This is a genomic window from Nonomuraea maritima (genome assembly GCF_900100395.1).
Taxonomy (GTDB): domain Bacteria; phylum Actinomycetota; class Actinomycetes; order Streptosporangiales; family Streptosporangiaceae; genus Nonomuraea; species Nonomuraea maritima.
The window spans coordinates 56,305-110,637 of the sequence record NZ_FNFB01000019.1; the positions used below are offsets into that span (position 1 = coordinate 56,305).

The 54,333-nt window shown below is 70.8% G+C and carries 59 protein-coding genes, 1 tRNA gene, 1 pseudogene and 1 riboswitch (2 of these 62 cut by a window edge); of the genes and pseudogenes, 26 read left to right on the forward strand and 35 right to left on the reverse strand.

The features are described 5' to 3' along the window. Together BLR04_RS26040 and BLR04_RS26045 are read left to right on the forward strand one after the other, a co-directional pair. On the forward strand, positions 1-537 hold the 3' portion of the coding sequence (locus BLR04_RS26040; protein ID WP_090770042.1) for an NAD(P)H-quinone oxidoreductase. The gene continues 420 nt to the left of window position 1, outside the view; the window shows 537 of its 957 coding nt (coding positions 421-957); its start codon lies beyond the left edge, outside the window; the stop codon is at positions 535-537. A gap of 5 nt (positions 538-542) precedes the next feature. Continuing rightward, positions 543-1,052 (forward strand): bacterial proteasome activator family protein, encoded by a 510-nt coding sequence (locus BLR04_RS26045; protein ID WP_090770044.1) that lies wholly within the window; start codon positions 543-545, stop codon positions 1,050-1,052. Here BLR04_RS26045 and BLR04_RS26050 read toward each other — a convergent pair. Continuing rightward, positions 1,043-1,828, reverse strand: coding sequence for an HAD family hydrolase (locus BLR04_RS26050; protein ID WP_090770045.1), 786 nt, complete (start codon positions 1,826-1,828; stop codon positions 1,043-1,045). The two genes, BLR04_RS26045 and BLR04_RS26050, sit on opposite strands and share 10 nt — an antisense overlap. Before the next feature lie 224 nt (positions 1,829-2,052). Here BLR04_RS26050 and BLR04_RS26055 point away from each other — a divergent pair, with 224 nt between their 5' ends. Together BLR04_RS26055 and BLR04_RS26060 are read left to right on the forward strand one after the other, a co-directional pair. Beyond that, the gene (locus BLR04_RS26055; RefSeq protein ID WP_020542378.1) at positions 2,053-2,256 is read left to right on the forward strand and encodes a cold-shock protein; all 204 of its coding nucleotides are present in this window, start codon (positions 2,053-2,055) and stop codon (positions 2,254-2,256) included. A gap of 427 nt (positions 2,257-2,683) precedes the next feature. After that, positions 2,684-4,075, forward strand: a complete 1,392-nt coding sequence (locus tag BLR04_RS26060) for a hypothetical protein (RefSeq protein WP_143022205.1) — start codon at positions 2,684-2,686, stop codon at positions 4,073-4,075. On the opposite strand, the gene serS is transcribed toward BLR04_RS26060, so the two are convergent. The 4 genes from serS to BLR04_RS26080 form a co-directional block, all read right to left on the reverse strand. Further along, positions 4,059-5,321: a serine--tRNA ligase gene (gene serS / locus BLR04_RS26065; RefSeq protein WP_090770050.1), complete on the reverse strand. Its 1,263-nt coding sequence runs from the start codon at positions 5,319-5,321 to the stop codon at positions 4,059-4,061. The two genes, BLR04_RS26060 and serS, sit on opposite strands and share 17 nt — an antisense overlap. 61 nt (positions 5,322-5,382) lie before the next feature. Then, positions 5,383-6,306 carry a prephenate dehydratase gene (pheA, locus tag BLR04_RS26070; RefSeq protein WP_090770052.1) on the reverse strand — a complete coding sequence of 308 codons (924 nt, stop codon included), beginning with the start codon at positions 6,304-6,306 and terminating at the stop codon, positions 5,383-5,385. A 68-nt stretch (positions 6,307-6,374) separates the two neighbouring features. Next, positions 6,375-6,794 carry a DUF4446 family protein gene (locus tag BLR04_RS26075; RefSeq protein WP_245740526.1) on the reverse strand — a complete coding sequence of 140 codons (420 nt, stop codon included), beginning with the start codon at positions 6,792-6,794 and terminating at the stop codon, positions 6,375-6,377. A 16-nt stretch (positions 6,795-6,810) separates the two neighbouring features. Continuing rightward, the gene (locus tag BLR04_RS26080; RefSeq protein ID WP_245740527.1) at positions 6,811-8,013 is read right to left on the reverse strand and encodes a glycosyltransferase 87 family protein; all 1,203 of its coding nucleotides are present in this window, start codon (positions 8,011-8,013) and stop codon (positions 6,811-6,813) included. Between the two features lie 57 nt (positions 8,014-8,070). Between BLR04_RS26080 and BLR04_RS26085 the strand changes: the two genes are divergently transcribed. Beyond that, positions 8,071-10,314 (forward strand): hypothetical protein, encoded by a 2,244-nt coding sequence (locus tag BLR04_RS26085; RefSeq protein WP_090770057.1) that lies wholly within the window; start codon positions 8,071-8,073, stop codon positions 10,312-10,314. Here BLR04_RS26085 and mptB read toward each other — a convergent pair. The 3 genes from mptB to BLR04_RS26100 form a co-directional block, all read right to left on the reverse strand. Next, positions 10,217-11,650, reverse strand: coding sequence for a polyprenol phosphomannose-dependent alpha 1,6 mannosyltransferase MptB (gene mptB / locus BLR04_RS26090; RefSeq protein ID WP_245740532.1), 1,434 nt, complete (start codon positions 11,648-11,650; stop codon positions 10,217-10,219). The genes BLR04_RS26085 and mptB overlap by 98 nt on opposite strands. A 29-nt stretch (positions 11,651-11,679) precedes the next feature. After that, the gene (locus tag BLR04_RS26095) at positions 11,680-12,417 is read right to left on the reverse strand and encodes a glycosyltransferase family 2 protein (protein ID WP_090770059.1); all 738 of its coding nucleotides are present in this window, start codon (positions 12,415-12,417) and stop codon (positions 11,680-11,682) included. A 99-nt stretch (positions 12,418-12,516) separates the two neighbouring features. Continuing rightward, positions 12,517-12,864, reverse strand: a complete 348-nt coding sequence (locus BLR04_RS26100) for an STAS domain-containing protein (protein ID WP_090770061.1) — start codon at positions 12,862-12,864, stop codon at positions 12,517-12,519. Between the two features lie 187 nt (positions 12,865-13,051). Here BLR04_RS26100 and BLR04_RS26105 point away from each other — a divergent pair, with 187 nt between their 5' ends. Next, complete coding sequence (locus BLR04_RS26105; protein WP_090770063.1) at positions 13,052-13,462, forward strand: hypothetical protein; 411 nt, start codon at positions 13,052-13,054, stop codon at positions 13,460-13,462. Between the two features lie 45 nt (positions 13,463-13,507). Here BLR04_RS26105 and BLR04_RS26110 read toward each other — a convergent pair whose 3' ends face one another. Next, positions 13,508-14,644, reverse strand: a complete 1,137-nt coding sequence (locus BLR04_RS26110; RefSeq protein WP_245740533.1) for a sensor histidine kinase — start codon at positions 14,642-14,644, stop codon at positions 13,508-13,510. Next, a complete protein-coding gene (locus BLR04_RS26115; RefSeq protein WP_090770065.1) occupies positions 14,641-15,339 on the reverse strand; it encodes a response regulator transcription factor in 699 nt (232 codons plus the stop codon). The genes BLR04_RS26110 and BLR04_RS26115 overlap by 4 nt, the downstream gene beginning before the upstream one ends. A 94-nt stretch (positions 15,340-15,433) precedes the next feature. Between BLR04_RS26115 and BLR04_RS40875 the strand changes: the two genes are divergently transcribed. From BLR04_RS40875 to BLR04_RS26125, 3 genes are all read left to right on the forward strand, one after another. Further along, positions 15,434-15,607, forward strand: a complete 174-nt coding sequence (locus BLR04_RS40875) for a hypothetical protein (RefSeq protein ID WP_176903281.1) — start codon at positions 15,434-15,436, stop codon at positions 15,605-15,607. Next, entirely contained in the window at positions 15,604-15,804 is a 201-nt protein-coding gene (locus BLR04_RS26120; protein WP_090770067.1) for a hypothetical protein, read from the forward strand. The genes BLR04_RS40875 and BLR04_RS26120 overlap by 4 nt, the downstream gene beginning before the upstream one ends. A 72-nt stretch (positions 15,805-15,876) precedes the next feature. Further along, on the forward strand, positions 15,877-16,518 hold the full coding sequence (locus tag BLR04_RS26125) for a YidC/Oxa1 family membrane protein insertase (protein WP_090770068.1): 642 nt from the start codon (positions 15,877-15,879) through the stop codon (positions 16,516-16,518). On the opposite strand, the gene BLR04_RS26130 is transcribed toward BLR04_RS26125, so the two are convergent. Together BLR04_RS26130 and BLR04_RS26135 are read right to left on the reverse strand one after the other, a co-directional pair. Next, complete coding sequence (locus BLR04_RS26130; RefSeq protein ID WP_245740535.1) at positions 16,502-16,933, reverse strand: ATP-binding protein; 432 nt, start codon at positions 16,931-16,933, stop codon at positions 16,502-16,504. The two genes, BLR04_RS26125 and BLR04_RS26130, sit on opposite strands and share 17 nt — an antisense overlap. Positions 16,934-17,076: 143 nt before the next feature. Next, positions 17,077-18,945 carry a sensor histidine kinase gene (locus BLR04_RS26135; protein WP_245740537.1) on the reverse strand — a complete coding sequence of 623 codons (1,869 nt, stop codon included), beginning with the start codon at positions 18,943-18,945 and terminating at the stop codon, positions 17,077-17,079. A 97-nt stretch (positions 18,946-19,042) separates the two neighbouring features. On the opposite strand from BLR04_RS26135, the gene BLR04_RS26140 reads away from it, so the two are divergent. Continuing rightward, positions 19,043-19,612, forward strand: a complete 570-nt coding sequence (locus tag BLR04_RS26140; protein ID WP_090770074.1) for a methylated-DNA--[protein]-cysteine S-methyltransferase — start codon at positions 19,043-19,045, stop codon at positions 19,610-19,612. Here BLR04_RS26140 and BLR04_RS26145 read toward each other — a convergent pair. The 4 genes from BLR04_RS26145 to BLR04_RS26160 all read right to left on the reverse strand — a co-directional run bounded on the left by BLR04_RS26145 (position 19,601) and on the right by BLR04_RS26160 (position 22,997). Further along, positions 19,601-20,947 (reverse strand): purine-cytosine permease family protein, encoded by a 1,347-nt coding sequence (locus BLR04_RS26145; protein WP_090770076.1) that lies wholly within the window; start codon positions 20,945-20,947, stop codon positions 19,601-19,603. The genes BLR04_RS26140 and BLR04_RS26145 overlap by 12 nt on opposite strands. Continuing rightward, positions 20,938-21,051, reverse strand: a riboswitch (TPP riboswitch). It overlaps the preceding gene by 10 nt. Positions 21,052-21,125: 74 nt before the next feature. Then, the gene (locus BLR04_RS26150; RefSeq protein WP_090770078.1) at positions 21,126-21,449 is read right to left on the reverse strand and encodes a rhodanese-like domain-containing protein; all 324 of its coding nucleotides are present in this window, start codon (positions 21,447-21,449) and stop codon (positions 21,126-21,128) included. 43 nt (positions 21,450-21,492) lie between these two features. Next, the gene (locus BLR04_RS26155; protein ID WP_090770080.1) at positions 21,493-22,371 is read right to left on the reverse strand and encodes an Fpg/Nei family DNA glycosylase; all 879 of its coding nucleotides are present in this window, start codon (positions 22,369-22,371) and stop codon (positions 21,493-21,495) included. 17 nt (positions 22,372-22,388) lie between these two features. Further along, complete coding sequence (locus BLR04_RS26160; protein WP_090770082.1) at positions 22,389-22,997, reverse strand: TenA family protein; 609 nt, start codon at positions 22,995-22,997, stop codon at positions 22,389-22,391. A gap of 23 nt (positions 22,998-23,020) precedes the next feature. Here BLR04_RS26160 and BLR04_RS26165 point away from each other — a divergent pair, with 23 nt between their 5' ends. Next, the gene (locus BLR04_RS26165) at positions 23,021-23,668 is read left to right on the forward strand and encodes a GOLPH3/VPS74 family protein (RefSeq protein WP_090770084.1); all 648 of its coding nucleotides are present in this window, start codon (positions 23,021-23,023) and stop codon (positions 23,666-23,668) included. 66 nt (positions 23,669-23,734) lie between these two features. On the opposite strand, the gene BLR04_RS26170 is transcribed toward BLR04_RS26165, so the two are convergent. Then, positions 23,735-24,793 (reverse strand): LCP family protein, encoded by a 1,059-nt coding sequence (locus BLR04_RS26170; protein ID WP_245740539.1) that lies wholly within the window; start codon positions 24,791-24,793, stop codon positions 23,735-23,737. Positions 24,794-25,240: 447 nt separating this feature from the next. Between BLR04_RS26170 and BLR04_RS26175 the strand changes: the two genes are divergently transcribed. After that, positions 25,241-26,590, forward strand: coding sequence for a hemolysin family protein (locus tag BLR04_RS26175; protein WP_090770086.1), 1,350 nt, complete (start codon positions 25,241-25,243; stop codon positions 26,588-26,590). Then, complete coding sequence (locus BLR04_RS26180) at positions 26,587-27,597, forward strand: hemolysin family protein (protein WP_090770088.1); 1,011 nt, start codon at positions 26,587-26,589, stop codon at positions 27,595-27,597. The genes BLR04_RS26175 and BLR04_RS26180 overlap by 4 nt, the downstream gene beginning before the upstream one ends. Before the next feature lie 468 nt (positions 27,598-28,065). Here BLR04_RS26180 and BLR04_RS26185 read toward each other — a convergent pair. Then, a tRNA-Leu gene (locus tag BLR04_RS26185) sits at positions 28,066-28,148 on the reverse strand. Positions 28,149-28,347: 199 nt separating this feature from the next. On the opposite strand from BLR04_RS26185, the gene BLR04_RS26190 reads away from it, so the two are divergent. From BLR04_RS26190 to pknB, 7 genes are all read left to right on the forward strand, one after another. After that, positions 28,348-29,094, forward strand: a complete 747-nt coding sequence (locus tag BLR04_RS26190; protein WP_090770090.1) for an FHA domain-containing protein — start codon at positions 28,348-28,350, stop codon at positions 29,092-29,094. An 11-nt stretch (positions 29,095-29,105) separates the two neighbouring features. Continuing rightward, a complete protein-coding gene (locus BLR04_RS26195; RefSeq protein WP_090770092.1) occupies positions 29,106-29,579 on the forward strand; it encodes an FHA domain-containing protein FhaB/FipA in 474 nt (157 codons plus the stop codon). Beyond that, positions 29,576-30,931 (forward strand): Stp1/IreP family PP2C-type Ser/Thr phosphatase, encoded by a 1,356-nt coding sequence (locus BLR04_RS26200; RefSeq protein ID WP_090770093.1) that lies wholly within the window; start codon positions 29,576-29,578, stop codon positions 30,929-30,931. The genes BLR04_RS26195 and BLR04_RS26200 overlap by 4 nt, the downstream gene beginning before the upstream one ends. Further along, complete coding sequence (locus BLR04_RS26205) at positions 30,932-32,326, forward strand: FtsW/RodA/SpoVE family cell cycle protein (RefSeq protein WP_090770095.1); 1,395 nt, start codon at positions 30,932-30,934, stop codon at positions 32,324-32,326. Continuing rightward, positions 32,323-33,783: a peptidoglycan D,D-transpeptidase FtsI family protein gene (locus BLR04_RS26210; RefSeq protein ID WP_090770097.1), complete on the forward strand. Its 1,461-nt coding sequence runs from the start codon at positions 32,323-32,325 to the stop codon at positions 33,781-33,783. Before BLR04_RS26205 ends, BLR04_RS26210 begins: the two co-directional genes overlap by 4 nt. Positions 33,784-33,804: 21 nt before the next feature. After that, complete coding sequence (locus BLR04_RS26215; RefSeq protein WP_090770099.1) at positions 33,805-35,268, forward strand: serine/threonine-protein kinase; 1,464 nt, start codon at positions 33,805-33,807, stop codon at positions 35,266-35,268. Between the two features lie 82 nt (positions 35,269-35,350). Next, on the forward strand, positions 35,351-37,201 hold the full coding sequence (gene pknB, locus BLR04_RS26220; RefSeq protein WP_090770100.1) for a Stk1 family PASTA domain-containing Ser/Thr kinase: 1,851 nt from the start codon (positions 35,351-35,353) through the stop codon (positions 37,199-37,201). A 129-nt stretch (positions 37,202-37,330) separates the two neighbouring features. Here the strand turns inward: pknB and BLR04_RS26225 are convergent, their stop codons facing one another. Genes BLR04_RS26225 through BLR04_RS26235 form a run of 3 tightly spaced genes read right to left on the reverse strand, consistent with a single transcriptional unit; the run spans position 37,331 to position 38,683 of the window. Then, a complete protein-coding gene (locus BLR04_RS26225; protein ID WP_090770102.1) occupies positions 37,331-37,912 on the reverse strand; it encodes an aminodeoxychorismate/anthranilate synthase component II in 582 nt (193 codons plus the stop codon). Continuing rightward, complete coding sequence (locus BLR04_RS40880; RefSeq protein WP_090770104.1) at positions 37,909-38,067, reverse strand: hypothetical protein; 159 nt, start codon at positions 38,065-38,067, stop codon at positions 37,909-37,911. The genes BLR04_RS26225 and BLR04_RS40880 overlap by 4 nt, the downstream gene beginning before the upstream one ends. Before the next feature lies 1 nt (position 38,068). Next, a complete protein-coding gene (locus tag BLR04_RS26235; protein WP_245740555.1) occupies positions 38,069-38,683 on the reverse strand; it encodes a class E sortase in 615 nt (204 codons plus the stop codon). 155 nt (positions 38,684-38,838) lie between these two features. Between BLR04_RS26235 and BLR04_RS26240 the strand changes: the two genes are divergently transcribed. Beyond that, positions 38,839-39,084: a cell division protein CrgA gene (locus BLR04_RS26240; protein ID WP_090770106.1), complete on the forward strand. Its 246-nt coding sequence runs from the start codon at positions 38,839-38,841 to the stop codon at positions 39,082-39,084. Positions 39,085-39,119: 35 nt separating this feature from the next. On the opposite strand, the gene BLR04_RS26245 is transcribed toward BLR04_RS26240, so the two are convergent. Then, the gene (locus BLR04_RS26245) at positions 39,120-40,013 is read right to left on the reverse strand and encodes a rhomboid family intramembrane serine protease (protein ID WP_090770108.1); all 894 of its coding nucleotides are present in this window, start codon (positions 40,011-40,013) and stop codon (positions 39,120-39,122) included. A 180-nt stretch (positions 40,014-40,193) separates the two neighbouring features. Continuing rightward, on the reverse strand, positions 40,194-40,730 hold the full coding sequence (locus BLR04_RS26250; RefSeq protein ID WP_090770109.1) for a peptidylprolyl isomerase: 537 nt from the start codon (positions 40,728-40,730) through the stop codon (positions 40,194-40,196). Between the two features lie 156 nt (positions 40,731-40,886). Between BLR04_RS26250 and BLR04_RS26255 the strand changes: the two genes are divergently transcribed. Next, positions 40,887-41,378, forward strand: a complete 492-nt coding sequence (locus tag BLR04_RS26255; RefSeq protein ID WP_143022206.1) for a hypothetical protein — start codon at positions 40,887-40,889, stop codon at positions 41,376-41,378. Between the two features lie 67 nt (positions 41,379-41,445). On the opposite strand, the gene BLR04_RS26260 is transcribed toward BLR04_RS26255, so the two are convergent. From BLR04_RS26260 to BLR04_RS26290, 7 genes are all read right to left on the reverse strand, one after another. Then, positions 41,446-41,799 carry a hypothetical protein gene (locus BLR04_RS26260; RefSeq protein WP_090770111.1) on the reverse strand — a complete coding sequence of 118 codons (354 nt, stop codon included), beginning with the start codon at positions 41,797-41,799 and terminating at the stop codon, positions 41,446-41,448. Next, positions 41,796-42,185: an SgcJ/EcaC family oxidoreductase gene (locus BLR04_RS26265; RefSeq protein ID WP_090770113.1), complete on the reverse strand. Its 390-nt coding sequence runs from the start codon at positions 42,183-42,185 to the stop codon at positions 41,796-41,798. Before BLR04_RS26265 ends, BLR04_RS26260 begins: the two co-directional genes overlap by 4 nt. A gap of 109 nt (positions 42,186-42,294) precedes the next feature. Then, positions 42,295-42,867 carry a PadR family transcriptional regulator gene (locus BLR04_RS26270; protein ID WP_090770114.1) on the reverse strand — a complete coding sequence of 191 codons (573 nt, stop codon included), beginning with the start codon at positions 42,865-42,867 and terminating at the stop codon, positions 42,295-42,297. Positions 42,868-43,058: 191 nt separating this feature from the next. Further along, a complete protein-coding gene (locus tag BLR04_RS26275; protein ID WP_090770117.1) occupies positions 43,059-43,856 on the reverse strand; it encodes an MBL fold metallo-hydrolase in 798 nt (265 codons plus the stop codon). Positions 43,857-44,010: 154 nt separating this feature from the next. Next, on the reverse strand, positions 44,011-44,652 hold the full coding sequence (locus tag BLR04_RS26280) for a response regulator (protein ID WP_218129159.1): 642 nt from the start codon (positions 44,650-44,652) through the stop codon (positions 44,011-44,013). A 46-nt stretch (positions 44,653-44,698) separates the two neighbouring features. Next, positions 44,699-45,154 carry a hypothetical protein gene (locus BLR04_RS26285; protein ID WP_090770119.1) on the reverse strand — a complete coding sequence of 152 codons (456 nt, stop codon included), beginning with the start codon at positions 45,152-45,154 and terminating at the stop codon, positions 44,699-44,701. A 98-nt stretch (positions 45,155-45,252) separates the two neighbouring features. Beyond that, a complete protein-coding gene (locus BLR04_RS26290) occupies positions 45,253-47,055 on the reverse strand; it encodes a flavin-containing monooxygenase (RefSeq protein ID WP_090770121.1) in 1,803 nt (600 codons plus the stop codon). 148 nt (positions 47,056-47,203) lie between these two features. On the opposite strand from BLR04_RS26290, the gene BLR04_RS26295 reads away from it, so the two are divergent. Then, the gene (locus BLR04_RS26295) at positions 47,204-48,532 is read left to right on the forward strand and encodes a hypothetical protein (RefSeq protein WP_090770123.1); all 1,329 of its coding nucleotides are present in this window, start codon (positions 47,204-47,206) and stop codon (positions 48,530-48,532) included. 6 nt (positions 48,533-48,538) lie between these two features. Here the strand turns inward: BLR04_RS26295 and BLR04_RS26300 are convergent, their stop codons facing one another. Then, positions 48,539-48,970: a protein-tyrosine phosphatase family protein gene (locus BLR04_RS26300; RefSeq protein WP_090770126.1), complete on the reverse strand. Its 432-nt coding sequence runs from the start codon at positions 48,968-48,970 to the stop codon at positions 48,539-48,541. Positions 48,971-49,071: 101 nt separating this feature from the next. Here BLR04_RS26300 and BLR04_RS26310 point away from each other — a divergent pair. Continuing rightward, positions 49,072-50,046 (forward strand): annotated as a pseudogene (locus tag BLR04_RS26310) (serine hydrolase domain-containing protein). On the opposite strand, the gene BLR04_RS26315 reads toward BLR04_RS26310, so the two are convergent. The 4 genes from BLR04_RS26315 to BLR04_RS26330 form a co-directional block, all read right to left on the reverse strand. Continuing rightward, positions 50,043-50,783, reverse strand: a complete 741-nt coding sequence (locus BLR04_RS26315; protein WP_245740541.1) for an NUDIX hydrolase — start codon at positions 50,781-50,783, stop codon at positions 50,043-50,045. The pseudogene BLR04_RS26310 and the gene BLR04_RS26315 sit on opposite strands and share 4 nt — an antisense overlap. Before the next feature lie 78 nt (positions 50,784-50,861). Beyond that, positions 50,862-51,332 (reverse strand): MarR family winged helix-turn-helix transcriptional regulator, encoded by a 471-nt coding sequence (locus tag BLR04_RS26320; protein ID WP_090770132.1) that lies wholly within the window; start codon positions 51,330-51,332, stop codon positions 50,862-50,864. 116 nt (positions 51,333-51,448) lie between these two features. After that, positions 51,449-51,874 (reverse strand): Ohr family peroxiredoxin, encoded by a 426-nt coding sequence (locus BLR04_RS26325; protein WP_090770134.1) that lies wholly within the window; start codon positions 51,872-51,874, stop codon positions 51,449-51,451. 41 nt (positions 51,875-51,915) lie between these two features. Then, a complete protein-coding gene (locus BLR04_RS26330) occupies positions 51,916-52,722 on the reverse strand; it encodes an alpha/beta fold hydrolase (protein ID WP_090770136.1) in 807 nt (268 codons plus the stop codon). 248 nt (positions 52,723-52,970) lie between these two features. Between BLR04_RS26330 and BLR04_RS26335 the strand changes: the two genes are divergently transcribed. Both BLR04_RS26335 and fmdA read left to right on the forward strand, forming a co-directional pair. Further along, positions 52,971-53,201 (forward strand): FmdB family zinc ribbon protein, encoded by a 231-nt coding sequence (locus tag BLR04_RS26335; RefSeq protein ID WP_090770138.1) that lies wholly within the window; start codon positions 52,971-52,973, stop codon positions 53,199-53,201. A gap of 11 nt (positions 53,202-53,212) precedes the next feature. Then, positions 53,213-54,333, forward strand: the 5' portion of a protein-coding gene (fmdA, locus tag BLR04_RS26340; RefSeq protein ID WP_090770140.1) for a formamidase. Its footprint extends 136 nt past the window's final position; only the first 1,121 of its 1,257 coding nucleotides appear in the window; it begins with the start codon at positions 53,213-53,215; its stop codon lies off the right edge, out of view.

The window sequence follows — 54,333 nt, forward strand, 5'->3', positions numbered from 1 at the left end:
GAGACCCTGCTCGTGCACGGCGGCGCCAGCGGCATCGGCACGTTCGCGATCCAGCTCGCCAAGGCGCTCGGGGCCCGCGTGGTCACGACCGTCGGCTCGGCGGAGAAGGCCGAGCGGGTGCGGGCGCTGGGCGCCGACGAAGTGATCAACTATCGCGAGGACGACTTCTCCGAGCGGGTCCGCGCCGACGTCATCCTCGACATCATGGGCGGCAGGTACCTGGCGGGCAACATCCGCGCGCTGAACACCGGCGGCCGGCTCGTCATCATCGGCCTGCAGGGCGGCCGCAAGGCCGAGATCGACCTCGGGGCGATGCTGTCGAAGCGGGTGGCCGTGCACGCCACGACCCTGCGCGCGCGTCCGGTCGACGACAAGGGCGTCATCGTCCGCAGCGTCGTCGACAACGTGTGGCCGCTGGTCGCGGCCGGTGCGGTACGCCCGGTCGTGCACGCCGAGGTGCCCATGGCGGACGCCGCGGAAGCGCACCGGATGTTGGATTCCGGAGAGCACGTCGGCAAGATCCTGCTAGTACGGTGAGTGTTATGAATGCTGAGGACAACAACACCCCCCACATCGTGGTGGTAGGCCCTGACTTCCAAGGTCAGGGCGATGACGGCGAGGAGGATCGCTCGGTCACCAACCTGGTCGAGCAGCCCGCCAAGGTGATGCGCATCGGCAGCATGATCCGCCAGCTTCTCGAGGAGGTCCGCGCGGCTCCCCTCGACGAGGCCAGCCGCAAGCGGTTGAAGGAGATCCACGAGTCCTCCATCAAGGAGCTCGAGGACGGCTTGGCCCCTGAGCTGGTCGACGAACTGGAGCGCCTGTCGCTCCCGTTCACCGACGACAACGGCACGCCGCCCAGCGAGGCCGAGTTGCGCATCGCGCACGCCCAGCTGGTCGGCTGGCTCGAAGGGTTGTTCCACGGCATCCAGACCACGCTGTTCGCCCAGCAGATGGCCGCCCGCGCTCAGCTGGAGCAGATGCGCAGGGCGCTGCCGGGCGTGCCCGGCGACGACCAGCAGCGGCCCCACGGCTCTGGCCCCTACCTGTAGAGCTTCTCGATCACCAGCGCCACACCGTCGTCGTCGTTGGTCGCGGTCACGTGATCGACCACGGCCAGCACGTCGGGGTGGGCGTTGGCGACCGCGTACGACGTGCCTGCCCAGCTCAGCATGGGCAGGTCGTTGGGCATGTCGCCGAAGGCCACGCTGTGCGCGGCCGCGATGGCGTGCTCGCCGGCGAGCGCGGCCAGGGCGCTCGCCTTGGTCACTCCCTGGGCGCTCATCTCGACGAGCCCCTTGCGCGACGAGTGGGTGGCGGTCACGAGGTGCCCCACGACCGCGTGCACGGCGGCCAGCAACTCGTCCGCCCCCAAGCCCGCGTGCCGGGCCAGCAGCTTGGCGCACGGACGCCCGGTGAGCGAATCGGCGACGGCAGTTCCCAAGCCCGCATGGGGGAAATCCGACTCGTGCGCATAACCGGCTTCATACTCGACCGAAAATAGCAGTTCGGGGACGTTCGCTCTTAGCTGAGCGACGACTTCCGCGAGCACATCCACCGTGATGAGGTGGGATTCCACTATCCGCTCGGTATGCAGGTCGTAGATCAGGGCGCCGTTTGCGCAGATGGCGAGCCCGTGGTGCCGTACGGCGCCCGCGACCGCCCCCATCCACCGGGGCGGGCGACCCGTCACGAACACGAGCATGGCGCCGGATTCCTCGACTTTGGCGAAGGCGGCGGCGGTGCGGGGAGACACGGTTCCGTCCGTACGCAGGGCGGTTCCATCCAGGTCGGTGGCCACGAGGCGCGGCTCAGGAAGGCTTCGCATAACAGGTTCCAGTTTGCCCGGTGATGCCACGCGACAGAAATCTTCGATGGGACGGGAACACCAACGCTCCAGAATGGTGTTAGATGGGTTGGCGTTGTATTAGCTGATCCCGTTGTGAAAACCAGCATGACTTTGTCTGAGCCACCCCGGGTGCTTGCTGTACGACACACCGGGACTCACGAGGTGTGGGTCCCATAGATTCATCATCCTGAGGGAGAGCTTTTATGGCTCAGGGAACCGTCAAGTGGTTCAACGCCGAGAAGGGCTTCGGCTTCATCGCCCCGGACGGCGGTGCGCCGGACGTGTTCGTGCACTTCTCCGAGATCGTCGGCAGTGGCTACCGCAGCCTTGAAGACGGCCAGCGGGTCGAGTTCGAGATCACGCAGGGCCAGAAGGGGCCCCAGGCCTCTCAGGTCCGCTCCATCTGACCTGAAACACCTGCATTAACCGCAACACAGACCGGGGTCCGTTCCCAGCGGGCCCCGGTCTTTGCATCCCCCGCCCGCATCCCCCACACCCCCCCGCACAGGCGTGCGGCGCCCGCCCCCGGCCGATACCCGGCGACAGCACCCACAATGAGGTCCCCGAGCAGGCCCTCCCACAACAGCGCGAGACCCCCTACCGCGCCCAGCCGACAACCGCGCTGGAGCACCCGACGAGGACCCCGGGCAGGCCCTCCGGAAGCGCCCGGCCACGCGCCCGTCGCCCACACAGGGCCACTCCTGGCAGCGACCCGTAGAGCCTCGTCCCAAGGGCCGCTCGCCCGGCACAGCGCGCTGTTCCGGAGTGGTGTCAGGACGGTTACGGGTTGCGCTCGGGGCGAACCCGGGGCAGGGGTGGGCCGTCAACCTGTGCATGAGGTACTCCTGGTTATGCCACCCCGTGACCGTGGCCGGGGTGCTCGTCCTGCTGGTCAGCGACCATCTGCTCAAGCAGTCCTGGCCCGGGTTCTTCACGGGCAAGCTCAGCGACGTGGCCGGGCTCCTCGTGGCCCCGGCCCTCCTGGCGCTCGTGCTCCCGCGCCGCGCCGACCTGGCGGCCACCGTACTGACCGGGGTGGTGTTCGCGCTCGTGAAGACCACGGAGACGGGCGCCGAGCTCGCCACCCATATCTGGACCTTCGTGGGCGGCCCTTCGCGCGTCCTCGCCGATCCCACCGACCTCCTGGCCATCCCCGCGCTCGCCCTCGCCTGGTGGGCACGCCGGCGCAGCCTCCGCACCGGCCCGCCCCGCCGGACCCTGGCCCTCGTGACGATCCCGCTCGCGGTCCTCGCGACCACCGCGACCTCCGCCGAGCCCAGGCCGCCCACGGCCGTCGCCGTGGACGAGCGGGACGGCCGCATCACCGTCCACACCGCCGACGGCGACACGTGGTCGACCGAGGACGGCGGCCGTACGTGGGATCTCGGCGTCGGCCCGGCCGACGTGCGGCCGTGGAGCGCCCGCTGCGTGCCGTACCGGAGCACGCGCTGCTACCGGGTGGCGGGCGACCGGCTCGTGGTGGAGCAGTCGGACGACGGCAGCGCGACGTGGCGCCTCGCGTGGGCGCCGTCCGCCGAGGAGGTCGAGCGGATCACCCGGCGCCACGACCCGGCCGCCCGCCCGGCCTCGGTGGCCCTGGCCGTCCAGCACCGCCCGGAAGGTCATGTCGTGGTCGTCGCGAACGGCTCCGACGGCATCCTCGTCCGCGACCCGTCGGGCACGTGGCGGCGCGTGGGCTGGCCCGACGGCGAGCCCGCCGACGTCGATCTGACCCCCGAGCGGAACGTGGCGCTCTTCCTCGCCGTGTGCCTGCTCTTCGGCGGCGCAGGGGCGGGTCTGCGCCGCTACGCCCGCGCCTACACGGCGTTCGCGGCCGTCGCGTGCGTGTGCGTGCCGGTGATCGCGCACCCGTTCGCCGCGCGCGGGGTGCGGGGGTGGCTCGCCGACAACCTGCCCGCGCTGGGCGGGCTGCCGTCCGTCGCGGCCCTGCTCGCGCTACCGGTGTGCGCCGTGGCGTGCGTCGTGCTGATCGTCGCCGGACGGGCCAGGCCCCTGCCGATCGTCGTGGGCGTGCTGGGCGGCCCGCTCGTGTACGCGAGCGTCTACACGCCCTTCACTGGCTGGGCGCAGGGCACGCCGGACAGCCACGCGGCGGCCACCGCGATCGCCGTGGTGCTCACCGCGCTCGTGCTGCTGGCGGGCGCCGCCCTCGTAAGGAACGACGCCCGCCGCGCTCACGCGGAAGGGCTCACTTGGCGGGCGTGAGCACGTCGAGCCCCACGTAGGGGCGCAGCGCCTGAGGCACCACCACGGAGCCGTCGGCCTGCTGGTGCGTCTCCAGGATCGCCACGATCCAGCGGGTCGTGGCGAGCGTGCCGTTGAGCGTGGCCAGCGGCTGCGGCTTGCCGTCCTTGTCGCGGTAGCGGACGCCGAGCCGCCGCGTCTGGAACTCGGTGCAGTTGGACGTCGAGGTGAGCTCGCGGTAGCGGCCCTGGGTCGGGATCCACGCCTCGCAGTCGAACTTGCGGGCGGCCGACATGCCGAGGTCGCCGGCCGCGGTGTCGATGACGCGGTACGGCACCTCGATCTTGGCCAGCATCTCCTTCTCCCATTCGAGCAGGCGAAGGTGCTCCGCGTGAGCCTCCTCGGGCAGGACGTAGGAGAACATCTCGACCTTGTCGAACTGGTGGACCCGGATGATGCCTCTGGTGTCCTTGCCGTACGAGCCCGCCTCGCGGCGGAAGCAGGACGACCAGCCCGCGTAGCGCAGCGGCAGGTCGCCGCCACTCAGGATCTCGCGGGCGTGGTAGCCGGCCAGCGACACCTCGGAGGTGCCGACCAGGTAGAGGTCGTCCTCGGGGAGGTGGTAGATCTCCTTGTCGTGGGCCACCTGGAAACCGGTGCCCGCCATGGTCTCGGGCTTGACCAGCACCGGGGTGATCATGGGGATGAACCCGGCCTCGATGGCCTGCTGCATCGCCATGTTGAGCAGCCCGAGCTGGAGCCGCGCGCCGACGCCCTTCAGGAAGAAGAAGCGCGAGCCGGACACCTTGGCGCCCCGCTCCATGTCGATGGCGCCGAGCGCCTCGCCGATCTCGAGGTGGTCCTTCGGCTCGAAGTCGAACACCCGGGGCTCGCCGTGCGTCTCGAGCACCACGTAGTCGTCCTCGCCGCCGGGGGGCGCGCCCTCCTCGACGATGTTGGGCACGGTCTGCAGCAGCGCGTCGAGCTCGCCGGCCAGCTTCTCGGCCTCGGCCTCGGCCGCCTTGACCTGGCCCGCGAGGTCTTTGGCCCGCTGGAGCAGCGCGGCCTTCTCCTCGCCCTGCGCCTTGGAGACCGACTTGCCCATGCTCTTCTGCTCGGCGCGCAGCGACTCGAACGAGGTCAGCGCCGATCGGCGACGTCCGTCGAGGTCGAGCAGCGCGTCGACGACCGAGTCGTCCTCGCCGCGGGCGCGCTGCGACGCCCGGAGCCGGTCGGGATCCTCACGAAGGGTACGCAGGTCAATCACAGAGAAAGGCTACCGGCGCACCGGCCCGTCGCGCTCACCTATAAGCCGTGAACCATCCCGATCAGAGGCGTCCGGCCCGGATGCGGGCCAGCCAGTCGCCCGCCTCGGCGAACTCGCCGTCGCTCGTGCCGCGCTTGACCTGCGGCGCCACGCCGTCGGCCCGCGGGTAGCTGCCGAGGAAGCGCACCTCGCCCGCGATGCGGTGCAGCCCGGAAAGAGCCTCGCCGACGCGCGCGTCGGCGACGTGACCCTCGAAGTCGAAGTGGAAGAAGTAGCGCCCGATGCCGTCGCCGGTCGGCCGCGACTCGATGCGCGTCAGGTTGACCCCGCGTACGGAGAACTCGGTCAGCATCTCCAGCAGCGCGCCAGGACGGTCGTCGGCCAGGAAGACGACCAGCGTGGTGCGGTCGGAGCCGGTCGCCTCCGGCAGCGCGGCGCCCGGCCGCCCGACCTTGACGAACCGGGTCACGGTGTCGGACCTGTCGCCGACGTCGGAGGCCAGCTCGACGAGCCCGTAGTGCTCGCCGGCGATGGGAGCCGCGATCGCCGCGTCGTACGGCGAGCCAGGCAGAGCCACCTCCTGGGCCGCGGCGGCCGTGGAGGGCGCGGCCACCACGACGGCGTCGGGCAGCTCGCGCGAGACGTAGGCGCGGCACTGCGTGATGGCCGCGGGATGCGTGTAGACCCGCTTGATGTGCGGAATATCGGTGCCGGGCCGGGCCAGCAGCGAGAACCGCACCGGCAGGAGCAGCTCAGCGTTGATCATCAACGGCTCGCCCCAGGCGAACTCGTCGAGCGTCGTGGTGATGGCACCCTCGATCGAGTTCTCCAGCGGCACGACGGCGCCGTCGGCGTCACCCGCGCGGGCGGCGTTCAGCGCGGCGCTCACGCTCGCGCACGGCAGCCGCTCGGCTGTGGGGTCGAGGAGCCGCAGGGCCTCTTCGGTGAAGGTCCCTTCGGGGCCGAGATAGGCGAGTCTGGGCATGCGTCCAGAGTATCCGCAGGTCGAGGGCATATGTCGCTGATTCGCCCACGCGTCCACACAGTGAGACGCTACGGCGTCTCGGCGGCGCGCCGGGCGACCACAGGCCCGAGCCCGAGGCGCGCCGCCCGCACCGCCGCCTCCTCCTCCGGCGACAGCGGCTCCTCGCCCTTGCCGCCCACCACCGGGCGCACGTACGTACGGGTCTCGCTGCGCCCGTTGATCGACGTCAGCACGATGCCGTCGCCCAGCCCGTTGATCATCGCCACGGAGAACGACAGCCGCCCGGTCATCTCGGAGAGCGCGTCGTAACGGCAGACCGCGACGTCGCGCACGGCCTTCAGGTCGCCCGGGACCTCGCTGAGCTGCCGGGCCAGCATGCGCCGCCCCTCTTCGACGGTGGCCCGCGCCTCGCGCAGCGCCAGATAGCCGATCAGCACGCCGCTGACGCCGGCGACGAGGCCCACGATCATCCAACCGGTAATGAGCACACCACGCAGGGTAACGTCACGGCAAAGCGGTCTGCCGTCGTTTCGGCAGCCACGACACGAGCAGCCACACGAGGACGATCGCCCCGAGTCCGTACCCGTTCTGCACGATCTTGCCCAGTACGAGGCTCACCCCCGGGATGTCGGCGGCCTTCAGCGAGACGCCCCACCAGGGCACGGGCACCACGTAGTACAGCCACACGCCGGCCGCCACGCGCAGCCGTACCGGGTCGCGGCCGTCGCCGACGACGGCGGCGAGCACGACCACCACCCAGGCCAGGTGGTGGATCCAGGCGACCGGCGAGATGAGCACCGCCATGAGCCCGACGAGCGCGACCGCGGTGATCGGGTCGCCCCTGTCGTGGGCGTCGCGCGCGCCGCGGAAGCCGTACCAGGCGACCACGGCCACGAGCACCAGCCAGAGCGCGGACGTCAGCAGTTCGGGCCAGTACAGCCGGATCAGCATGCCGCGGATCGACTGGTTGGTGGTGGCCGCGTTGGCGCCGAGCCGCTCGGGGTCGAGCAGCGCCGAGAACCAGAAGCCTGCCGCGTCGCGCGGGATCACCGCGAACGGCAGCAGCGTGAGCACCGCCGCTGTGAACGACGCCATGAAGAACGTCCGCCACTGCCGCGTGACCAGCAGGTAGATCAGGAAGACGCCCGGGGTCAGCTTGACCGCCGTGGCGAGCCCGATCAGGAAGCCGCGCGGCCACCAGGGCCGTTTGGCCACGCAGTCGGCCAGGCACAGCGCCACCAGCAGGATGTCGACCTGCCCGAACCGCACCTGGTCCCTGATCGGCATCAGGTACGTGCCCATCACCATGAGCAGTGCGAACAGCCACGGCGCGTACCTGCGCCCCCGCAGGACCTCGCGGAACGCGAACCCGACGGTCACGGCCAGCGCCACGAAGATCCCGGCCGTCCACACCCACTGGGCGGTCTCCCACGACATCTTGGCCAGCACCACGGCGATCATCGCGGCCACGGGCGGATACGTGAACGGCAGCAGCTGCGGGGCAGGGGTGACGTAGTCGTACAGCGGCCGTCCTTCGAGGAGCATCTGCCCCCCGGTACGGTAGACGTCCAGGTCCACCAGGCGCTGGTCGTCGGGGTTGGTGAGCCACGAGTGCACCAGCGGCGCCGCGGCGGCCACCACCACGAGCGCCACCACCGCCCAGGCCCACCACTGCCGCCGTCCCACACGCACCTTGCCACTTGTCACGATGTGGGACGTTACCGTGGCTGTTGTCGATCGCGGGCAAACACCGGGGGTCTCACCATGCCGAACGCCACGCCGCGCTCTTCCGTCGGCGGGCGCCTGCGCATGCCCCGCGTCGTCCTCGCGCTGTTCCTCGTGGCGGGCGCCGTCCTGGGGCTGACGGCCCCGGCGGCGGGGGCCGCTCAGGCGGTCAGCGGACGGGTGGCGCTGATCGGCGTCCCTGGTCTGGAGTGGAGCGACCTCGACGCGACGGCCACACCGACCCTCTGGCGCCTCGCGGGCGAGGCCGCCTCCGCCTCGCTCTCGACGCGGGCGGTGCCACCGCCCGACCGCGGCGTCACCTGCCCCGCCGCCGGCTGGCTGACGGTGTCGGCGGGTCAGCGAGCCGGTACGGACGGCCGCGGCTGCCCGGCCCCGCCGGAGCCGCGGCGTCAAGGCGCGGGCGCGACGATCCCCGGCTGGGCGGCGCTGGCCGCCTACCAGGGACGCACCGGCTACGCCGCCCGCATCGGCACCCTCGGGCAGCTCGTGGAGGACGGCGGCGGCCAGGTGGCCGCCATCGGCCCAGGCGCGGCCCTCGCCGCAGCCGACAAGTCCGGAAATGTCGCCCACTACGCCGCCACCCCTGACGAGCTCGGCGACCTCACCCCCTACCACCTGATCGTCTTCGACGCCGACGACCTCGCCGCCGCCTGGTTCCGCCGCCCCCTCGACGAGTACGGCGTCCCCACCGCCCTGCCCGCCTCCGAGCGCCGGGCCGCCGTGGCCGCGGCCGACCGCCGGATCGGCGCCCTGATCGACCGGCTGCCGCCCGGCACCACGATTCTCGTGGCGGGCGTATCCGACGTGACGCCGGACGCCCACCTGCACGTGGCGCTGGCCGCCGGGCCGACGCCCGAGGGCGGGACGTTCCCGCACGGCCACCTCACCGCCACCTCCACCCGCCAGGACGCCCTCGTCACCATCACCGACCTCACGTCCACCGCCGTCCGGGTCCTCGGCCTCACGCCGCCCCGCGAGGTCGTCGGACGCCCCTGGCAGCCGGGAGACGCGGCCCAGGACACGCCGTCCGCCACGGTGACCGACCTCGCCGACGCCGACCTGGCCAGCAAGGTGCTGCGCGAGGTCCGCGGCCCGTTCTTCACGGTGCTGGTCACGGCCCAGCTCCTCTTCTACGCCCTCGCCGCCCTCGCCCTGCGCCGCCGCAGGACGGCAGGGAAGGACGCCGCGGGGGCCTCAGGGGTGCTCAGGTCCGTGCAGGTGGTCGCGGTGGTCAGCGGGTCGGTCGCGGTCTCCACGTTCCTGGCCCAGCTCGTGCCCTGGTGGACCCTGCCGGTGCCGATGCTGTCGGTGATCGTGACGATCCTCGGCGTCGCGGGGCTCGTCACCGCCGTCGCCTTCGCCGGCCCGTGGCGCGCCCACGTGCTGGGCCCCCTCACCGTGGTGGCCGCCGTCACGTCGCTCGCCCTGCTGCTCGACGTCATGACCGGCTCGGTGCTCCAGGTGAACGCCGTCACCGGCTACGAACCGGTGACCGGCGGCCGCTTCTACGGCTTCAGCAACATCGCGTTCGCGGTCTACTCGACGGGCACCATACTCGGCCTGGCCGGGGTCGCGCAGTGGCTGCAGGCCAGAGGCGTGGCCAGGCCCGTGGTGATCTCGCTCTGCGGCGCGTACGGCGCCTTCGCGATCTTCGCCGACGGGTGGCCGTCATGGGGAGCCGACTTCGGCGGCGTCCCGGCCTTCGTCGTGGGCCTCGCCGTCTTCCTCATCCTGCTCTCCGGCAGACGCGTCTCCGTCGTCCGGCTCGCGCTCGTCGGCCTGGCCGGAGCGGCCCTCGTGGGGGCACTGTCCGTGATCGACTGGCTGCGTCCCGACGACCAGCGCACCCACCTCGGCAACTTCGTCCAGCAGATCATCGACGGCGAGGCCTGGACCGTCGTCGGACGCAAGTTCGGCGCCATGATCGGCGTGACCGTCAGCAACGTGCCGCTGACGCTGCTCTCGCTGGTCGCGCTGGCCTTCCTGTTCTTCGTCCTGGCCCGGCCCTCGCGCTGGGGGGTCTCGGCGCTCGGCCTCGCCTACACCCGGGCCCCTGCGCTGCGACCTGGCCTGTTCGGCGCCCTCACCTGCGCGTTCGTCGGCTTCCTGATGAACGACTCGGGCATCGCCATCCCCGCCATGGCCCTGACGGTGGCCGTGCCGCTCACCCTCGCGGCGTGCGTACGCGCCCTGCAGCTCGCCGGGCCCACACCACCAGCGCAACAGTCAGGGCGAGCAGCACCCAGGCGAGCTGAGGCCTGAGGACCTCCCTGAGCCAGTCGAGGTCGGCGGGCTGGCCCACCACCCGGGCCGGCAGGTAGGCCAGCGACAGCACGGTCAGGTGCGCGACCACGAACCCGTCGACCGCCGACGCTCCCACGAGCGCCAGCACCCCGAGGGCCAGCCCGTCGTACCAGGGCAGCACGTACGGCGTCGCGAACACGTACGCGACCACCAGCCCGGCCGCGACGGCGGGCGCGCTCAGCCCGGCGCCGGACGAACGCAGCGAGGCCGGCCGCAACAGCGACCACGCCAGCAGCACGAGCACGAGCAGCGATCCGACCTGGATCTCCCCCCGGTAGGCGCTGCCGGTGCCCACCACCGCCTGCAACCAGCCCTGCACCAGCTTCCAGAACGACGCGTGCGAGATCGACTTGCTGGTACGGGTGATCGGCTCGATCGCCTCAGGCCCGACGACCGCGTAACCGGCGACCACCACCGCGACGGCGCACCCGGCCATGACCGCGAGCCGCCCAGGTCGCCGCCGCAACTCCCAGGCCGGCCCCAGCGCCACGAGCCCGGCGTTGACCTTGATCGCCACCCCGAGCCCGAGCAGCACGCCCGACCCGGCGGGACGGCCCCTGGCCAGCAGCGCGGCGACCATGCACGCGATGGCGAGGGTGTCGACGTGCATGCCGGCGACCAGCTGGTAGAGCAGCAGCGGATTGGCCGTCCACAGCAGCGCGGCACGCAGCCGGGCGGACGGGTCGTCCCTGGTGAAGCGGTCGACGAGCAGCCCCGTCACGATGAAGGCGGCGGCGTTGAACAGCGCCAGCACGAAGATCGTCATCCGGACGGAGTCGCCGCCGATCCAGCTCGCCACGGCCTGCAGCGCCGTCGCCACGGGGCCGTACACGCTGGGCTCTTCCCGCCACGGGTCCTCCACCGCGCCGGCCACGGGATCGCCGGGCAGGTCGACCGCGCCGTGGGTGTAGGGGTTGAGGCCGAGCGTCACCATCCGCCCGTAGGCGGCGTAGTTGAGATGGTCGCCCGACCCGGACGGCGGCAGGAAGGCGAGCACTCCGGCGACCACGCACCCGGCCACCACCAGCCACCGGGCCGGGATGTCACGCAGCCACGCCAGCGCGCCCAGCAGTCCGAGACCACCCAGCACGATCGCCACCGCAGCGAGCGCGACGACCAGGTGCGGTTCCGGCGCGGCGGACAGCGAGTACGGCGGCTGCCAGGCGGGCCCGGCCAGCGCGGGCACCATCGCCGACGGCCCGAGCAGCCCGATGACGACCGTCAGCAGGATCGACGCGCCGATCGCCGCCAGAGCCACATGGGCGAGCCGGCCGCGCCGCGTCTGCGAAGTCACCGGGAAATTCCAGCACACCTGCCCGGAGGTCAGCGCCGCCGGGGGAAGAGCCACTCCAGCCCGCGTACGACCGACGGCTCGCGTACGGCGAGTGCCAGGGCCACGTCGCGGAGCTGCCTGGCCCGGTGGAGCTGGGCGCGCAGGTCGGTGCCGGTGGCGCGGTGGGCCATGTCGACCTCGACCTCGGCGACGCGAAAACCCTTGCGCAGCAGGTCGATCGTCAGCGCCGTCTCGACCCCGAACCCGTGTGCCAGCGGCCGGGCCGCCTCGAAGGCGGCCCTGGTGAGGCAGCGCTGCCCGTTGAGCGGCTGGGTGGCCTCGAAGCCGGTGGCGCGGCGGATGCCCTCGCGCGCCAGACGGACGACTAACCCGTGGCCGCCCAGCTTCACGCGCGTGGCGAACGCGGCGATCGTCATGTCGGCCGTGCCGGCGCGTACGGGCTCGATGAGGGGCGCGGCGGCACCGGCCGTCACGCCCAGGTCGGCATCGAGGAAGAGCAGATGGCGGGGAACGTCGCCCTCGTCGAAGAGACGGACCGCCTCGGCGCCCGTCTCCATCGCGGCGGCCTTGCCCCGGTTGCGGCTGTGGCGCACCACGCGGGCTCCGGCCGCGCGCGCCACCCTGCCGGTCTGGTCGAGGGAACCGTCGTCAACGACCACCACGAGGCCCACGCCCGGGAGGGCCGCGGCCGCCTCGACCGTGGCCGCGATGCGGTCGGCCTCGTTGGCGGCCGGGATCACGACCGCCGTGTCGCCACTGGCGCTCATCGTTGCCTACCTCCGCCCGAGACACTCACCGCGCGCGCCACCCGCACGCCCGGACTGACCATGATTCCGCAGCCGCCGGGCCCGCGTGTGCCGATCGCCTCATGACTTCTCGCTGAGGAGGAACTCCTTCGGCACCTCGTCGTGCACGGTGAACACCGAATCGAGCCCTGTGACCTGCAGAATCTTGCGTACGGCGGGCCGCGGCGCGGCCACCTCCAGCGCTCCTCCGCGTTCTTTCATCCGTTTGAGTGCCGACAGCAGCACGTTCATCCCCGTGGAGTCGCAGAAATCCACGGCGGACATGTCGATGACCACTCGGCTCGGCCCGTCCTGCAGCAACCGAGTGAACTCGGACTGCAGGTGGGGTGCCGTGTAGAGGTCGATTTCCCCGGTGATGGCTACGAGCGCGCCGCCGGCTTGTGATCGAGTCGAGACCTTGAGCTCCACATGGGCAGGCTAGCGGCGCGAACGCCTCGGGTCACGTTGTCACGCCGATAGGGGAACGACGGGTTTTTGTCCGGCGTTTGGGCTCCACGGAAACGGAGAGTACGCGAAGCTTGACAGCGTGACACCGGAACCGGCACCGCTTCACGGCGAAGGAGGGGCTGGGGCTCGCCCGGCAGGCCCCGGATCGATGAACGCAGACAAACCTGAAGATCCTCAGCGCCAGGGGCTCCGCGACCGCCTGGAGACCGTCCTCATCCACACCGAGAAGGCGACGTCCTGGCACGACCAGGCGACGCGACTGCGCGGCCTGGTCAACCGCGACGGCTACGTCCCCATCCGGGCCCGGCTGCAGATCGAGGACCTCGAGTTCCTCGCCGGCGCCCGCACCGAGCTGCTCAGGTTCGCCGAGCTCGGGCTCAGGCTGCTCGACCTCCACCAGCCGCGCGACGCGGGCGGCATCACGAGCGACGCCGCCCATCCGATCCTGCGGTGCCGGAGCTGCATGTGGCGCTGGCCGTGCCCGACGTTCCGCGCGATGTCCGAGTCGTTCGGCACGTCCAGGGAAGAGCCCGACACCTCACTCCCTGAGACGGCCTGACGGAGGCGGCCCACCGCGACGCGGCCTTGGGTGACGTGGTGGGTGTCAGCCGCCGACCAGGGGCAGGCGGATCTCGAAGCGGCACCCTGGCCCGTCGTTGACGACCACGATCTCGCCGTCGTGCGCCTCCACGATGCCCTGCGCGATGGCCAGGCCCAGCCCTGCCCCGCCGTCGGCGGTCGGCGTCCGCGCCGCCTCCCCGCGGAAGGCCACCTCGAACACCCGTGACAGGTCCTCCTCGGGGATCCCTCCGCAGCAGTCGGTCACCGACACGCAGGCCACGCCGCGCTCCACGGCGGCCCGCAGCGTGACGGTGCCGTCCGAGGGGGTGTGCCTGATGGCGTTGACCACCAGGTTGCCGAGTGCCCGGCCGAGCGCGCCCGCGTCGGCCTCCACCGGCACGGCGGCGGACGCCTCGGCCGCTATCACGACGCCCTTGGCCCTGGCGAGCGGTTCTGCGCCGGCGAGCGTGTCGGCGACCAGATCGGCCAGCCCGACCCTGCTCCGCGACAGCCGCAGCGCCCCCGCGTGTATCCGCGACAGCTCGAACAGGTCGTCCACCATCCCCGACAGCCGCTCCACCTCCAGCTTGATCTGCCGGTGGTAGCGCGCGACGGTCTCGGGGTCGGTGACCACGCCGTCCTCCAGCGCCTCGGCCATGGCGCGCATCCCCGCGAGCGGCGTGCGCAGGTCGTGGCTCACCCACGCGACGAGTTCCCGCCGCGCCCCTTCCAGGGCCTGCTCCCGCGCGTACGCCTCCTCCAGGGTGTTGGCGATCGTCTGCAGCTCGGCCGGGAGGCCCTGGGGCGCGACGAACGGCAGCCGCCGTACGGCCGCCACCAGCCGCCTGCTCTCCCCGACCACCCGTCTGGCCAGCACGAACGCCACCCCCAGGCCGACGAGACCGCCCACGGCCACGACGCTCAGCACGAAGTCCTTGGTCGGCCCCTCGATGATCATCTTCGTGATGATCGAGACGACGCCGGCCAGCGTGGCGGCGACGGCGACCACCACGACCACGGCCAGCATCACGCCGATCGACTTCGTCCGCAGCCGGCCCATCACCCAGATGCCGGCGAGCGCCACGAGCAGCCCGAGCCCGGCCGTGACGCCCACCACCAGCGGCAGGTCGCCCGTCGCCACCCTGGCCGGCACGGCCGCGGCCACCGCGAGGCCGGTCACGCCGCGCCCTCCAACGGCTCGTACCGGTAGCCGACCCCCCACACCGTCACGATCCTGCGCGGTTCGGTCGGGTCGGGCTCGATCTTCTCCCGTAGCCGCCGTACGTGCACGGTGACCGTGGACGAGTCGCCGAACGACCAGCCCCACACCTGGTTGAGCAGCGCCGACCGGCTGAACGCCTGGCGCGGGTTGCGCATGAGGTGGGCGAGCAGGTCGAACTCCCTGGCCGTCAGCATCACCTCAGCGCCCCGCAGGCGCACCTCGTGGGCGCCGACGTCCACCACCAGGTCGCCGTCACGCAGCACCCCGGCGCCGCCGGTGACGGAGGCTCCGCGCGCCCGCCGCAGCACCGACTGCACGCGCAGCGCCAGCTCGCGCGGGCTGAACGGCTTGGTCACGTAGTCGTCGGCCCCGGTCTCCAGCCCGACCACGCGGTCGATCTCCTCGCCGAGCGCGGTCAGCATGATCACCGGCACCGGCCAGCGTTCCCGCAGTTTCCTGCATACCTGCAGCCCGTCGATCTTGGGCAGCATCAGGTCGAGCACCATGAGGTCGGGCGGGCTCGCGAGCGCCCGGCGCAGCGCCTCGGCGCCGTCGCCCACGCACTCGACCTCGTGCCCGTCGCGCTCCAGATAGCGGGCCACGACCTCGGAGACGGTCGGGTCGTCGTCGACGACCAGGATGCGGGTGTTCACCTCTTCACGGTACGGCTGAGCCCCACGAAAGGGGTGAGGACGTCATTCCTTCGTAAGCCTCGCGGATCATGACGTCAGGACGTACGGTGTCCCCATGGGTAGAGTCGTGATGCTCGTCATAGGGGTCCTGCTCGGCCTCTTCGTGCTGTTCAACTTCGTCCTGCCGTTGCTGGTGGGCCTGATCAAGCTGGCGCTGATCGTCGGCGTGGTCGCTCTGCTCGTCTTCGTCGCGGTCTTCGTGCTCGGCAAGCACTCGCGCTCGCAGTGACGCAGTTCCTGTTCGACCCGTGGCTGCTCGGCATCACCATGCTGGCGGTCCTGCTGCTGGTCGCCTGGGCGGCCGCGCTGCTGCCCGTCCTCGGCGGAGAGCCGGCGGGCGCCCCGCTCTCCTACGCGCGCCGCGCCGCCGTCCGGCGCCGGCGCGGTCCTGACGCGGCGGGCCGGCCGCGCCCACGAGCCCCCTGAACGAGCCCCGCTCCCGGTGTGAGTGGGGCTCGTCGCGCGAGCCCCTTGGTCGTCCGTCCAAGGAGAGGGCTCATGATCGATTCTCTTGTCACGCTCGTCGTCGACCTGTCCGGAGGCATGGCCGCGCTCGGCATCGTGCTGTTCACGGTGGCCGTACGGCTGCTGTTGCTGCCGTTGAGCGTCCGCCAGGCGCGGGCGGTGAAGGTGCGCGAACGGCTCGCACCCAAGCTGCGCGCGCTGCGCGCACGCCACGGACGCGACCCCCAGCGCATGTCGAAGGAGCTGTCGGCGCTGTACGCCGCAGAAGGCAGCTCGCCGTTCGCCGGGATCGTCCCCTCGCTGGCGCAGGTGCCGTTCATGTGGCTGATGTACCGGGTGGCCACACACCCGACCGCACTGGTGGGGCATGACCTGTTCGGGGCGCCACTGGGACAGCAGGTGGCGGGGCTGGTCACGCATTACGGTCTGGTCAGCGGTCCCATTTTGGTCTTCGTCGTTGTCGTCGTCATGGTCGCGGCGGTGGCGTGGTTCTCGGCCCGTCAGATCAAGGTGAGCGAGGAGCTGCCGGGGTCGGTGCGGAGAATCTCGAAGCTGCTGCCGTACGGGGCGGTGGTGGCGACCCTGGTGCTGCCGCTCGCGGCGGGGCTGTACCTGCTCGTCTCCACGGCGTGGGCCACGGGAGAGCGCGCCGTGCTGGCTAGCCGGCCTCTCTGAGCGCCGCCACCTGCCCGTTCATCGTCGGTGCCGGGGCGGGCAGTACGGCCCACACCGTGGTCGTGTCGCCGTCGTGCCTGACCCCCCAGCTCTCGGCGACGTACTCCACGATGCCGAGCCCGCGCCCGCCGAGCGACGAGAGAGTGGGACGGCCCGCGCGCGGCTCGGTCGCCGAACCGCCGTCGCTCACCGCCACCTCGATGTGGTCCTCGCTGCGCAGCCACGCCACCCGCACCATGCCTGACGGCAGCGGATGCGCGTGCCGGAGCGCGTTGCTCAGGAGTTCGCTCACCACGAGCACGGCGTCGTCGATGGCAGTGGAGAAGACGCCACACTCCTGCAGGTCAGTGCTCAGACGCTGGCGGGCAACGGCGACGCTGGACGGCGCGTACGGCAACAGCACCACGCTTGACACACCCACCTCCCCGTTCACCCGTGCCCCCCGCGGGAACACTCCCCGGTACGACCGAAATGCCCCGTTACTCAATCCCAGAAACCGCATCTCGATCACAGCTTGTACACATTGGACGATAGGCCAGCGGAACTGTGACCACCTCGTTACCGCATCGGTGTGTCGGATCGGATAGAGGAAGTGCCACGCAGAACGAGCCGCATCCTCGTGCCACCCCCGGGTCGCGCATGAGCGCTGACGTCTCCCCCCTGTGCCCTGGCCAGACTGCGGACGATGTAGAGCCCGAGCCCCACTCCACCAAACCTTCTCCGGTCGCCGCTGTCCACCTGGACGAAGCGCTCAAAGATGCGCTCACGGTCAGGCGGTGCGATACCGACGCCCTCGTCGTCGACCACCACGACGACGTTCTCGTCCTCCAGCCAGGCCGCCACGCTGATCAGGCCGCCCTGCGGCGAGTACTTGAAGGCGTTCTCCAGCAGCTGCCCCAGCACGATGTCGGTCGCCAGCGCGTCCCCCAGCACGTACGGCAGCCCGTCGGGGACCCGCACCTCGACGCGGTGCCGGTCGGACAGCGCGGGCAGCCCCAGCGTGGCGCCCTCGATCCGCTCGGCCAGGTCGAACGCCTCGATGCGCACCTTCAGCTCGTCGGCCCCCGCCCGCGCCCCGAGCAGCAGGTGGTCCATCAGCTCGCCGAGCGAGCGCGACCGCTCGGCGATCGTCCGCACGGCCGAGCGCCGTTCGGCGTCGCTCATCTTGTCCCAGCGCGCGTCGAGCGTGCCAGCGAAGCCGCGCACGATCGTGATCGGCGTGCGCAGCTCGTGGCTGGTCGTGGCGAGGAACAGGTCCTTGGCCTCCTCCAGCTCCTTGGCCGCGGTCACGTCGCGGAAGTCGACGACCAGCTCGCCGGTCTCCTCGATCCGGGCGCCCACCACGTCGAGCCAGCGCCCGTTGGCGAGCTGGTAGGTGACCTTCTCGCCCGCCGCCGGCACCGGGAACGGCGGCTCGCTGCCGACCACCGACTCGGCGGGCAGCCCGGTGAGCGCCGCGGCGGCCGGGTTCCACCGGATCACGCGCGCCTCCTGGTCGAGCACGGCGATGCCGTCGGCGCTGGCGTCGAAGACGGCCCGCTCGTGCGCCCGCTGGCGTACCGCCTCCTGGTAGGCGACGGCGTTGCGCACGGCGATGCCGGCGTGGCCCGCGAGCAGCTCCAGCAGCTCCAGCTCCAGGTGCCCGGGGGTGCTCCTGGCGAACAGCGCGTACAGGGCGCCGTACGGGCGGCCGCCGACGGCCGCGAGGCCGAGCGCGATCGTGTGCAGGCCGGGCAGGCGCGCCCACACCAGGTCGCCCAGGTCGCCCGACTGCAGCAGGACGGTCCTGCCCGTCCGTAAGAGCTTGTCCACGAGGCTCGTGCGCAGGTCGGTCGTGGTGCCCCTGAGCGTCTCCGGCAGCTGGTACGTGCTCACCAGCCGCAGCCGATCGCCCTCGATCAGCACGAACCCGCCCGCGTCTGCCCCGGTCAGCTCCGTGAGGCTGGCCGAGATCCGGTCGAGCACGGCCGGCAGCTCCAGCTCGGAGTTGACGTCGGCGACCACGTCGGTGAGACGGCGGACGAGCCTGGCCCGGCGCGCCATCCGGTGCCCGGCGAGCTCGTCGGCCCGCGCGCTGTGGTGGACGCAGACGTAGCCCGCCACGGCGCTGCCGAGGCGCAGCGAGCCGATGTCGACGCGCAGGTCGAGCACGGTGCCGTCGCGGTGGAGCCGCTTGGTGCGCAGCGACACCGGCTCGCCCGTGCGGACGCGCTCCAGCACGGCGTTGTGCTCGGCGACCAGCTCGTCAGGAACGATCGGCGCGCGCCGCCCGAGCACCTCGTGCGCCGGGTAGCCGAACATGCGCTCGGCGGCGTCGTTCCAGACCAGGACGGTCTGGTCACGGTCGAGCGCGACGACGGCGTTGGGTGAGCTGGCGAGCACCGCGCTGGCGATCTCGTCGTCACTACCGGCCCATTGGTCCCCCACGCCTCCATAGTGCCCGTGGCGCGGCGGGTCCGTCGGGCGATCCGTCCGATACGCTGCGGTCACGGTGATTCTCGACAGGTGAGGGAGGGTGATGAGCATGTCGAGTTCCGATCTCGACGCCCTGCTGCGGGTGACCTCCAGCACCTATCGGGGCGGCTCGCCGCCCGCCATCGCGTTCGGCACCTACGACGGCGCGGTGGGCCGGCTCGTGCTGGCCGTGACCGTCAAAGGCATCGCCGCGTGCAGCTTCGAGCCGGAGAACGACGTGTTCGAGCTGGTCACCAGGCATGTGGGCGACTACATCGGCCCCGACCCGCGCCGCCTCGACCCCGTGCGCCGCGAGCTCGACGCGTACTTCTCCGGACGGCTGCGCGCCTTCGCCACCCCGGTCGACCTGTCGCTCGCCACGGCCTTCGCCCGTACGGTGCTGCAGAAGACCATGGGCGTCCCGTACGGCACCACGACGTCGCTTGAGGAGATCGGCGACAGCATCGGCCGGCCGCGCGCGCTGCGGGCGATCGGCAACGCGTTGGCCTCCAACCCCGTCTGCGTGATCGTCCCGTGTCACCGGGTGGTGCGGGCCGACGGGTCGCTCGGCGACTACGCGGGGGGCGCGGCCGCCAAGCAGCACCTGCTCAACGTCGAACGGCGGGCCTCAGCGGGCTGAGGAGCGCCGCCGCGCCGTACCGGCCAGGAGACCGATCAGGAGGGTCACGAGGGCCGCGACGACCGCGCCGCCGAGGGCGCCGTTCATCCACGGCTCACGGGTGAAGCCGATGGCGTCGCGCAGGTCCGTCCAGATCTGGTCCCAGCCGGGCAGGGTCGGGGTGGAGGTGGTCAGCCAGTACGCGACGAAGCCGAGCGCCCACGGCACGAGCATCGACCAGCGCGAGGGCGCGTCTTCGGCGGTGTTCCACGAGCGGGAGCCGCCGAAGAGGAAGTAGTCGACGGCGAGCACCGCGAACATCGGCACGAACACCGCACCGATCACGCCGAGGAACGCGCCGTAGGAGTTGACGTCCACCACCAGGGCGATCGCCGTGGTGAGCACGCCGATGGCGACGGAGAAGACCCGCCGGTCCACACGCGGCAGGAGGTTCTGCAGCGACATGGTGGTGGAGTAGACGTTCGCGAACGACTGGTCGGTCTCGCGCAGCGTGAGGACGGCGAAGAACAGCACGCCCAGCGGTACGGCCACGAACGGCCCGAAGACCGACGTCGAGTCTGCCGCCACCGCGTCGGCGCCCGCGATCGCCACCGCGTACACGCCGAGCCCGAGGCAGGCGACCTGCGCCAGCGTGTACCCGCCGACCACGCCGGTGAAGGCGGCGCCGCTCGAGCGGGAGTGCCGGGCGAAGTCGGCGGCCACCGGCACCCACGACACCGACAGTGCGATCACGTAGTCGACGGCGGGGGCGAACGCCTCCCACGAGCCGCCCGTGTACGCGGGCGCGTCCGACACGAGGTGCCAGGTGAACCAGATCATCGACACGATCACGCCGATGGTGACGTACCTGCGCAGCACGCGGATCGAGCCGAGCGGCCAGATCGCGAGCGCGGTGGTGAGCACGCCCGCGAGGATGACCCACACCTGGTACGGCACCCCGCCGAACATCGCGGACGCCGCCTTGGCGATCACCCACAGCTCGAAGGCCCCCCAGCCGAGCATCTGCACGATGTTCAGGACCGTGGGGACGTACGACACCTTGGCGCCGAACAAGCCGCGCAGCAGCACCATGGCCGGGCTGCCGGTCTGGGTGCCGGGGACGGCCGCCAGGCCCACCATGGCCGTGCCGATGAGACTGCCGACCACGGTCGCGACGAGCGCGGCGGTGAGCGAGAGCGGCGCGTCGCCGAGGGGGTTGATCAGGAACAGCGCCCCGGAGAAGCCGAGGAGGCTCACCCCCAGGTTGGCCCAGAGGGCGCCCTGGTCGAGGACGCCCAGGGTCTTCGGCGGCCGCCCTTCGAGGGTGAGGGGGACTTCTTCCACGCCGTGCGTCATCGCACACTCCCTACGCCGGCATTATCCGGACAGGTTCGTGCGGTCGGCGACGGCACTCAGTCGCCCTCTCAGCCTGGTAGCCCCAAGCTCCCGCGTTGACACGTAACGCAAAAACGGGTTCAACCCGCTTTTACCGCCCCTATGATGCCCTACTGCCTACGGGATGGCCAGAGTGGGTTCAGGCGACGTACGGGGGCGTGCCGCCCTCGCTCACCATCGCGCGGCCCGCGGCCTCCCACGACTGCATGCCGCCCGCGACGTTGACCGCGTCGCGGCCGAGCTGGTTGAGCCACGCGGCGACCTGGAACGACCGGCCGCCCGCCCGGCAGACCACGTAGACCGTGCGGCCGGCGGGGACCTCGTCGACCCGGCCCTGGATCTGGGTCATGGGGATGTGGACGGCCTCCGGCGCGTGCCCGGCCACCCATTCGTCCTGCTCGCGGACGTCGAGCAGGTAGGCGTCGGAGGGAAGGGCACTGGCCTCGATCTCAGGAACGGTCATGCCTCCATCATCGCGGGTCGCGCGCAGTGGGCCGTACGGAAGCTCACTTGAGCAGGCGCGACATGCGGCGGTCCGCGAGGGGCTTGCCGCCCGTCTGGCAGGTGGGGCAGTACTGCAGCGAGGAGTCGGCGAACGACACCTCGCGGATGGTGTCGCCGCACACGTCGCACGGCTGCCCGGCGCGGTTGTGGACGCGCAGCCCCGACTTCTTCTCGGCCTTGAGGTCTTTGGCGGCGAGCCCGTGAGCGCGCTCGACGGCGTCGCGCAGGGTGGTGACGATGGCCTCGTGCAGGTCGGCGATCTGCTCGTCGGTGAGCGTCGCGGCGATCTTGAACGGTGACATCTTCGCCGCGTGCAGCACCTCGTCGGAGTAGGCGTTGCCGATGCCGGCGACCACCTTCTGGTCGCGCAGCAGGCCCTTGATCTGGGTGCGGTTGCCGCCGACGATGCGCTTGAGCGCCTCGACGGTGAAGGACTCGTCGAGGGGGTCGGGGCCGAGGGCGGCGACGCCGGGGACATCGTCCGGATTTTTCGTGACATAGACGGCGAGCCGCTTCTGCGTGCCCGCCTCCGTCAGCTCGAACCCCGGCGCAAGCCCCTCCTCGTCGGGCGCCAGCCGTACGCGTACCGCCAGCGGACCCTTGCCAGGACGGACGGGCTTCGCGCCCGAGAGATCGTCGCGCCAGCGCAGCCAGCCCGCACGGGCCAGGTGGATGACCAGGTGGAGGCCGTCGCAGTCGAGGTCGAGGAACTTGCCGTGGCGCGTCACCCCGGTGACGGTCAGCCCGCCGAGCGCGGTGACCGGCGGGTCGAACGTCTTGAGCGCCTGGATCGCGACCACGTCGACGCCCAGGATCGTGCGGCCCACCGCCCGCTCGCGCAGGAAACCGGTGAGCGACTCAACTTCGGGAAGCTCCGGCATGCCCCCAGAGTACGGTCCTAGCGGGGCACGTCCCAGAAGGCCAGCTCGTGCGCCATGCCCTCGGTGAACAGCGCCTCGGCCCGCGCCGGGTCCGGGTCGGCCTCGTCGATCATCTGCGCGATCCGCGCGGCGAGCGCCGCGAACCCCGGGTCGGCGTACGTGTCCACCCAGGCGCGGTAGCGCGGCTCGGCGGGCGGGTTCTCGGCCAGGATCCGTCCCAGCTGCGAATAGCCCCACATGCACGGGTACAGCGCCGCCAGCCCCTCCCCGTACGTCGCCGCCGATTCCAGCAGGAACGACGTGTACGCCGCGCACGCCGGCCCCTTCCTCGCCCCCTCCAGGTCGGCGCCGAACTCGGCCGACATCCCGCGGTGCAGGTCCAGCTCGTCGTGGTACGTGGCGTGCGCCAGGTCAACCAGGTCGCCCACGTGGGCGTCCGGCGCCTGCCAGGCCAGCCGCGCGAACACGCGCACGTAGTCGAGCAGGAACAGGTAGTCCTGCTCCAGCCACGAGCGGAACACCGGCTCCGGCAGGTCACCGCGGGCGATCCCGGCGACCGTCGGGTGGTCGAGCTGGGCCTGGAGGAGCGGGCGCCCGACCGCGTGCAACTTCTCCGCAATGCTCATGTCTGGGAGGTTAGTGTCGAAGCATGTCGGTGACGATCGCGGAAGAGCTTCTCCTGCTGGCCCACAGCGACGACCAGGGCAAGTCGCTGATCAACGCGATGCAGCTCGACCCGGCCCTCGCCGGGGCGCTGCTCGCCGAACTGGCCGTCCACGAACGGCTGGAACTGTCGGACAAGAAGGTGACGGTCAAGGACGCGTCCCCGACGGGCGACGCCGAACTCGACGCCGTCCTGACCCGCGTCGCCGGACAGGCGAGGAGCCGCAGCCCCCTCTGGTGGATCCAGAAGCTGCAGTCGGGCGGGACACGCCGGCGCCTGCTGACCAGGCTGGTGGCCTCGGGCGTGCTCACCGAGGAGCGTGGGAAGGTGCTCGGCGTCTTTCCCGTCACCCGCTGGCCGGAGGCCCACCACGGCGTCGAGGCGGACGTCCGTGAGCGCGTCTCGGCCGTGCTGGCGGGCGCCACCCCCGACGCCCGTACGGCCGTCCTCATCGCCCTCACCCATGCGGTCCACCTCACCCGCAAGGCGTTCCCCGACGCCGACAAGGCCCGCGTCAAGGAGATCGCCGAGGGCGCCTGGGCGGCGGACGCGGTGGCGAAGTCGATCGCCGCGGCCACGTCCGCCGCCATGACCGCCGTCCTGGCGGCCACCGTCGTCACCGCCGCGAGCTGACACCGGACGGGGGACGGGCCGCGCGGTGCCCTACCAGGTCCGCGCGGCCCCGGTCGTGCGCCGCCGTCAGCCGGTGGTGCCGTCGAGGATGTTCTGCGGCACCGGCTTGTCGTCCTTCAGGGCGTTGAAGATCGCGAGGGCCTTGGTGCGGTCCCACTTGATCGCCGTGCCGCCGCCGGGGATGATCTCCTCGCCGCCGAACGGCACCACCGTCGTCACCGGGCTGTCGCCCATCGCCAGGCCCAGCGAGAGCATGTTGAGCGCCCCCGTGCCGGAGTCGACCTCGACCGCGTCGGTCGCGCTCATCGCCAGCGGGATCGAGGTGAACGGGTTGAGCAGCACCCCGGGGCTGGCCGCCTTCTTCACGACCGCGCCCAGGAACTGCCGCTGCCGCTTCGTCCGCTCGAAGTCGGGCAGCGCGCCTCCCTTGCGGGTGCGGACGAAGCCGAGGGCCTGCGACCCGTTGAGCACCTGCCGGCCCTTCTTGAGCTTCAGGCCCGCCTTGGGGTCGCTGACGGCGGCCGGCACGTTGATCTCGACGCCGCCGACCGCGTCGACGATGCCGACGAAACCGGCGAAACCGATCTCCATGTAGTGGTCGATGTGCACGCCGGTGACCGTCTCGACGGTGCGGGCCAGCAGCTTCGGACCACCGATGGCGTACGCGGCGTTGAGCTTGTTGCGGCCGTGGCCCGGGATGCTCACGGCCGAGTCGCGCGGCAGGCTGATCAGGGTCGGCTTGTCACTGCCCTCGGGGATGTGCAGCAGCATCATCGAGTCGGTGCGCTGACCGGCGGCCCGGCCGGTGGCGAGTTTCCTGCGCTGCGCGGCCGTCAGGCCCTTGCGGCTGTCGGAGCCGACGAGCAGCCAGTTGGTGCCAGGGGTGTCGGCCGGACGGCCGTCGTAGTCGTCGAGGACGCCGTCGATGCCCGCCAATCTGGAATCGATCCAGAAGAACAGGCCCACGCCGGCCACCAGCAGCACGACGAGCAGCCCGGCGAGGATCTTCAGGATGGTGCCGGCGGAGATGCGCTTGCGCGGCCCACCAGGGGGCCGCTGCGCCGGGTCGTCGCGGCGGCCGAGCGGCTTGACCGGGCTTCTCCCTGCTCGCTCCTTGCCGTACACCCGTGACCGCGACCGCGGCGGTTCGCCGCCCGGCGGTTCTGGGTTCTGGGGGGCGGCGGGAAGCCTGTGGGTGGGCGCTCCCCCGGCCGACGGCCTCGGGTGCGCGGGAACGCCTCCCGAACGCACGCCGTCGCCGGGCCGCGGTGGCAGCGGGCGGCCATCACCCGGCGAGCGAATGGCTCGCGTGCGATCGTCGTCAGACACTTCGCCTTCTCCCCTTCGTTTTGTCATAAACGCTACGTCCAACCACGAGCAGTGAAGACGCCCCGCCAAGGTTTCGCCATGGAAAAGTACGCGGAACAAGCCGAGTGTGACCCCGGAAACATCAAGGCCAACCCCGTCGTTACGGTTATGGACAACCGCTATCGAAGGGATGATCGTGTCCGCTCCGGACCCATGGAGTCTTTGCCCGTGCTCAGGCACGGGTTCCTCTGAGGGCTCACTGCGGTGAGCGCCTATCTCGGGCTACTGGCCCTCGTCCTCCTCACAGCTGCGACCGGCTATTTCGTCGCCCAGGAGTTCGCCTTCGTCGCCGCCGACCGCGGCGTCCTCCGTGAGCAGGCCGCCGCCGGTGACGCCGCCGCGGAGAAGGCGCTCCGTGTGACTTCCCGTCTCTCCTTCATGCTTTCCGGGGCCCAGCTCGGCATCACCGTCACGGCCCTGCTCGTCGGATTCCTGGCCGAGCCCGCCATCGCGACCATCGTCCGTCCCTGGCTGACCGGCCTCGGGCTGCCCGACGCGATGATCACGTGGGTGTCCGTCGCCGCCGGCGTCTTCGTGGCCACCATCGTCCAGATGGTGCTCGGCGAGCTGGCCCCCAAGAACCTCGGCATCAGCAGGCCCGAGCCGGTCGCCAAGTATCTGGCCGGTTCGACGCTCGTCTACCTCACCATCGCCGGCCCGATCATCCGGCTGTTCGACTCGGCCGCCTCCGGGCTGCTGCGGCGCGTCGGCATCGAGCCGGTCGAGGAGGTCGAGCACGGCGCCACCCCCGAGGAGCTGTCGCGCATCATCGCGGAGTCGAGCCAGGCGGGCGAGCTGCCCCCGCGCCTTTCGGAACTGCTCGAACGCGCTCTTGAGTTCGGCGACCGCACGGCGGAGGAGATCATGGTGCCTCGCCCGCGGGTGGTCGCGCTGCGCGCCTCACAGCCCATCTCCGACCTGCTCGACGCCATGCGCGAGTGCGGTCACTCCCGCTTCCCTGTGCTCGGCGACGACGGCGACGTGGCCGGCGTCACCGGCGTACGCGAGCTGATCGCCTCCGGCCTGGACACCGGCCCGATCGGCGACGTCACCCGCCCGGCCCTGCTGGTTCCCGACTCGGTCCCGCTGCCCGCCGTCCTCGACCGCATGCGCGTCGCGAGGGACGACATCGCGTGCGTCATCGACGAGTACGGCGGCCTGGCCGGCGTCATCACCATCGAGGACCTCGCGGAAGAGCTGGTCGGCGAGCTCGTCGACGAGAACGACCCCGAGCCCGCGGGCGCGGTGCGGCACCCGGACGGCGCCTGGGAGGTTCCCGGCCGGCTGCGCCTCGACGAGGTCGAACGCGCGACCGGCGTGAAACTGCCGGAGAGCGACGACTACGACACCCTCGCCGGCCTGGTCCTGGCCAGGCTCGGCCGCATGCCCAACCCCGGAGACACGCTGACCGTGCCCCTCACCCCCGACTCCGACCCGTTCGCCGAGGACGCCGAGGACGAGCACCTGGCCCAGCTCACGGTCATGTCGCTGGCCCGCCGGGTGCCCGAATGGGTGCGGGTGGTCCCGATGCAGCACGCGGAGGCCCGCCGATGAGCATGATCCTGCTGAGCCTCGTACTGCTCGCGCTCAACGCGCTGTTCGTGGCCGCCGAGTTCGCCTTCGTCTCCTCGCGGCGCCACCGCCTGGAGGAGATGGCCGTGGGCGGCAACCGCCTCGTCAGGATGGCCGCCAAGTCGGCGGTGGCCGGCGGGCGGCGGCTGTCGCTCATGCTGGCCGGCGCCCAGCTGGGCATCACCCTGTGCACGCTGGGGCTCGGCCAGGTGACCGAGCCCGCGATCGAGCACTACCTGGAGCCCGTCTTCGCCGCGGTCGGCATCCCCGAGGCACTGCGGCTGCCGATCGCGCTCACGCTGGCCCTGGCCCTGGTCACGTTCCTGCACATGGTGGTGGGCGAGATGGCCCCGAAGTCGTGGGCGCTCACCCACCCGGAGCGGGCGGCGCTGCTGCTGACGTTCCCGTTCCGCGCCTTCACCACGGTGATGAGGCCGCTGCTCACGTCGCTCAACACGCTGACCAACCTCATCCTGCGCCTGTTCGGCGTCCAGCCCCGCGACGAGCTGGCGACGACGCGCACCCCTCGCCAGCTCGCGATGCTGGTCGGCGAGTCCGGCCGCATGGGCCTGCTGGACCGCGAGGAGCACGACCTGCTCACCCGGGCCCTGCGGCTGGACGACGAGGGCATCGAACGCCTGATGGTCCCGATCGCGGACGCGGTGTCGGTCCCGGCCACGGCCGGCTCGGAGCAGATCAGGGCGACCGCTGCGCGCAGCAAGCACCTGCGGCTCCTGGTGGAGGGCCAGAACGGCGTCGAGGGCGTCCTGCACGCCCGCGAGGCGCTCCTGAACGCCGGCGGCACGGCCGCGTCGTTCGCCCGCCCCATCCCCAGCCTGCTGTGCACCACACAGGTCCCTGAGGCGGTCACGGCGCTGCAGGAGGCGCGATCTCACCTCGCCCTGGTGACGAACCAGGACGGCACGGTCATCGGGATGGTGAGCCTCACCGACCTCGTAGGCGAACTCCTCGACACCCGCGCCGCCTGAGTGTGACGGAAAACACAGGCCCGGAAGGCGCGTAAGTCACCATAAAGCGGCTTGCAACCCTCCGGGCCTACCCTCCGAAGGCCCCCGGAGTCGTACAAGACCTTGCCGAAAAGAGGAGAGCCCTCTTGCGCTCACCCCCACACTTCGCCAATGTGGTCTGCCAGACAGACCGCACGAGAGCACCAACGGCCCACGACCCGGCCGTGGAGCCACACCAGCCACACCAAGGCGAAACACGAAGGCAAGCCCGGCACCATCAGCAAGCCGGAACGGTCGTACCAAGAGAAGGTCGGCAACGATCGTGAGAACAGCAACCAGAACCCGGTTGCGACGGGGGTCCGGGGGCTCCGCCCCCGGGAGCGCAGCGTCTCACCTGGGGGTCCGGGGGTTACCCCCCGGTGTAAATGACGAGGGGACCCGCGGAAGCCGACCTGTAAGGCCGGCGACCAAGAGTCCCCAGTCACCGAGTGGGCGAGGAGGGATTTGAACCCTCACGTCCTTTCGGACACACGGACCTGAACCGTGCGCGTCTGCCGTTCCGCCACCCGCCCTTGTGGGTGCGGAAAGAACACTAGCACGGAACAGCCACTGGTACTGAACCCGGATACGATCGCATAAGACACGGGAGCGGAGGAGCTGGGCGCGACTGCCGACGAGCGCCTTTGACACCGTCACGTGGAACGAGCGGGAACCGGGCGCCGGAGGCGTCTGGGGGCCGCGATCATATGCACGGAGGAAGGGAGGTACCCGGTGGGAGTCCTTCAGCGCTTCGAGCGCAGGCTCGAAGGGTTGGTTGAGGGAGCCTTTGCGCGGGCGTTCAAATCTGACCTTCAGCCGGTCGAGGTCGCCAGCGCGGTTCAGCGGGAGATGGATGAGCGTGCGGCCATCGTCGCTCAGGGTCGCACGCTCGTGCCCAACGACTTCGTGGTGGAGTTGTCCACGACCGACAGCGAACGGCTCGAGGTCTACGCCGACAGCATCAGCCACGAACTGGCCAACCTCGCCAGGGAGTACGCCAAGGAGCAGGGCTACTCCTTCGTGGGACCGGTCCGGGTCCGCTTCGAGACGGCCGGCGACCTGGCTGTGGGATTGTTCCGCATCCGGTCGGGGGTCATTCGCGGGGCGACGGTCGAGCAGGACGAGATCCGCCAGCCGGCGAGCGACCTGCCCCCGTCGAGGCCCAACGCGTTCCACGGGCGACCGCGCCTGCTGGTGTCCACCCAGGACGACCCGCAGGGCGACCGCTCCTACGAACTCACCACCCCGGTGACACTGCTCGGCAGGGGCACCGACTGCGATCTCCGTCTCGTCGACCCGGGCGTCTCACGGCACCACGCCGAGTTGCGCGTCGAGGGCCAGACCGTGGCCCTCGTGGATCTCGGTTCGACGAACGGCACTTTTGTCAACGGCCAGCCGGTACGCAGGATCGAGCTCCAGAACGGCACGCGAGTGACGCTGGGACGCACGACTCTGGTGTTCCGGCGCGATCAGGGGTAGACAGACGGTCCATGTCCGAGCTCACGCTGCTGCTGATCCGGCTCGCTTTCCTGGCGGTGCTGTGGTTCTTCGTCATTGCCGCAGTCGGCGTGATCCGGACTGACTTGTTCGGCTCACGCACCGAAACCGTCGGCGGGGGACGCAAGGCCGCGAAGCCCGCCCGACCTGTGGCGAAACCCAAGAACAAGAAGGGCGAGCCACGCCAGCTCATCGTCACGGGTGGCCCTCTCCAGGGCACCACCATCAACCTCACGGAGACGCCCATCACCATAGGCCGGGCCAGCGACTCCACGCTGGTAGTCAGCGACGACTACGCTTCCAGTCGGCATGCCCGGCTCTTTCCTCAGGACGGTCAGTGGATCGTGGAAGATCTCGGTTCGACCAACGGCACGTATCTCGACCGCTCGAAAGTCACCCGTCCGACCCCGGTGCCGCTCGGTGTTCCGATCCGCGTCGGCAAGACAGTCATTGAATTGCGCAAATGACCATCGCACTCCGCTACGCCGCCCGCTCGGACGTCGGCCTCCTCCGCGAAGGGAACGAGGACTCGGCGTACGCTAGCGGCCGCCTGCTCGCCGTCGCCGACGGCATGGGCGGGCACGCACACGGCGAGGTGGCGAGCTCAGTCGCCATCGCCGCCATGGCCTCTCTTGAAGAGGCCCCACAGGGGGGCGACCTGCTCAACTCCATCGAGGCAGCGGTACGCGACGCCAACCGCAGGCTGCACGAGATGGTGGGGCGGGATCCCAGCCTCAAGGGCATGGGTACGACTCTCACGGCCATGTTCTGGAACGGCACCCAGGTCGCATTGGTGCATGTCGGCGACTCGCGCGCCTACCTGCTCAGGCGCGGGGAGCTCTACCAGATCACCCACGACCACACGCTGGTGCAGCAGCTCGTCGACGACGGGCGCATCACGCCTGACGAGGCCGCCACGCATCCGCAGCGTTCGATCCTGCTGCGGGCGCTCGACGGCAGCGGCGAGGTCGACCCCGACCTGACGCTGCGTGAGGCGCAGGTCGGCGATCGTTACCTGCTGTGCTCCGACGGGTTGTCGGGTGTGGTGAGCGCGGAGACGCTGCACGCCACGCTGACCAACATCGACGACCCGGAAGAGGTGGTTCGCCAGCTCATCGACCTGGCGAACCGCGGCGGCGGTCCCGACAACATCACCTGCGTGCTGGCCGACGTCGTCGACCTGGGCGAAGTGCAGCAGGTTTCCGCGGAGGCGGCCGTCGTCGGCGCCGCGGGCATGGGCCGGCTGCACGAGAACCCCCAGGACACCTCGCCGGGGCGAGCCGGCGCGGTGACCGCACCCCAGCCGGTGCTCACCGACGACGACGCGTTCGACGAGCCGACCGCCCAGGCGGTCCGGCGGCCGGGCAAGCGTCGTCGTCTGTGGCCCGTCCTGGTCACCGTGCTCGGTATCGGCATCGCCGGCGTGAGCGCCGGCGTCTACTTCGGATACCAGTGGACTCAGGACCAGTTCTTCGTCGGTGCCAGGGGCGACGAGGTGGTCGTGTTCCAGGGGATCAAGAAGGAGGTGGGGCCGTTCCAGCTCTTCTCCGTCTCCCGTGCCACGGGCAAGCAGCTCTCCCGGCTCTCGGAGGCGGATCAGGCGCTGATCAAGGGCGGCATCCCCGTCACCACCGAAGCCGAAGGCATCACGAGGATCAACGGTTTGAAGTTCGAGGGCTCCCAGGGCGACACAGAAGCCGACACCAAGGTCAAGGCCGACACCGAAACCGGTGCCGACAACGAGACCGCCGCGGAGCCGGACACCTCTGCGACGCCGTCGGCGACCCCCACGCCCACGAAGACGAGACAGCAGCGGTAGATGAGCGAAGTCGACGTCTCCCCCGTCCCGATGCCGGCCAAGCGGCGCGGCGCGCAGCTGCTCATGCTCGCGCTCGCGGTGGCCATCGTCATGGGCGCGTACGCCAACGTGGGTCTGGCGCTCGACGGTCAGGTTCCGTCGGGCATGCTGACGTACGGGCTGAGCCTGGGCGGGCTGATGCTGGCCGCCTATCTGGTGCTGGCCAAGTTCGCGCCGTGGGCCGACCCGCTGATCCTGCCGCTGGTGACGCTGGTCAACGGGCTCGGGCTGGTGATGATCTACCGGTTGTCGGAGTCCGACTCCAACACCGGCAAGCTCGCCTCGCCCAACTCGCAGCTGCTGTGGACGCTCGTCGGCATCGTGCTGTTCAGCCTCACGCTGATCTTCCTGCGCGACCACCGCGCGCTGCAGCGGCTGACCTACACCGCCGGCGCGGTGGGGGTGTTCCTGCTGGTCTCGCCGCTGATCCCGTTCATCGGCCGGGAGATCAACGGCGCCCGCATCTGGGTCGGCGTCCCTGGCGTTTCCGCGGCGCAGATCCAGCCGGCCGAGTTCGCCAAGCTGGCGCTGGTCGTCTTCTTCGCCGGCTATCTGGTGGCCAAGCGCGACGTGCTCGCGCTCGCCGGCCGCCGGCTGCTCTTCATCGACCTGCCGCGGGCGCGCGACCTAGGCCCGGTGCTCATCATCTGGGGCGTCAGCCTCGGCGTCCTGGTGATGCAGAAAGACCTGGGCTCCTCGCTGCTGCTGTTCGGCACGTTCATCGCGATGCTCTACATCGCGACCCAGCGCAGCTCGTGGGTCATCATCGGCATCCTGCTCTTCGTCGGCGGCGCGATCCTGGCCGGCATGGTCTTCGACCACGTCCAGCAGCGTTTCGAGGTCTTCCTCAACCCCTCCGACCCCGAGCTGTTCCGGCGCGTCGGCGGCAGCGAGCAGCTCATGCAGGGGCTGTTCGCCCTCGGCTCAGGCGGCATCCTCGGCACGGGGCTCGGTCAGGGGCACCCCGAGCTGATCCCGCTGGCGTTCTCCGACTTCATCTTCAGCGCCACGGGCGAGGAGCTCGGGCTGACCGGGCTGATGGCGCTGCTCATGGTGTACGCGCTGATCGTCGAGCGCGGCCTGCGCACGGCGCTCGCGGCCCGCGACCCGTTCTCGAAGCTGCTGGGCGGCGGCCTGTCGTTCATCCTGGCCTGGCAGGTGTTCATCATCGTCGGCGGCGTGACGAACCTCATCCCGCTGACCGGCCTGGTCACGCCGTTCATGTCGCAGGGCGGTTCTGCCTTGCTGGCTAACTGGATCCTTATCGCGCTTCTGGTACGCATGTCAGACTCGGCCAGACGCCCCCCGCCCCAAGCGATCCAGAACGAGGGTATGACTCAGGTGTTCCAGCGATGAACCGCACACTGAAGCGCGTGGCGGTGGCCTGTCTGGCCATGTTCGCCCTCCTGATGATCAACGTGAACGTGAAGCAGGCGGTGCAGGCGGAAGACCTCCGCACGGACGCTCGCAACGTACGGAACTTCTTCGACCGGTACGCCATCGAGCGCGGGCGCATCACGGCAGGCGGCAAGGTGATCGCCGAGTCCGTCGAGACCGACAGCAACCAGTTCCGGTTCGTCAGGAAATATCCTGACGCCAAGCTCTACGCCCACGTCACCGGGTTCTTCTCACCCGAGAGCGCGGAGGCGATCGAGGCGTCCGAGAACGACCTGCTCGACGGTTCCAGCGCCGACCTGCTGCTGCGGCGCAGCATCGACCTGTTCACCGGCGAGCCGACCAAGGGCGCCAACGTCGAGCTCACGATCAACCCGAAGGCCCAGAAGGCCGCCTACGACGCGCTGCGTTCGAGCGGCAAGCGGGGCGCGGTGCTGGCGCTCAACCCGAAGACCGGGGCGATCCTCGCGATGGTCTCGCTGCCCACCTACGACCCGACCGAGCTGTCGGGCACCGACAAGGGCAAGGTCTTCACCCGCTACGACGAGCTGGCCGCCGACAAGAGCCAGCCGCTGCTCAACCGGACGATCGCGCAGACGTACCCGCCTGGGTCGACGTTCAAGGTGGTCACGGCGGCGGCCTACCTGGAGGAGGACTCCTCGCGCGGCCCCGAGACCCTGGTCGACGCGCCGCAGCGGCTGCCGCTGCCCAACACCAACATCAGCCTGCCCAACTCGGGCGGCGCGGCGTGCGGCACGGGCCGCGTGACGCTGCAGTTCGCCTTGGAGCGGTCCTGCAACACGCCGTTCGGCAAGATCGGCATGGAGGTCGGCTTCGACGCGCTGAAGGAGCAGACCGAGAAGTTCGGCATGGGCGAGCCGCTCGGCGTGCCGATGCGGGTGGCGCAGAGCGACTTCGGCAAGGACTACGACAAGGCCGCGCTGGCCATGGCCTCCATCGGGCAGCGCGACAACCGGATGACGCCGCTGCAGATGGCCATGATCGCGGCGGGCATCGCCAACGACGGCGTGGTCATGAAGCCGTACCTCGTGAACGAGATCACTGACGCCAAGGGCGACGCGATCGAGGAGGCCGACCCGGACGAGCTGTCCGAGGCGGTCAGTCCCGAGACGGCGGGCAAGCTGCGCGACATGATGGTCAGCGTCGTCGACAACGGCACGGCAAACCTGGCGCAGGTTCCAGGCGTCAAAGTAGCGGGCAAGACAGGCACCGCGGAGACCTCCGACGGACAACCTCCGCACGCCTGGTTCATCTCCTTCGCGCCCGCGAACGACCCGCAGGTGGCTCTCGCGGTCATCGTCGAGTCCGGCGCGGCCAACGTCGGCGCGGAGGCGTCCGGCGGGCACACCGCCGCGCCGATCGCCAAGGCCGTGCTGGAGGCGGTGCTGAACAAGTGAGTGACGGTAACCTGCTAGGTCATGCGGCTTCGTAACCGCTACCTGCTGATCTCCCGTATCGCCGCGGGCGGTATGGGGGAGGTCTGGCGCGCGCGCGACGAGCTGCTCGGGCGCGAGGTCGCGGTGAAGATCCTGCGCAGCCACATCCACGCCGACCCCACGTTCCTGGAGCGGTTCCGCAACGAGGCGCGCATCACCGCGGCGCTGGCCGACCCCGGAGTGGCGCAGATCTTCGACTACGGCGAGGAGAACGATCTCGCCTACCTCGTGATGGAGCTGGTGCACGGCGAGCCGTTGTCGGCCGTCCTGGGGCGTAACGGCGCTCTCGGGGCCGAGGTGACGCTCGACGTCGTCCACCAGACGGCCAAGGCGCTGCACGCGGCGCACTCGGCGGGCATCATCCATCGCGACATCAAGCCGGGCAACCTGCTGGTGACGCCCGACGGCGTCATCAAGGTGACCGACTTCGGCATCGCGCGCGCCCTGGAGGCGGCTCCGGTGACGCAGACCGGCACCGTCCTCGGCACGGCCCAGTACGTCAGCCCGGAGCAGGCGCAGGGTTTCGTGCTCACGCCCTCGACCGACCTGTACTCACTGGGCGTGGTCGCGTACGAGTGCCTGGCCGGGCGCACGCCGTTCCAGGGTGACAACCAGGTGGCGATCGCGCTGCAGCACCTGAACGAGGCGCCGCCGCCGCTCGGGGCGGACGTTCCCGCGCCGGTGCGCGACTTCGTGCTGGCGCTGCTCGCCAAGGAGCCAGGGCAGCGGCCGCCGAGCGCCCTCAGCGTGGCGAACCGGGCGTACGTGCTGCGTGAGTCGCTGGCCGAAGCCGGGCGCGGCACCGAGCTCAGCATGCTGACCGACCCCGGGGGCTTTCCCGTACGCGAGCCAGGCGCCGCTCCGGGCGGCGCGGGCGACTTCTCTGCCGCCTCCGGCTCCTTCCACGGACGCGAGGCCGCTTCGAGCTCCTTCGGGGGTCGACTCGACGCTGACGCGCGGGAGGCCGGCGATCTCGCCCCTGCCACCGCGCTGCAGCGGCGGGCGCACGGCCGGCCGCGCCGGGGTGTACGGGCGTTGGCGCTGGTGGCGGCGGCGGGCTGTGTGGCGGCGGCGGGGTTCACGGCGATCACCTTCGCCAACCCGCAGCCGCCGTCGAGGCCACCCGAGGTGGCCGAGCCGTCGCCGACGCCGAAGGTGCGGAAACCGACCCGGACCGTGCAGCCCACCAGGCCGTCGCCGATCAGGACACGGACACGGCGACCGCCGGTTGTTCCGATGAAGTCGCCAAAACCTATACCCTCACGTTCGGCTACGGTAAGCAAGTCGGCAACCCCAACGGTGAGGCCGACGACGCCCGATCCGGAGCCGACGACCCGAACCCCTACGCCCACTCCGACCCCAACGCCCACAATTACACCGACAACTCCGACACCTACCGCCTCGCCGGACCCGGGTGACACAAACCCGCCCAAGGAGGAGACGTGATGCGCCATGGGGTCGATGATGGACACCGGCGGCCCCCCGCACGGCCGGTACCCAAGATGAACGGTAAGGGACAGTGCAGGAAATGACTCAGCCTCGGCTACTCGGAGGTCGTTACGAGCTCGACGGTGTCGTCGGGCGCGGCGGCATGGCCGAGGTCTATCGTGCCCGAGACATCCGGCTGGACCGCATAGTCGCGATCAAGACCCTCCGCTCCGACCTCGCGCGCGACCACACCTTCCAGGCCCGGTTCCGCCGTGAGGCGCAGTCCGCGGCCTCCCTGAACCACCCGGCCGTGGTCGCCGTCTACGACACCGGCGAGGACGCGACCGACGGCACCCCTGTGCCGTACATCGTGATGGAGTACGTCGACGGGCGGACGCTGCGCGACCTCCTGCGCCAGGACCGGCGGCTGCTGCCGGAGCGCGCGGTGGAGCTGGTCGACGGCATCCTGCGGGCGCTCGACTACAGCCACCGCGGCGGCATCGTGCACCGCGACATCAAGCCGGCCAACGTGATGATCACCCGGGCCGGCGACGTCAAGGTGATGGACTTCGGCATCGCGCGCGCGATGGCCGACTCCGCGGCCACGATGACGCAGACCGCGCAGGTGATCGGCACCGCCCAGTACCTGTCGCCGGAGCAGGCCCGCGGCGAGCGGGTCGACGCCCGCAGCGACATCTACTCCACCGGCTGCGTGCTGTACGAGCTGCTGACCGGCCAGCCGCCGTTCACCGGCGACTCCCCCGTCGCGATCGCCTACCAGCACGTGCGCGAGGAGCCGATCCCGCCGTCGCAGATCGACCCCGAGATTCCGGCGTGGGCCGACGCCATCGTCCTCAAGGCCATGGCCAAGGACCCGGCCCACCGCTACCAGAGCGCGGGCGAGATGCGCGCCGACATCCAGCGGGCGATGTCCGGCATGCCGGTCGACGCCCAGACGATGGCGATGACGAGCAACTACGGCCAGGGCACGCGCATGATGACCGCGGCCCAGATGCAGTCCGGCCCCTCCACGCAGCGCACCAGCTCCGTCTCGCCGTACGAGTACGACGAGGGCGGCGGGCGCGGCGGCCGGCGCCGGGCGTCCGGCGGCGGCAACACGGCCGTCAAGACCGCGCTGTGGATCATCATCCCGCTGCTGATCATCGGGTCGTTCATCACCATCGGCTACGTCATGTTCAGCGGCAAGGACACCCCGGTCGACACGCAGGTGACGATCCCGGCCCTCGCCACGCAGGAGCGGGCGTTCGCCGAGCAACAGCTCAAGACGCTCGGGCTCAAGGTCGAGGTGGTGAGCCAGGCCGACTCCGACGCGGAGAAGGGCACCGTCATCAAGACGGACCCGGCCGAGGGCACCAAGGTCGCCAAGGAGAGCGCGGTCAAGCTCTACGTCTCCAGCGGCCCCAAGAAGATCAAGGTTCCCGACGGCCTCGTCGGCATGCCGCAGGCCGATGCCATGGCGGCGCTGGAGGAAGCCGGGCTGCAGGGCACGGTCAAGACCCGCGCGTCGTCCAAGAAGCAGGGCACGGTCATCGCGACCGACCCGAAGGCCGGCGCGTCGCTCGAGGAGGGCGGCACGGTCACCGTGTTCGTGCCGCGGGAACTCGCCGAGATCCCGAGCCTGATCGGGCTCACCGCCGACGACGCCACCTCCCAGCTCAAGGCCCTGGGCTTCAAGCCCCGGTTGTCCAAGCTGGCGAGCGACCAGCCCGAGGGCACGGTCATCCAGCAGAACCCGGCTCCCGGCACGCCGCAGCCGCCGGGCACGACGATCACGATCGTGGTGTCCTCCGGCCCCGAGCTCGTCACGCCGCCCACCAACGAGTTCCCGGACGACCAGCCCACGGTCGGCGACGACCAGTCGTCCGACTTCCCGTCGAACGAGGAAGAACCGCCGGTCGACAGCCCCATCGAGGACGATTTCGGCGGATGACCCGCTGAACGGGCCGCCTGCCCCGGCAGGCGGCCCTTTCACGTTCCTGCCGCACGAAAAGAGCGTCCCCGCCGCTCGGGGGCAACGGCGGGGACGCTCATTCGTACGTCGCTCGGCGGGGGCGGTTTGTTACACGGTCCTGGCGGTGAATCGCAGCCAGTTTCCGAGCAGCCGGTGGCCGTGCTCGGACAGCACCGACTCGGGGTGGAACTGGACGCCCTCCACCGGTGCCACGCGGTGCCGCAGACCCATGACCACGCCGTCGTCGGTACGGGCGGTCACCTCCAGCTCGTCCGGCACGGTCTCGGGCCGGACGGCCAGCGAGTGGTAGCGGGTCATCCGCACCGGCGACGGCAGGCCCTCGAACACGCCCCTGCCCTCGTGGTGGACGGGGCTCGTCTGCCCGTGGAGCAGCTCGGGCGCGCGGGAGACGGTGGCGCCGTAGGCGACGGCGATGGCCTGATGGCCGAGGCAGACGCCGAGCAGCGGCACCCCCGTGGCGGCCGCGTGGTGGACGAGCGGGACGCTCACGCCGGCCGCCTCCGGCGTGCCGGGGCCGGGGCTGACGAGGACGCCGTCGAAGCCGTCGGCGTCGCTCACGCGGACGTCGTCGCGCGGGCGCACGTCGCAGTCGGCGCCCAGTTCGCGCAGGTACTGCACGATGGTGTGGACGAAACTGTCGTGGTTGTCCACGACCAGCACGCGGGTCATCTCCGTACGGTCACCTCGTCGAGTGTCACCGCCGGCTCCAGGAACGGGAACACGGCGTACCACAGTACGACGCCCACGACGGTGACCAGGACGGCGGCCGTCAGGATTTTGGCAGGCGTGCGGCCGGGCAGCTTGCGCCAGATCCAGGCGTACATGTCACTCCTTGCGCGGCACGGTGTCCTTGAGCACGCCGTAGACGATGAGGCGTTCGGCGGCGGAGTACTCCGGGTGGCAGGTCAGCAGCGTGATGAAGGCCCGGATAGGACGGATGTCGGGCTTGCCGGGCACGGGCGCGAGCACCTCGACCTCGTCGGGCAGCACGACGTCCTGGGAGGTCACCCGGTAGACGTAGCGGGCCTCGCGGGCCTCGACGATGATCTCGTCGCCGCGTTCGAGCTCGTCGATCCGGTTGAACGGCGCCGCGTACGTGGTGCGGTGGCCCGACACGACGAAGTTGCCGATCGCGCCGGGCATGGCGGTGGCGGGGTGGTGCCCGGGGCCCTTCTTGAGCTCCTCGTGGCCGACGCCCTCGACGACGGCGTACTCGTAGTCGCGGCCCAGCCTGGGGATGCGCAGCAGCGCCACGGCCGCGCCCAGCTCGATCCGGTCGAGATGTCCGGCGGTGGCGGCCGCCTTCTTCTCGGCCAGCTCCCTCTGGAGCAGCAGCTGCTGGCTCCTGGTGTAGGAGCCGGTGCCCCAGAGCAGGTAGGCGCAGAACAGCATCAGGATCAGGCCCGCGGTGACGCTGACCTCGCCCACGGCCCGCAGCATGACCCGCACCCGATCAGGGTATTCGGCCAGTACGCGGCCCCCGGGGATCGCCATGTCGTGCGCGTGGCGACTATCCTGGGGCTCGCCCCGAATTACGCTTTGACGAAGAGCCTGCGGACGATCCGGATGCCCAGGCCCTCAGCAGGAGTTACCCAGTGCCCAAGTCCAAGGTTCGCAAGAAGCCGGTCTACACCCCGCCGGCCAAGTCGCAGCAGGTCAAGGTCAGCCCTCGGTGGCTGGCGCCCACGATGGTGGTGTCGTGGATCATCGGCATCCTGTGGATCTCGATCTATTACGTCGCCCCGCAGGCGCCCTTCCTCGGCGGCCTCCAGAACTGGAACCTGCTGATCGGGTTTGTTTTCATCATCTTCGGTGTGGTGCTTTCCACCCGCTGGCGTTAGTTCTTTCCACAGCCTTTTCCACAGGCTGGGGATGCTCAGCTCAGCATGCTGAGAATCGCTGGGACGCGGACCACGACGAGCGCCACCAGAACGGCCAGCGCTCCAGCGATCGTCAGCACGTGCCAGAGCACTCTGTTCGCCTTGGGCGCGTAGACCAGCGCGGCCGCCAGCAGCGTGCCCGTGATCAGACCGCCGACGTGGCCGGTCCAGCTGATCCTGATGTTGCTGAGGGCCGGCAGCACGAACGTGATGACCAGGTTGAGCGCGATGATGACCGCGATGCCGCGCACGTCGAGCCGCAGCTTGCGCCCCACCACGAAGAACGCGCCGAACAGGCCGAAGACCGCGCCGGACGCGCCGTACGTGTAAGTGTTCAGCGGGTCGAGCCAGAAGCCGAGCACCGAGCCGCCCAGCGCGCTGATCAGGTAGAGGGCGGCGAACCTCGTGTGCCCGAAGGCCCGCTCCAGGCTGGGGCCGATGGCGAAGATGGCCCAGCCGTTGAACAGCAGGTGCATCGGCAGAAGACCGCCGAGCTGGTGGACGAACGCCGAGGTGATCAGCCGGTAGTACTCACCGATGGCGACAGCCGGCGGGAGGTTGCTCAGCGCCAGCGTGACGCCGTTGGACGCCAGCTGGAGAAGGTAGACCAGGCCGATCAGCACCAGGATGGTGTACGTCACGTAAGGCGTGCCGACGATCCGGCCGCCGAAGGTGGTCTTGGCCTCGCGGATGCCGCGGTTGCCCTCGGCCACGCACTCGGGGCACTGGAAGCCGACGGCGGCGTCACGCATGCAGTCGGGGCAGATGGGACGCTCGCAACGCTGGCAGCGTACCCAGGTCTCCCTGTCGGGGTGGCGGAAGCACGTGGGGGTCGCCTCAGCGGGCTGCTCGGGCTGCGAGGGCGTGCTCGGCGGCTGCTGGCTGGTCATGACCGAAGCCTATGGCTTGCGCGACCATGCTGCGTGTCTCGTCACACTCCCGCACGAGCGTAGCGGCAGGGGTTGCGTACGGCCCGGCAGCGGTTCCTCGGCCGGTCCGGCGGCCCACCCCGTCCGCCGCACCGCCCTGCCGTGCGGCACGGGGGCGGCGGCTGGAGAAGGCCGCGGGACTCAGGCCTGGACGCGCTCGATGGTGACCGACTCGAGGACGACGTCCTCCAGCGGGCGGTCACGGCCGTCGGTGCGGGTCTTCGCGATCGAGTCGATGACGTCCTGGCCCTCGATCACCTCGCCGAAGATGGTGTGCTTGCCGTTGAGGTGCGGCGTCGGCGTGACGGTGACGAAGAACTGCGAGCCGTTGGTGCCCTTGCCGAAGCGGATGCCGGCGTTGGCCATGGCGAGCAGGTAGGGACGGTTGAACCAGAGCTCAGGGTGGATCTCGTCGTCGAACTCGTACCCCGGGCCGCCGATGCCCTGGCCGAGCGGGTCACCGCCCTGGATCATGAAGCCGGAGATGACGCGGTGGAAGATCGTGCCGTCGTAGTAGCGGCCGGTGCTCTTCTCGCCGGTGCCCGGGTGCGTCCACTCGCGCGTGCCCTCCGCCAGTTCGACGAAGTTGCGCACGGTCTTCGGCGCCTTGGTCGGGAAGAGTTCGATCTTCACGTTGCCGTGATTGGTCTGCAGGTTAGCGATCAGCTTCTCAGCCACGAGACAGCTGCCCCCTCTATGTGCACGGTCATGTGTGGTGTATTGCGAACTATGGCCCTACGGGCCTACCCAGCCATCCTCCCACGAGTGGCCATGATTGAGCCGCCTTGTCCAGGGAAGGTCAGGCTCGGGGCCCCAACGACAGGGGAGGTTGTCGTGTCCCTGACACAACGAAAAGGCCGCGTGGTCATCGAGGTTCCGGCCACGTGGATGGGTCGCGTGAAGACCCGGGCCGTCCAGACCGGCCAACGGATGGCGCCCATGGCGGACCAGGCCAGAACGGTCACCGCCCAGCGCTTGGAAGAAGCCCGCTACTGGGCTGCGCCGCGGCTGGAGTCCGCGGCGCACGAGTTCGAGCACCAGGTCGCTCCCAAGGTCAGTTCGATGCTGGCGGCGACGGCGAAGAGAATCGACCCCACACCGATCCGACCGCGGCGATGGCCGACGTTCGTTCTGCTGAGCGGTCTTGCCATCGGGGCGATGGGATACATGTTCTACCGCCGCAATGCCCAGCAATGGACCGAGCACATGAAGGACTCCGCCTCCGACGCCTCACGATGGGTGAATGAGCGGGCCGACAGGGCTACGGAGTCGACTGACGGTTTGGTCTCGGACAAGACGAACGAAGCATCACGCAAGATGCAGTGAGCCGGTCGACAGGCGCGCCCCACGATCTGATCGGGGGGCGCGCCTGCTGCTTGTCCGGCTCCCTTGGTCAGCGGGTTCGGCCGGCGAGCCTGGTGGGGACGCCCAGCTCCGCGCCGATCCTGGCCAGCGCCGGCGCGAAGGACTCACGCGTACGGGCGGCGAAGCCGATGAAGAGGCGGTTGGCGACCGGGACGCCCCAGCGCAGCCGTTGCGCCACGTTGTAGACCCGGTGCACCACCCGCGCACCCTCGGGGTCCGGCTCGACCGACCACTCGCCGCGGTACCACCAACCGCCCTGGTAGGCGACGGTGTGCTCGGCGGTCATGACGTGTTCCGGCCGGGCGGCCCGCAGCGCGCGCCACACCCGCTCGACCGGCGCGGCGACCACCCCTTCGACCTCGACCAGCAGGGTCTTTCTCATGGACGGCCCACCCTGGTGTTCTGGAAGGAGGCGAAGCGCCAGCCCTCCTCGGCGCGTACGGCGGTGAGGGTGATCACCGAGTCGCGGGCCGGGTCGGGCACACCGTCCACGGACGACGCGCCTGCCGTGATCACCAGAGCGACGTCATCCGACAGCAGCCGTACGGACGGCTCGGTGTCGCTCTCGTCGAGCTTGATCGGGGTCCTGAACAGCGCGCGGTGGGTCTCCTCGATGGCCTGCCTGCCCTTCAGGTGCAGGCCGAAGAACGTGATGTAGTCGGCGTCCGGCGTGAACAGCGCGGCGTAACCGGCGGCGTCGCCGGCGTTCCAGGTGTCGGTCATCCGCTGCATCAGGCGGGTGATCTCCTCGCGGATCTTCGTGGACATGACGCGGCTTCCTTTCGTCGCGGCGCCTATCCTGTGAAGGCGAGTTCGGGCAGGGCAGGCGCCTTGTTCGGATGTGGCCGCCGGGGTGTTGGCGCACCTCGGCGGCTTCTTACATCTCGACCGTTACCTCCCAGTCGAGTTCTCCGCGGTCGAGGCGGTCGAGCACCCCCTCGATCCAGCCGAGCTCGGCGGTGTGCAGCGCCCGTTCGAGCTCGACCTCCAGCATGAGGATCGCGGGCAGGCCGGTGTCGGCGACGGCCCGCATGTGGGCCTCCATCCCGGCGAGCAGGCCCTCGATCGTGGCGGCCCGGGCGCGCAGGGCGCGCCGGGCCTCTGGTAGCGGCAGGCAGCCGAGCAGCGAGACCGCGGCCACGAACGCGCGCCGGTCGGGGTCCGGCCTCTCCAGCAGCTGCCGCAGGCGGGCGCGCAGCTCGGCGCGGCCCTCGTCGGTGATCTCGTAGACCGTACGTTCTGGCCTGCGGCCCTCGCGGTCGGTTCCGACGGGGACGATCAGCTCGTCGCGCGCCAGGCGTTCGACCGCGTGGTAGAGGCTGCGGGGCAGGCCGGTGACGTAGTCCTTGTGCGTGTCGAGGATGAAACGGTGCAGCTCGTAGGGGTGGCTCGGGCGCACGGTGAGCAGGGCCAGCACCGTCAGCCCGACCAGGTCATGGCGTCGCGCCATACCGCCTCCCTCCATAGTGCAATATGCACTATAGCCATATGCCTCACCTTTGGGGTGCCGTGTTGAGGTCGGACAACGGAAACCTCACCCCCGGGTGCTGGGTGGGGTCCGGACGACGGAGACCTCACCTCAGGGGTGCTGGGCAAGGCGTCGGCCGTCGCCGCCGTGGCGCCGGGAAACGCGGGGACGGGTCAGGCGTCCAGTTGGAGGAAGGCTCGGGTGATGGCCTGGGTGGCTACGGGCTCCGGGTAGGGGAACTGGGTGATCAGGTCGCGCAGGCCCTCGACGTGGGCGCGCTTGGCCAGGTCGGCCACCAGGGCGAGTTCGTCGTGCTGGGCCACCACGTACGCGCGGTCCACGACCGCGCCGTGGCCGGGCACGACGACGTTCTCCGGCATCTCGTTCAGCATCGCCGCGAGGGTGCCCGGCCAGTCCAGCGGGTACGCGTCGGCGAACGCGGGCGGTGCGCCCTGCTCGACCAGGTCACCGGCGAACACCACGCCCGCGTCCGGCACGTGCACGACGACGTCGTTGCTGGTGTGCCCGAGCCCGAAGTGGCGCAGGTGGACGATCCGGCCGCCGATGTCGAGGCTCGCCGTGGACGTGAAGGTCTGGTCGGGCGGCACGATGGTGACCTCCTCCAGCTCCTCGCGTCGCTCCGGCCGGTAGTCGATCATGTTGGCGCGCTGCTGCTCGCCGTACGTCTCCAGCTCCTCGGCGCACCTGACGTGGCCCCAGATCTCGGCCGGACGGAACAGCGCGTTGCCGAAGCAGTGGTCGAAGTGGGCGTGGGTGTTGACGACCGTCCACGGCCCGGCGGTGATGGTCCTGACGGCCTCGACGAGCTGGGCCGCCTCCCGGTGGGAGCCGCGGGTGTCGATGATGAGGCCGTGCCCGTCGTCGCCCACGACGAGGCCGGTGTTCATGTCGAACGATCGGTGCCGACGGACGTAGACCCGGTCGCCGACCTCAACCCAGGTTTCGTACATGACAACGAACCCTACTTGTCGGACTGCTGATGACTTGCCGGAAAACGCACCCCACAAATACACCAGCACCCACCGAAGGAAGCGAGAGCAGACTCAACCTCGCAAATACGCCGGTACCGCCAGGACGCGGCAGTGGATACCGGGGTGGAGCCGGTCAGGCTCGCAAGTACGCCAGCACTGCAAGGACGCGGCGGTGGGTGTCGGGGGCTGGGGGGAGGTCCAGTTTGGTGAAGATGTTGGCGATGTGCTTCGCGACGGCGGCCTCGGTGACGTGGAGGTCGCGGGCGATCGCCGCGTTCGCGCGGCCCTCGGCGATCAGGCCGAGCACCTCCTGCTCGCGCGGCGTGAGCCGGGCCAGCGGGTCGCGCCGGCGGCGCAGGAGCTGCCGGACGACCTCCGGATCGACGACCGTGCCGCCCGCGCCGACCCGGTCGAGGGCGTCGACGAACTCGCGTACGTCACCGATGCGGTCCTTCAGCAGGTAGCCGAGGCCCGCGCCGGCCCTCGACGCCAGCAGCTCGGCGGCGTACGTCTGCTCGACGTACTGACTGAGGACGAGGACCGCCAGGTCGGGCAGGCGTTCGCGCAGCTCGAGCGCCGCGCGCAGGCCCTCGTCACTGAAGCCCGGCGGCATGCGCACGTCGGTCACCACCACGTCAGGACGATGTTCCAGGACCGCCTCGACCAGGGCGGGCGCGTCCCCCACAGAAGCCACGACGGCGTGGCCGAAGCGCTCCAGCAGCCCGACGAGGCCCTCCCTGAGCAGGACGGCGTCCTCGGCGATCACCACGCGCACGGGCTCTCCTCTGCGGTCACGGACGCGGAAACAGCGGAAACAGTTGTCAGGCCGCGCCGGCGCTCTCACCCCCGCCGAGGCGGCGGGCCACGGCGTCGAAGTACGGGCCCGCGCTCGCGGCCGGGTCGGCGACCTCCGAGATCGGCAGCCCGAGTTGCGGGTCGAAGCACTCGAAGCCGGACGCGCGCTCCACCAGGGCGGCCACCTGGTACAGCAGGCGGACCATCCGCCGCCCCTCCTCACCATGGGTGCGGTACGGGATGGTCACGTCCCATCCGCCCTGCCAATGATGCACCGAGATGCCGGTGACGTCGTCCTCGAGATCCCAGTCGGGTGGGTAGGCGAGCACGCGCACCTCGCCGAGTAACTCTTGCGCACCTGCGAGGACGTGGCTCCAGGCCACGGGGTCGGGCTCCCGTACCTCGAACGCGTCGACGGTCTCCAGCTTTTCCGCCCATGACTCCCCGGGAGCGCGGCGGGTGAAATAAAGGTCGTAACTCACAAGGAAAAAGCTACTAGCTCATCCCCATAATCGCGATTTGCAATTTATCCTCGCGTTTCCCGAAAAATCCCAGCTTAGCACCATGAATGAGGAAATCTTCATGACCGGAATTGCAGCCCTGTGAAATCCCCTGACCTGCGCCAACCGTCGATGTAGGCGAAATAGGCCATCGCGCCGTGCGGGTGTCCGACGTTGAGCCGGCCCTTCCTGCCGGGGTCCTGTCCCTCGTTGTTGTAGTAGCCGGGCGTGCAGTCGGGCGAGCCCAGCAGCGGGCCCGCGCCCGTCAGCAACAGCTCGACCCAGCCGTCCTCGGCCTCCTTGGACGGCTCGACCTGCGCGTTTCCGTGGTCGAGCGCGTGCTTGACGACGGCGGCGATGGTCCGGCCTGCCTCGGTCAGGTTGTGCGGGATGTTGGAGATCAGGTTGGCGCCCTGCGTCGGCTGAACGAGGAAGGCGTTCGGGAAGCCGTGCACGTGGATGCCGTGCAGGGTGCGCATGCCGTCGGCCCAGTGCTCCGACAGCGTGACCCCGTCGCGGCCCACGAGGTCGTAGCCGGCACGCCGGGTGTAGTCGGTGCCGACCTCGAACCCGGAGGCGTAGATGATGCAGTCGACCTCGTACTCGCGGCCGGCCGCGACCACGCCCCGCTCGGTGATGCGGGTCACACCCTCGCCGTCGGTGTCGACCAGATGGGTGCCGGGGACGTTGAACGCCTGAAGGTACTCGTCGTGGAAGCAGGGGCGCTTGCACAGCTGGCGGTACCACGCCTTGAGTGCGCGCGCGGTCTCGGGGTCGCGGACGACGCTGTCGACGCGGGCGCGGATCTCCTCCATCTTCTCGAAGTCGGCGTCCTCGAAGGCGGCCAGCATGGCGGCCTGGTTCAGCTCCTCGGGCGGGATGGCCCTGATCCGGCTGCGGTAGCGGCGGGCGATGTCGGTCCAGCCGTCCATGACGAGGTCGTCGTCGGCCAGGCCGCCGGCCTGGTTGGCGGTGAAGTTCTCGAGCCAGCGCTGCTGCCAGCCGGGGGTCGCGATGGTGGCGAACCACTCGGGGTCGATCGGGTGGTTGTCGCGCACGTCCACCGACGAGGGGGTGCGCTGGAAGACGTACAGCTCCTTGCAGGCGCGGGCGAGGTGCGGCACGCACTGGACGGCCGTCGCGCCCGTGCCGATGACGGCGACCCGCTTGTCGGCCAGGCCGTCCAGGGGCGCGCCGGTCGGGTCGCCGCCCGTGTACGCGTAGTCCCACCGGCTGGTGTGGAAGGAGTGCCCGGCGAAGTCGTCGATGCCCGGGATGCCGGGGAGTTTCGGCACGTGCAGCGGCCCGATGCCCATGGCGACGAACTGCGCGGTGAACGCGTCGCCGCGGTTGGTCCTGATCGTCCAGCGCGAACGCCGCTCGTCCCAGGTGAGGTCGAGCACCTCGGTGTGGAACAGGGCGTTGTCGTACAGGCCGTAGTGCTTGCCGATGCGGCGGCAGTGCTCGAGGATCTCGGGGCCGTGCGCGTACTTCTCGGACGGCATGTGGCCGGTCTCTTCGAGCAGCGGCATGTAGACGAACGACGCCGTGTCGCACTGCGCGCCAGGGTAGCGGTTCCAGTACCAGGTGCCGCCGAAGTCGCCGCCCTTCTCGACGATGCGGACGTCCTCGACCCCGGCCTCCTTCAGCCGCGCCCCGGTGACCAGCCCGGCGAAGCCGCCGCCGATGAACGCCACCGTCACGTGGTCGGTCTTCGGGTCGCGCTCGGTGACCGGCGTGTACGGGTCGTCGAGGTAGTGCGCGAAGCGGCCGGTGAGGCGGATGTACTGGTCGTTGCCGTCGGGGCGCAGCCGCTTGTCGCGCTCCTCGCGGTACTTCCTGCGCAGTGCCTGCTTGCCGGCCTCGTCGAACGCGTCGGTCATGCATCCCTCCGGGCTCTGGGACGATCAATTCCAGAATGTCATTCGGGAATCGGCCCGGCAAGCCTCGTGGGGCTCCACCTGCTGGGAGAGAACAAAAGCCACTATTGTGATGGACCTGCTGGGGACGTCACGAGGAAGCGGATCCATCTTGGCCCATCGCGCACTGGTCATCGCCATGCTGCCCGCGATAGCGCTCCGCGTGCTCGCCATGATCGGCTTCCCGCCGTCCATCCTCTTCTACGGCGACTCGTTCGCCTTCCTGAGCGAGGAGCTCAAGCCTGGCACCAGCCGTCCGTCCGGCTACTCGCTGCTGCTCGCGCTGCTGCGCCCCGCCCACAGCCTGACGCTGGTGACGACCCTGCAGCACCTGCTCGGGCTCGCCCTCGCCGTGGCCGTGTACGCCCTCCTGCGCCGCCGCGGCCTGCCGGGCTGGGGCGCGACGCTGCTGGTCACACCCCTGCTGTACGACGAGTTCCTCATCCTCCTCGAGCACATGATCATGGCGGACGCGATCTTCATCGTGCTCGTCACGGCCGCGATCGTGTTGCTCGTCCGGCGGGTCACCCCGGCCTCGGCCGCCACCGGCGGGTTCCTGCTGGGCCTGGCCGGCATCACGAGAACGGTCGGCCTGCCGCTGCTGATCCTCACCGCCGCGTACCTGCTGGTCAGGCGGTACGGCTGGCGTCCCCTCGTCGCGCTGCTGGTGGCCGGGGCGATCCCGCTCGGCGCGTACGCCACCTGGACGAAGGTCGAGAAGGGCAAGTTCGGCCTGACCGAGGCCGACGGCAACTTCCTGTGGTCGCGGACCATGAGCTTCGCCGACTGCGACGTGATCAAGCCGCCGGAACGGCTCGCCGTGCTGTGCCCGGACATGCCGGTCGAGCAGCGGCCGTACCCGCCGCACTGGTTGTGGGAGAGCTTCTCGCCGCTGCTGAAGGTGCCGGGGACGGCCAACCGCAACCAGCTCGCCGGCGAGTTCGCCCGGGAGGCCATCCTCGCCCAGCCGGGCGCTTACCTGGGCGCGGTCGCGACCGACCTCGCGGAGCTGCTGCGCTGGGAGCGCACGGACGTCGACGAGAAGACGCCGTACAAGTTCCCCGCCGCGGAGCGGCCCATCAGCGAGTCGGTGCGCGGCGTCGCCGAGTCGTACGAGGCGGGGCCGGCCGCGACGAAGGTGGTGGAGCCGTTCGCCGGGTGGCTGCGGGCCTACCAGCGCTTCGGCTACGTGCCCTTCCCGCTGCTCACTCTCGCCCTGCTCGGCGCGCTGGTCGCCGCCCTCGTGCGGCGGCGGTGGGACGCGCTGCTGCCGGGCCTCGCCGCGCTCGCGCTCATCGCCTCGCCGCCGTTCCTCGCCGCCTTCGACGTCAGGTACGTGATCCCCGCCATCCCGCTCGTGTGCCTGGCCGTGGGCCTGACCCTGGGCAGGCGGACGCCCGCGGCGGCGGACACCCGCGAGGAAGCGCTCGTCGCGGGCTGAGCGGGATCACCTGCCGAACCGGGACACGTACCGCCGCTGCCATGGCGTCTCGACCGCGCGCGGGGAGTAGTGCTCGCGCACGTACGCGACCGCCTGGTCGGCGGGCACCCCGTCGAGCACGGCCAGGCACGCGAGAGCGGTGCCGGTGCGGCCGTTCCCCCCGTGGCAGGCGATCTCGACGCGTTCCGACTCGGCGCGCTCCCACGCCTCGCGCAGGGCGCGGGCGGCCTCCGCATGGTCGGACGGCAGCCGGAAGTCGGGCCAGCGGACCCAGGTGTGCTCCCACTCCACCTCGGGCGGCCGCTTGCCGAGCAGGTAGAGCGCGAAGGTGGGAAGGGGGCCGTCGGGCAGCGGGCGGCCCAGGCCACGGCCGCGGACAAGCCGGTCGGAGGGCAGGCGCAGCACGCCGGGGGCGGTTGACTCCCAGGGGACGACCATGCCTCGGGACGCTAGCAGGCGCCGCGCCGGACCGCCCAGCTGTTCGCAGGCCGCGAACCAGCGCGTTGACAGCCGAGAGCGCGTCAACCTACATTGACGCCATGAGTCTGAACGAGCTCGTGCGGCGTACCGCTGAACAGCTCTCCGCGCGGCGGAAGGGCCCGGTCGTCGTCGGCGCGGTGCGGGACGACGTGACCGTGATCCACGGCGCCGACCCGGGCACCGTGTTCGAGATCGGCTCGATCACCAAGACGTTCACCTCGCTGGCGCTGACGCGTCTCGCCGTCCGCGGCGATCTCGCGCTCGACCGGCCGCTGCGCGACCTGCTCCCCTCCTGCTAGGTGCCGCGCCGCGGCGGACGCGACATCGAGCTGGTGCACCTGGCCTGCCACACCTCCGGCCTGCCCCGGCTGCCGAAAGGGCTCATGCCGCGCGGCATGTTCGCCGCCGACCCGTACGCGGGCTGCACCGAGGCGATGCTGCTGGACGGCCTGGCCCGCACCCGGCTGCGCGCGACGCCCGGCCACCGTTTCCGCTACTCGAACCTCGGCGCGGGGCTGCTCGGCCTCGCCCTGGCCCGGCACCGCGAGGTCGGCTACGACGAGTTGATCCAGGCGGAGATCTGCCGCCCGCTCGGCCTCGCCGACACCCGCGTGCACCTCACCGGCGAGCTGTCGGCCCGCCTCGCCCCCGGCCACTCCTGGTCGGGACGGCCGCGACCAGGCTGGCGGCTCGGCGCGCTCGCCGGGGCGGGCGGCCTGCACTCCACGGCGCCCGACCTGCTGCGGCTGGCCCGCGCCACGTTCGGGGACGCTCCCTGCGAGCTCGCGGAGGCCGTCGCGCTCACCCACCGCACCGGGCACCGCCTGCGCGGGACCAGCACGGCCCATCCGGGCTGGATCGGGTTCACCCGAGCCGGGCTGCCCATCCTGTTCCACAACGGCGGCACCGGCGGATACCGGTCGATCCTGGCCGTCGCCCCCGACAAGCGCGTGGCCGTCGCCGTCCTCAGCGCCGACGCCCGCTCGGTCGACCGCGCAGGGCTGGGCCTGCTCTCCGGGCTCGTCCCGGCCTAACGGGCGGCGTAACGGCGGACGATCGGCTCCAGGTAGTCGACCAGATTGCCGCCGAGCTCCGCCAGCTCGTCCGGTGACCTGACCAGCGCGAGCCGGTCGAGCTCCGGTTCCTGCCCCCGCGCCGTCTCCGACGCAACGAGCGCGGCGTACCGCTCCCACAGCACCGGCGCGGGCAGGCTCGGCGCCACGAACACGGCTCCGACGTGGCGCTCGTCCCCGCGCGAGACCAGCCACAGCCGTAGCTCCTCCGGCCGCGCCTCCACGCCGACCTCCTCCACGAGCTCCCGGGCGGCGTGCCGGCGCAGCGCGGCCAGGTCGAGCGTCTCGCCCTCGGCCGGGGGCTCCATCGACCCGCCGGGCAACTGCCAGCGTCCGGGGAAGGCGGTGGTCGCCGACATCCGGCCCGCGACCACCCGTCCGTCGTCCACCGGCTGCACGACGGAGACGAACAGCGACGGCCACAGCCCCGCGCCCGGCACCCTGCGCAGGGCGTAGTGGCGATAGGTCGTCCGGACCCAGGTGACGACCACGGCCCGCGGCCCGTCGAGGTCGAGCCCCGTGCACGCCGCCACCGGCCCGTCGAACAGGTGCGGATTGGCCCGTACGGACTCCGCCCACCTGCGGTTCATGGCGGCCTCGTTCTCGGGCGACAGGTACGGCGCCGGGCCCTCGACCAGCCGGATGCGGCGGACGTCGAGGAGTTCGACGCCGGTCGACTGCAGCAGTGGTTCGGTCACCGGCCCATGGTGACCAGCCTGGCCGCCCGTCCCCCTGTGACTCGACCGTCCGTGTCACCGGCCAAGACCGAGTCTTTGTCAGGGCGTCTGGTTCGCTCCGGCGTAGCCGCTGGAGGAGGTGGTGATCTCGCGCAGGATGCGCTGCAGCTGGGTGACGGTGGCCTCGTCGATGCCCATGGCGCTACCGATGGCGGCCGGGATGTGGCGGGTCTGTTCCCGCAGGGCCCGTCCGTCGTCGCTGAGCGCGACCTCCACGGAGCGTTCGTCGTCCGCGCGCCGCCGGCGGCTCAGCAGGCCACGGGTCTCCAGCCGCTTGAGCAGCGGGGAGAGGGTGTTGTAGTCGAGGCGGAGCTCTTCGACGAGATCGCGGACCGTGATGCGGTCGTGCTGCCACAGCACCACCAGCACGAGGTACTGGGGGTAGGTCAGCCCGAAGGGGTCGAGCAGGGTGCGGTAGACCGCCGTGACGCTGCGCGAGGCCGCGTACAGGTCGAAGCAGAGCAGCTCGGACAGCGGACCGGCGGCGTCGTGCGAGGTCGGAGTTGCCATAGGTGGAGTGTAGTGAGGCATGACGCCCTCGATTGACTCGCCTGCGAGGTTTCGGGGCCCGACTCGACCGGCCGCCCCTCGGATCGGCCACCGATCCGAGGACTCACACGCGGCGGTCAGGCGACGGTGGCGTCGACGGTGACCGGGATGGTGCCGCTGACGGCCTTGGAGTAGGGGCACGTCCGGTGGGCGGCGGCGGCGAGTTCGTCGGCGGTCTCCTGCGACACTCCGGACATCTCCACGTGGAGCGCGGCGCTGAGGCTGAACCCGTCGGCGCCCTGGTGCAGGGTGACCTCGGCGATGACGGCCGAGTCGGTGACCGGGATCTTCCGCTGCGCGGCCACGAACTTCAGCGCGGAGTGGAAGCAGGACGACCATCCGGCGGCGAAGAGCTGCTCGGGGTTGGTGCCGCCGCCGGGGCCGCCGGCCGCGGCGGGAACGGCCAGGGTGAGGTCGAGCTGCCCGTCGTCGGTGACGGCGCGGCCTCCCGAGCGGCCGTCCCCGGTCGAGGTGGCGATGCCGGTGTAGGTGCTCTCGGACATGGTGGTCTCCTTCTTTCTTCCTGTGTCGGTGTGGACGGTGGTCAGCGGGTGGTCTCGCGGGCGGCGCGCTCGATGAGGTCGGCGACGACGCCTGGCTCGGAGACCAGGACGGCGTGGGAGGCGTTCTTCACCTCGACGGTGGCGCGGGCGTGGGCGCGGTCGGCCATGAAGTGCTGGGCCGCCGGGGGGATGTTCTTGTCGCCGGTCGGGATGAGCACGTAGGACGGGACGGTCTTCCAGGCGGGGGCGCCGGAGGGGTCGTTGAGCGCGGCCTCGGTGACGGGGCGCTGGGTGGCGGCCATGAGGGCGGCCTCGCGGGCGGGGACGTCGTGGGCGAACTGCTTGCGGAACTTCTCCTGGGCGACGTAGAGGTCGGTCTGGCCACCGGGGAGGGGGACCTGGGTCAGGGTCTCGCCGAGCGTGCTGCCGGGGAACTTGCCGGACAGAGCGGCCGCGCTCTCGCCCTCGTCGGGCAGGAAGCCGGCGACGGAGACCAGGGCCTTGACGTTGGCGTTGCCGCGGGCGGCGTTGGTGGCCACCTGCGCGCCGTAGGAGTGTCCGGCGAGGACGACCGGCCCCTTGACGGTCTTGAGCAGGGCCGAGATGTAGGCGGCGTCGTCCGCCAGGCGGCGCAGCGGGTTGGCGGGGGCGATCACCTCGTAGCCGTCGCGCCGCAGGCGCTGCACGACGCCGTTCCAGCTGGAGGCGTCGGCGAAGGCGCCGTGGACCAGGACGACGGTCGGCTTGGCCGGGGCCGACTCGGCGCCGGCGGGGGTGGCGGAGACCACGGCGGTGGCGGCGATCGCGGCGCCGAGGAGGGCGGTGAGGGCGTGGCGCTTGACGGTCATGGGAGTTGCTCCTTGCGGTGCGGTGCTTCGTTCGTTGCGAACGAGTAGAACCATACACGCTTTAATCGTGCACGAGTCAATCGCGTACGTGGTGATCTGGGTCACTGTCGGAAGCGATCTACGTTGCCGTACGAGCAAGTTGGGAGAAGCCGGGGTGGCCGCACACCTTTGAGCGGATACATCCGATTCGGAGACTGTTTCCCGAGGTCGTGTCGGCACAGGCGCGGCCCCTTCGAAGGGCGCGAGTCATGGCGATCTATGCCTATCGGTGTCCGCGGTGCCGCGACGTGGAGGCCACCTTCCCGATCGGCACCGCTCCCGGCACGGTGCCGTGCCCGGACTGCGGCGCGACCGCGACACGGATGCTGACCGCGCCGATGCTGACCCGCACGTCCGCCGCGCTGTCGGCCCGGCTGGAGCGGGCGGAACGCAGCGCCTTCGAGCCCGACGTCGTCACATCCCTGCCGCCGCGCCGATAAGGAGCCCAGCCGTGCCGGAACTGATCTTCCCGCTCGACTCGACCAAGAGGTTCACCGACCAGGCCAAGCTGGGCCACAACCGCTGGCATCCCGAGATCCCGCCCGTGGCGCACGTCAAGCCGGGCGACAGCTTCCGCGTGCACTGCCGCGAGTGGTTCGACGGCGCGATCCGCAACGACGACTCCGCCGAGGACATCCGTGACGCCCCGCTGACGACCGTGCACGTGCTCAGCGGCCCGTTCTCGATCGACGGGGCCGAGCCGGGCGACCTGCTGGTCGTGGACATCCTCGACCTCGGGCCCATCCCCCAGGAGGACAGCGGCCCACTGGCGGGCCAGGGCTGGGGCTACACCGGGATCTTCCCCACCAAGAACGGCGGCGGCTTCCTCACCGAGCAGTTCCCCGACGCGTACAAGGCGATCTGGGACTTCTCCGGTCAGACCGCGACCTCGCGTCACATCCCAGGGGTGTCGTTCACCGGCATCGTCCACCCTGGCCTCATGGGCACCGCCCCGTCCGCGGAGCTGCTCGGGAAGTGGAACGCGCGGGAAGGCGCGCTCATCGCCACCGACCCGCAGCGGGTGCCACCGCTCGCGCTGCCGCCCGAGCCCAGGGACGCCGTGCTCGGCTCGGTGCCGCAGTCGGAGTTCGACCGGATCGCCGCCGAGGCCGCCCGTACCGCGCCGCCGCGCGAGAACGGCGGCAACCAGGACATCAAGAACCTCACCAAGGGCACCCGCGTCTTCTACCCGGTCTTCGTACCGGGGGCGAACCTGTCGGTCGGCGACCTGCACTTCTCGCAGGGCGACGGCGAGATCACCTTCTGCGGCGCCATCGAGATGGGCGGCTTCATCGACCTGCACGTCGACCTCATCAAGAACGGCATGCAGACCTACGGGGTCAGCGAGAACGCCATCTTCATGCCGGGCCGGGTCGCCCCGCAGTACAGCGAGTGGCTCGCGTTCTCCGGGGTGTCGGTGACCCTGGACGGCGAGCAGCGCTACCTCGACTCGCAGCTCGCCTACCAGCGGGCCTGCCTGCACGCGATCGACTACCTGACGAAGTTCGGCTACAGCCCCGAGCAGGCGTACCTGCTGCTCGGGGCGGCGCCGATCGAGGGGCGGCTGTCGGG

Bases quoted from the DNA above. Each gene is read 5' to 3' on its own strand.
- BLR04_RS26225 (WP_090770102.1), bottom strand. From the start codon at position 37,912: ATGACCCGCGTGCTGGTCGTGGACAACCACGACAGTTTCGTCCACACC.
- BLR04_RS26325 (WP_090770134.1), bottom strand. From the start codon at position 51,874: ATGTCCGAGAGCACCTACACCGGCATCGCCACCTCGACCGGGGACGGC.
- BLR04_RS26105 (WP_090770063.1), top strand. From the start codon at position 13,052: ATGAACGCAGACAAACCTGAAGATCCTCAGCGCCAGGGGCTCCGCGAC.
- BLR04_RS26330 (WP_090770136.1), bottom strand. From the start codon at position 52,722: ATGACCGTCAAGCGCCACGCCCTCACCGCCCTCCTCGGCGCCGCGATC.
- BLR04_RS26165 (WP_090770084.1), top strand. From the start codon at position 23,021: ATGTCGGTGACGATCGCGGAAGAGCTTCTCCTGCTGGCCCACAGCGAC.
- BLR04_RS26200 (WP_090770093.1), top strand. From the start codon at position 29,576: ATGACCATCGCACTCCGCTACGCCGCCCGCTCGGACGTCGGCCTCCTC.
- BLR04_RS26205 (WP_090770095.1), top strand. From the start codon at position 30,932: ATGAGCGAAGTCGACGTCTCCCCCGTCCCGATGCCGGCCAAGCGGCGC.
- BLR04_RS26335 (WP_090770138.1), top strand. From the start codon at position 52,971: ATGGCGATCTATGCCTATCGGTGTCCGCGGTGCCGCGACGTGGAGGCC.
- BLR04_RS40875 (WP_176903281.1), top strand. From the start codon at position 15,434: ATGGGTAGAGTCGTGATGCTCGTCATAGGGGTCCTGCTCGGCCTCTTC.
- BLR04_RS26215 (WP_090770099.1), top strand. From the start codon at position 33,805: ATGCGGCTTCGTAACCGCTACCTGCTGATCTCCCGTATCGCCGCGGGC.
- BLR04_RS26290 (WP_090770121.1), bottom strand. From the start codon at position 47,055: ATGACCGACGCGTTCGACGAGGCCGGCAAGCAGGCACTGCGCAGGAAG.
- BLR04_RS26235 (WP_245740555.1), bottom strand. From the start codon at position 38,683: ATGCTGCGGGCCGTGGGCGAGGTCAGCGTCACCGCGGGCCTGATCCTG.
- BLR04_RS26145 (WP_090770076.1), bottom strand. From the start codon at position 20,947: ATGACGCACGGCGTGGAAGAAGTCCCCCTCACCCTCGAAGGGCGGCCG.
- BLR04_RS26160 (WP_090770082.1), bottom strand. From the start codon at position 22,997: ATGAGCATTGCGGAGAAGTTGCACGCGGTCGGGCGCCCGCTCCTCCAG.
- BLR04_RS26140 (WP_090770074.1), top strand. From the start codon at position 19,043: ATGTCGAGTTCCGATCTCGACGCCCTGCTGCGGGTGACCTCCAGCACC.
- BLR04_RS26265 (WP_090770113.1), bottom strand. From the start codon at position 42,185: ATGTCCACGAAGATCCGCGAGGAGATCACCCGCCTGATGCAGCGGATG.
- BLR04_RS40880 (WP_090770104.1), bottom strand. From the start codon at position 38,067: ATGTACGCCTGGATCTGGCGCAAGCTGCCCGGCCGCACGCCTGCCAAA.
- BLR04_RS26085 (WP_090770057.1), top strand. From the start codon at position 8,071: ATGCCGAACGCCACGCCGCGCTCTTCCGTCGGCGGGCGCCTGCGCATG.
- BLR04_RS26125 (WP_090770068.1), top strand. From the start codon at position 15,877: ATGATCGATTCTCTTGTCACGCTCGTCGTCGACCTGTCCGGAGGCATG.
- BLR04_RS26045 (WP_090770044.1), top strand. From the start codon at position 543: ATGAATGCTGAGGACAACAACACCCCCCACATCGTGGTGGTAGGCCCT.
- pheA (WP_090770052.1), bottom strand. From the start codon at position 6,306: ATGCCCAGACTCGCCTATCTCGGCCCCGAAGGGACCTTCACCGAAGAG.
- BLR04_RS26060 (WP_143022205.1), top strand. From the start codon at position 2,684: ATGAGGTACTCCTGGTTATGCCACCCCGTGACCGTGGCCGGGGTGCTC.
- pknB (WP_090770100.1), top strand. From the start codon at position 35,351: ATGACTCAGCCTCGGCTACTCGGAGGTCGTTACGAGCTCGACGGTGTC.
- BLR04_RS26180 (WP_090770088.1), top strand. From the start codon at position 26,587: ATGAGCATGATCCTGCTGAGCCTCGTACTGCTCGCGCTCAACGCGCTG.
- BLR04_RS26245 (WP_090770108.1), bottom strand. From the start codon at position 40,013: ATGACCAGCCAGCAGCCGCCGAGCACGCCCTCGCAGCCCGAGCAGCCC.
- BLR04_RS26155 (WP_090770080.1), bottom strand. From the start codon at position 22,371: ATGCCGGAGCTTCCCGAAGTTGAGTCGCTCACCGGTTTCCTGCGCGAG.
- BLR04_RS26095 (WP_090770059.1), bottom strand. From the start codon at position 12,417: ATGAGCGCCAGTGGCGACACGGCGGTCGTGATCCCGGCCGCCAACGAG.
- BLR04_RS26210 (WP_090770097.1), top strand. From the start codon at position 32,323: ATGAACCGCACACTGAAGCGCGTGGCGGTGGCCTGTCTGGCCATGTTC.
- BLR04_RS26055 (WP_020542378.1), top strand. From the start codon at position 2,053: ATGGCTCAGGGAACCGTCAAGTGGTTCAACGCCGAGAAGGGCTTCGGC.
- BLR04_RS26270 (WP_090770114.1), bottom strand. From the start codon at position 42,867: ATGGCGCGACGCCATGACCTGGTCGGGCTGACGGTGCTGGCCCTGCTC.
- BLR04_RS26320 (WP_090770132.1), bottom strand. From the start codon at position 51,332: ATGGCAACTCCGACCTCGCACGACGCCGCCGGTCCGCTGTCCGAGCTG.
- BLR04_RS26300 (WP_090770126.1), bottom strand. From the start codon at position 48,970: ATGGTCGTCCCCTGGGAGTCAACCGCCCCCGGCGTGCTGCGCCTGCCC.
- BLR04_RS26260 (WP_090770111.1), bottom strand. From the start codon at position 41,799: ATGAGAAAGACCCTGCTGGTCGAGGTCGAAGGGGTGGTCGCCGCGCCG.
- BLR04_RS26275 (WP_090770117.1), bottom strand. From the start codon at position 43,856: ATGTACGAAACCTGGGTTGAGGTCGGCGACCGGGTCTACGTCCGTCGG.
- BLR04_RS26195 (WP_090770092.1), top strand. From the start codon at position 29,106: ATGTCCGAGCTCACGCTGCTGCTGATCCGGCTCGCTTTCCTGGCGGTG.
- BLR04_RS26050 (WP_090770045.1), bottom strand. From the start codon at position 1,828: ATGCGAAGCCTTCCTGAGCCGCGCCTCGTGGCCACCGACCTGGATGGA.
- BLR04_RS26150 (WP_090770078.1), bottom strand. From the start codon at position 21,449: ATGACCGTTCCTGAGATCGAGGCCAGTGCCCTTCCCTCCGACGCCTAC.